Annotated in this window: 54 protein-coding genes, 1 tRNA gene and 1 pseudogene (1 of these 56 only partly in view); 19 read left to right on the top strand and 37 right to left on the bottom strand. The window is 48.2% G+C overall.

Translation table 11 applies throughout. The features are described from left to right. The first annotated feature begins 152 nt into the window (after positions 1-152). Both NC980_RS09640 and NC980_RS09635 read left to right on the top strand, forming a co-directional pair. Positions 153-626, top strand: a complete 474-nt coding sequence (locus NC980_RS09640) for a hypothetical protein (RefSeq protein WP_190375628.1) — start codon at positions 153-155, stop codon at positions 624-626. A 124-nt stretch (positions 627-750) separates the two neighbouring features. Next, on the top strand, positions 751-2,943 hold the full coding sequence (locus NC980_RS09635) for a PAS domain S-box protein (RefSeq protein WP_190375627.1): 2,193 nt from the start codon (positions 751-753) through the stop codon (positions 2,941-2,943). Positions 2,944-3,049: 106 nt separating this feature from the next. Here NC980_RS09635 and NC980_RS09630 read toward each other — a convergent pair whose 3' ends face one another. The 3 genes from NC980_RS09630 to NC980_RS09620 form a co-directional block, all read right to left on the bottom strand. Next, positions 3,050-3,307, bottom strand: coding sequence for a hypothetical protein (locus NC980_RS09630; RefSeq protein WP_190375626.1), 258 nt, complete (start codon positions 3,305-3,307; stop codon positions 3,050-3,052). A 358-nt stretch (positions 3,308-3,665) separates the two neighbouring features. Further along, positions 3,666-4,115 (bottom strand): response regulator, encoded by a 450-nt coding sequence (locus tag NC980_RS09625; protein WP_190375625.1) that lies wholly within the window; start codon positions 4,113-4,115, stop codon positions 3,666-3,668. A 478-nt stretch (positions 4,116-4,593) separates the two neighbouring features. Further along, a complete protein-coding gene (locus NC980_RS09620) occupies positions 4,594-4,806 on the bottom strand; it encodes a ribbon-helix-helix protein, CopG family (RefSeq protein WP_190375624.1) in 213 nt (70 codons plus the stop codon). Positions 4,807-5,096: 290 nt separating this feature from the next. On the opposite strand from NC980_RS09620, the gene NC980_RS09615 reads away from it, so the two are divergent. Next, a complete protein-coding gene (locus NC980_RS09615; protein WP_190375623.1) occupies positions 5,097-5,342 on the top strand; it encodes a hypothetical protein in 246 nt (81 codons plus the stop codon). A 155-nt stretch (positions 5,343-5,497) separates the two neighbouring features. Then, positions 5,498-6,340 carry a GDSL-type esterase/lipase family protein gene (locus tag NC980_RS09610; protein ID WP_242026550.1) on the top strand — a complete coding sequence of 281 codons (843 nt, stop codon included), beginning with the start codon at positions 5,498-5,500 and terminating at the stop codon, positions 6,338-6,340. Between the two features lie 126 nt (positions 6,341-6,466). Here the strand turns inward: NC980_RS09610 and NC980_RS09605 are convergent, their stop codons facing one another. Then, complete coding sequence (locus tag NC980_RS09605) at positions 6,467-7,249, bottom strand: RNA polymerase sigma factor SigF (RefSeq protein ID WP_190375622.1); 783 nt, start codon at positions 7,247-7,249, stop codon at positions 6,467-6,469. Positions 7,250-7,560: 311 nt separating this feature from the next. On the opposite strand from NC980_RS09605, the gene NC980_RS09600 reads away from it, so the two are divergent. Then, entirely contained in the window at positions 7,561-8,019 is a 459-nt protein-coding gene (locus NC980_RS09600; protein WP_190375621.1) for a hypothetical protein, read from the top strand. 74 nt (positions 8,020-8,093) lie between these two features. Here NC980_RS09600 and NC980_RS09595 read toward each other — a convergent pair whose 3' ends face one another. The 8 genes from NC980_RS09595 to NC980_RS09560 form a co-directional block, all read right to left on the bottom strand. Next, positions 8,094-8,960, bottom strand: a complete 867-nt coding sequence (locus NC980_RS09595) for a polyphosphate kinase 2 family protein (RefSeq protein WP_190375620.1) — start codon at positions 8,958-8,960, stop codon at positions 8,094-8,096. Positions 8,961-8,994: 34 nt separating this feature from the next. Beyond that, a complete protein-coding gene (locus NC980_RS09590) occupies positions 8,995-9,930 on the bottom strand; it encodes a phosphorylase (protein WP_190375619.1) in 936 nt (311 codons plus the stop codon). A 28-nt stretch (positions 9,931-9,958) separates the two neighbouring features. Next, positions 9,959-10,414, bottom strand: a complete 456-nt coding sequence (locus NC980_RS09585; RefSeq protein ID WP_190375618.1) for a DUF4385 domain-containing protein — start codon at positions 10,412-10,414, stop codon at positions 9,959-9,961. Between the two features lie 49 nt (positions 10,415-10,463). Next, positions 10,464-11,243 carry a tryptophan-rich sensory protein gene (locus NC980_RS09580; protein WP_190375617.1) on the bottom strand — a complete coding sequence of 260 codons (780 nt, stop codon included), beginning with the start codon at positions 11,241-11,243 and terminating at the stop codon, positions 10,464-10,466. Positions 11,244-11,306: 63 nt separating this feature from the next. Next, positions 11,307-11,714 carry a hypothetical protein gene (locus tag NC980_RS09575; protein WP_190375616.1) on the bottom strand — a complete coding sequence of 136 codons (408 nt, stop codon included), beginning with the start codon at positions 11,712-11,714 and terminating at the stop codon, positions 11,307-11,309. Positions 11,715-11,724: 10 nt separating this feature from the next. Further along, positions 11,725-12,684, bottom strand: coding sequence for a protein translocase subunit SecF (gene secF, locus NC980_RS09570; RefSeq protein WP_190375615.1), 960 nt, complete (start codon positions 12,682-12,684; stop codon positions 11,725-11,727). After that, complete coding sequence (gene secD, locus NC980_RS09565; RefSeq protein WP_190375614.1) at positions 12,684-14,105, bottom strand: protein translocase subunit SecD; 1,422 nt, start codon at positions 14,103-14,105, stop codon at positions 12,684-12,686. Before secD ends, secF begins: the two co-directional genes overlap by 1 nt. Positions 14,106-14,129: 24 nt before the next feature. Further along, positions 14,130-14,339 (bottom strand): hypothetical protein, encoded by a 210-nt coding sequence (locus tag NC980_RS09560; RefSeq protein WP_190375613.1) that lies wholly within the window; start codon positions 14,337-14,339, stop codon positions 14,130-14,132. Between the two features lie 542 nt (positions 14,340-14,881). Between NC980_RS09560 and NC980_RS09555 the strand changes: the two genes are divergently transcribed. Beyond that, positions 14,882-15,370 carry a hypothetical protein gene (locus tag NC980_RS09555; RefSeq protein ID WP_190375645.1) on the top strand — a complete coding sequence of 163 codons (489 nt, stop codon included), beginning with the start codon at positions 14,882-14,884 and terminating at the stop codon, positions 15,368-15,370. A gap of 436 nt (positions 15,371-15,806) precedes the next feature. Here NC980_RS09555 and NC980_RS09550 read toward each other — a convergent pair whose 3' ends face one another. Next, positions 15,807-16,790 carry an alpha-ketoacid dehydrogenase subunit beta gene (locus NC980_RS09550; protein WP_190375612.1) on the bottom strand — a complete coding sequence of 328 codons (984 nt, stop codon included), beginning with the start codon at positions 16,788-16,790 and terminating at the stop codon, positions 15,807-15,809. Between the two features lie 148 nt (positions 16,791-16,938). On the opposite strand from NC980_RS09550, the gene NC980_RS09545 reads away from it, so the two are divergent. Next, on the top strand, positions 16,939-18,237 hold the full coding sequence (locus NC980_RS09545; RefSeq protein WP_190375611.1) for a homoserine dehydrogenase: 1,299 nt from the start codon (positions 16,939-16,941) through the stop codon (positions 18,235-18,237). A gap of 108 nt (positions 18,238-18,345) precedes the next feature. Here the strand turns inward: NC980_RS09545 and NC980_RS09540 are convergent, their stop codons facing one another. Further along, positions 18,346-18,543, bottom strand: coding sequence for an NblA/ycf18 family protein (locus NC980_RS09540; protein WP_190375610.1), 198 nt, complete (start codon positions 18,541-18,543; stop codon positions 18,346-18,348). A gap of 226 nt (positions 18,544-18,769) precedes the next feature. Here NC980_RS09540 and NC980_RS09535 point away from each other — a divergent pair, with 226 nt between their 5' ends. Continuing rightward, positions 18,770-18,967 (top strand): hypothetical protein, encoded by a 198-nt coding sequence (locus tag NC980_RS09535; RefSeq protein WP_190375609.1) that lies wholly within the window; start codon positions 18,770-18,772, stop codon positions 18,965-18,967. 95 nt (positions 18,968-19,062) lie between these two features. Here the strand turns inward: NC980_RS09535 and NC980_RS09530 are convergent, their stop codons facing one another. From NC980_RS09530 to NC980_RS09520, 3 genes are all read right to left on the bottom strand, one after another. Beyond that, a complete protein-coding gene (locus NC980_RS09530; RefSeq protein ID WP_190375608.1) occupies positions 19,063-19,491 on the bottom strand; it encodes a SufE family protein in 429 nt (142 codons plus the stop codon). Positions 19,492-19,662: 171 nt separating this feature from the next. After that, the gene (locus NC980_RS09525) at positions 19,663-20,241 is read right to left on the bottom strand and encodes a CAP domain-containing protein (RefSeq protein ID WP_190375607.1); all 579 of its coding nucleotides are present in this window, start codon (positions 20,239-20,241) and stop codon (positions 19,663-19,665) included. A 651-nt stretch (positions 20,242-20,892) separates the two neighbouring features. Then, entirely contained in the window at positions 20,893-21,936 is a 1,044-nt protein-coding gene (locus NC980_RS09520; protein WP_190375644.1) for a Gfo/Idh/MocA family oxidoreductase, read from the bottom strand. Between the two features lie 484 nt (positions 21,937-22,420). On the opposite strand from NC980_RS09520, the gene NC980_RS09515 reads away from it, so the two are divergent. Then, a complete protein-coding gene (locus tag NC980_RS09515; protein WP_190375643.1) occupies positions 22,421-22,777 on the top strand; it encodes a metalloregulator ArsR/SmtB family transcription factor in 357 nt (118 codons plus the stop codon). A gap of 10 nt (positions 22,778-22,787) precedes the next feature. Here NC980_RS09515 and NC980_RS09510 read toward each other — a convergent pair whose 3' ends face one another. After that, the gene (locus NC980_RS09510; RefSeq protein WP_190375606.1) at positions 22,788-23,441 is read right to left on the bottom strand and encodes a GerMN domain-containing protein; all 654 of its coding nucleotides are present in this window, start codon (positions 23,439-23,441) and stop codon (positions 22,788-22,790) included. Positions 23,442-23,625: 184 nt separating this feature from the next. On the opposite strand from NC980_RS09510, the gene NC980_RS09505 reads away from it, so the two are divergent. Continuing rightward, positions 23,626-24,042: a secondary thiamine-phosphate synthase enzyme YjbQ gene (locus NC980_RS09505; protein WP_190375605.1), complete on the top strand. Its 417-nt coding sequence runs from the start codon at positions 23,626-23,628 to the stop codon at positions 24,040-24,042. A 25-nt stretch (positions 24,043-24,067) separates the two neighbouring features. Here NC980_RS09505 and NC980_RS09500 read toward each other — a convergent pair whose 3' ends face one another. From NC980_RS09500 to cysE, 5 genes are all read right to left on the bottom strand, one after another. Continuing rightward, positions 24,068-25,618, bottom strand: a complete 1,551-nt coding sequence (locus tag NC980_RS09500) for an Hsp70 family protein (protein WP_190375604.1) — start codon at positions 25,616-25,618, stop codon at positions 24,068-24,070. Further along, entirely contained in the window at positions 25,615-26,214 is a 600-nt protein-coding gene (locus tag NC980_RS09495) for a molecular chaperone GrpE (RefSeq protein WP_190375603.1), read from the bottom strand. The genes NC980_RS09500 and NC980_RS09495 overlap by 4 nt, the downstream gene beginning before the upstream one ends. Positions 26,215-26,218: 4 nt before the next feature. Next, positions 26,219-26,449, bottom strand: coding sequence for a DUF2997 domain-containing protein (locus NC980_RS09490; protein ID WP_190375602.1), 231 nt, complete (start codon positions 26,447-26,449; stop codon positions 26,219-26,221). 136 nt (positions 26,450-26,585) lie between these two features. After that, entirely contained in the window at positions 26,586-27,209 is a 624-nt protein-coding gene (locus NC980_RS09485) for a DUF4142 domain-containing protein (RefSeq protein WP_190375601.1), read from the bottom strand. 134 nt (positions 27,210-27,343) lie between these two features. Next, positions 27,344-28,102 (bottom strand): serine O-acetyltransferase, encoded by a 759-nt coding sequence (gene cysE, locus NC980_RS09480; protein WP_190375600.1) that lies wholly within the window; start codon positions 28,100-28,102, stop codon positions 27,344-27,346. A gap of 128 nt (positions 28,103-28,230) precedes the next feature. On the opposite strand from cysE, the gene lysS reads away from it, so the two are divergent. Continuing rightward, positions 28,231-29,730, top strand: a complete 1,500-nt coding sequence (gene lysS, locus NC980_RS09475) for a lysine--tRNA ligase (RefSeq protein WP_190375599.1) — start codon at positions 28,231-28,233, stop codon at positions 29,728-29,730. Between the two features lie 130 nt (positions 29,731-29,860). Here the strand turns inward: lysS and NC980_RS09470 are convergent, their stop codons facing one another. The 6 genes and pseudogenes from NC980_RS09470 to NC980_RS09445 all read right to left on the bottom strand — a co-directional run bounded on the left by NC980_RS09470 (position 29,861) and on the right by NC980_RS09445 (position 35,300). Beyond that, the gene (locus tag NC980_RS09470) at positions 29,861-30,301 is read right to left on the bottom strand and encodes a hypothetical protein (protein ID WP_190375598.1); all 441 of its coding nucleotides are present in this window, start codon (positions 30,299-30,301) and stop codon (positions 29,861-29,863) included. Between the two features lie 247 nt (positions 30,302-30,548). Then, on the bottom strand, positions 30,549-31,790 hold the full coding sequence (locus tag NC980_RS09465; RefSeq protein WP_190375597.1) for a glycosyltransferase family 4 protein: 1,242 nt from the start codon (positions 31,788-31,790) through the stop codon (positions 30,549-30,551). 77 nt (positions 31,791-31,867) lie between these two features. Next, positions 31,868-33,391, bottom strand: coding sequence for an MFS transporter (locus NC980_RS09460; RefSeq protein ID WP_242026548.1), 1,524 nt, complete (start codon positions 33,389-33,391; stop codon positions 31,868-31,870). After that, positions 33,312-34,276: pseudogene (gene recO, locus NC980_RS09455) on the bottom strand (DNA repair protein RecO). Before recO ends, NC980_RS09460 begins: the two are co-directional and overlap by 80 nt. Then, positions 34,273-34,968, bottom strand: coding sequence for a deoxyribose-phosphate aldolase (deoC, locus tag NC980_RS09450; protein WP_190375595.1), 696 nt, complete (start codon positions 34,966-34,968; stop codon positions 34,273-34,275). The pseudogene recO and the gene deoC overlap by 4 nt, the downstream one beginning before the upstream one ends. Positions 34,969-35,072: 104 nt before the next feature. Beyond that, positions 35,073-35,300: a hypothetical protein gene (locus NC980_RS09445; protein ID WP_190375594.1), complete on the bottom strand. Its 228-nt coding sequence runs from the start codon at positions 35,298-35,300 to the stop codon at positions 35,073-35,075. Between the two features lie 659 nt (positions 35,301-35,959). Between NC980_RS09445 and NC980_RS09440 the strand changes: the two genes are divergently transcribed. From NC980_RS09440 to NC980_RS09420, 5 genes are all read left to right on the top strand, one after another. Next, positions 35,960-36,727, top strand: a complete 768-nt coding sequence (locus tag NC980_RS09440; RefSeq protein ID WP_347272565.1) for a site-specific DNA-methyltransferase — start codon at positions 35,960-35,962, stop codon at positions 36,725-36,727. Between the two features lie 194 nt (positions 36,728-36,921). Continuing rightward, positions 36,922-38,145 carry a geranylgeranyl reductase gene (chlP, locus tag NC980_RS09435; protein WP_190375593.1) on the top strand — a complete coding sequence of 408 codons (1,224 nt, stop codon included), beginning with the start codon at positions 36,922-36,924 and terminating at the stop codon, positions 38,143-38,145. A gap of 152 nt (positions 38,146-38,297) precedes the next feature. Beyond that, positions 38,298-39,683: a BCD family MFS transporter gene (locus tag NC980_RS09430; RefSeq protein WP_190375592.1), complete on the top strand. Its 1,386-nt coding sequence runs from the start codon at positions 38,298-38,300 to the stop codon at positions 39,681-39,683. Beyond that, on the top strand, positions 39,683-40,273 hold the full coding sequence (locus NC980_RS09425; protein WP_190375591.1) for a Uma2 family endonuclease: 591 nt from the start codon (positions 39,683-39,685) through the stop codon (positions 40,271-40,273). Before NC980_RS09430 ends, NC980_RS09425 begins: the two co-directional genes overlap by 1 nt. Next, positions 40,270-41,076 (top strand): inositol monophosphatase family protein, encoded by an 807-nt coding sequence (locus NC980_RS09420; protein WP_190375590.1) that lies wholly within the window; start codon positions 40,270-40,272, stop codon positions 41,074-41,076. The genes NC980_RS09425 and NC980_RS09420 overlap by 4 nt, the downstream gene beginning before the upstream one ends. A 33-nt stretch (positions 41,077-41,109) precedes the next feature. Here the strand turns inward: NC980_RS09420 and NC980_RS09415 are convergent, their stop codons facing one another. Then, positions 41,110-41,568 carry a DUF29 domain-containing protein gene (locus NC980_RS09415; RefSeq protein WP_190375589.1) on the bottom strand — a complete coding sequence of 153 codons (459 nt, stop codon included), beginning with the start codon at positions 41,566-41,568 and terminating at the stop codon, positions 41,110-41,112. 92 nt (positions 41,569-41,660) lie between these two features. Beyond that, positions 41,661-42,464, bottom strand: a complete 804-nt coding sequence (locus tag NC980_RS09410; RefSeq protein WP_242026547.1) for an SAM-dependent chlorinase/fluorinase — start codon at positions 42,462-42,464, stop codon at positions 41,661-41,663. A 77-nt stretch (positions 42,465-42,541) separates the two neighbouring features. On the opposite strand from NC980_RS09410, the gene NC980_RS09405 reads away from it, so the two are divergent. After that, positions 42,542-42,694 (top strand): hypothetical protein, encoded by a 153-nt coding sequence (locus NC980_RS09405; RefSeq protein WP_190375588.1) that lies wholly within the window; start codon positions 42,542-42,544, stop codon positions 42,692-42,694. Positions 42,695-42,752: 58 nt separating this feature from the next. On the opposite strand, the gene moaC is transcribed toward NC980_RS09405, so the two are convergent. Continuing rightward, positions 42,753-43,259: a cyclic pyranopterin monophosphate synthase MoaC gene (gene moaC / locus NC980_RS09400; RefSeq protein WP_277881310.1), complete on the bottom strand. Its 507-nt coding sequence runs from the start codon at positions 43,257-43,259 to the stop codon at positions 42,753-42,755. 38 nt (positions 43,260-43,297) lie between these two features. Here moaC and NC980_RS09395 point away from each other — a divergent pair. After that, positions 43,298-43,371, top strand: a tRNA-Arg gene (locus tag NC980_RS09395). A gap of 105 nt (positions 43,372-43,476) precedes the next feature. Here NC980_RS09395 and NC980_RS09390 read toward each other — a convergent pair. Further along, a complete protein-coding gene (locus tag NC980_RS09390; protein ID WP_190375587.1) occupies positions 43,477-44,127 on the bottom strand; it encodes a hypothetical protein in 651 nt (216 codons plus the stop codon). A 172-nt stretch (positions 44,128-44,299) separates the two neighbouring features. Further along, positions 44,300-44,626, bottom strand: a complete 327-nt coding sequence (locus NC980_RS09385; protein WP_190375586.1) for a YbjQ family protein — start codon at positions 44,624-44,626, stop codon at positions 44,300-44,302. Between the two features lie 45 nt (positions 44,627-44,671). On the opposite strand from NC980_RS09385, the gene NC980_RS09380 reads away from it, so the two are divergent. Continuing rightward, the gene (locus NC980_RS09380) at positions 44,672-45,742 is read left to right on the top strand and encodes a tetratricopeptide repeat protein (RefSeq protein ID WP_190375585.1); all 1,071 of its coding nucleotides are present in this window, start codon (positions 44,672-44,674) and stop codon (positions 45,740-45,742) included. Here NC980_RS09380 and NC980_RS09375 read toward each other — a convergent pair. The 3 genes in view from NC980_RS09375 to NC980_RS09365 are tightly spaced (at most 52 nt apart) and all read right to left on the bottom strand, a layout consistent with a single transcriptional unit that may run on beyond the window. Further along, a complete protein-coding gene (locus NC980_RS09375; RefSeq protein WP_190375584.1) occupies positions 45,732-46,682 on the bottom strand; it encodes an NAD-dependent epimerase/dehydratase family protein in 951 nt (316 codons plus the stop codon). The two genes, NC980_RS09380 and NC980_RS09375, sit on opposite strands and share 11 nt — an antisense overlap. Then, a complete protein-coding gene (locus NC980_RS09370; RefSeq protein ID WP_190375583.1) occupies positions 46,679-47,803 on the bottom strand; it encodes a hypothetical protein in 1,125 nt (374 codons plus the stop codon). The genes NC980_RS09375 and NC980_RS09370 overlap by 4 nt, the downstream gene beginning before the upstream one ends. Before the next feature lie 52 nt (positions 47,804-47,855). After that, positions 47,856-48,134 carry the end of an ATP-binding protein gene (locus tag NC980_RS09365; RefSeq protein ID WP_190375582.1) on the bottom strand. It continues 2,076 nt past the right edge of the window, so 279 of the gene's 2,355 nt are visible here — the last part of the coding sequence; the start codon falls outside the window, past its right edge — the gene reads right to left on this strand; the stop codon is at positions 47,856-47,858.

Genomic DNA, 48,134 nt, shown 5'->3' with positions numbered 1-48,134 from the left:
GCTATTCTAAGTCCATCAAGATGCTAAAAGCATCAATTCGTCTGCTGATCTATTACCTGAAGCATGGACAAGTGCCTGCGTTGAGGTAAATCATTCATCCTCTGTGCAACGCCATTTATTGAGTCCAGCTCCGTCAGTTTTAGCGGGATTTTTTGTTTGAGGATGAGCGCAAATCCGCAACAAGAGACACAATCGTTGCGGAAATTGCACCTGATCAATTAGCCGATGCGGTTGCTCAACTACCAGAAGCACAGGCATTAGAAGCAACTCTATCTTTGGCTCACGCTGAAGATAGAGTTGCGTGGATTGATGTGGTGCGGTCGTGCTATAGGGAGAATAAAGCTATCGACATTGGTTCAGAGGTCGGAGCTGTCGATCGTTCAGGTGTGGATTGCTCTGCTGTTTGGCGGGTTCACGATCGAGCGAGAAGGCGACTTTTACGATGGGATGATTTTCGTCGGGAAAAGCATGGGCGACAGTTAATTAATGGTGCTTTTTATGTCGAAATTCCCTTGCATCCCGCCAAAGGGGATAATCAATACATTTTCAGACAGATTTGTCATTCTCGCGCTTCAAAATGTTCCCTTTCGATGTATCGCATTGGGCATCCACGATGTAGTAGGTAAGCTAAACTAGCAAGGGGATAAGCAAATATACTGTGTTCGCTGCCTCTGGGAGTCCTTGCTCGTCAGACAGGGAAAACCTAGTTTGCCAATTTCTCACACTTGCCTTTGAAATAAATTCCCATCCATGCAGACTAGTCAGCAAATTGTGACAGAAATCGAAGAGAAGTTTGGGTTTTTCCCGCCTTTCTTTTCCCCAGCCTTACAGACTCCCCAAGTGTTAGATAATTTGTGGCAACAAACCTGCTCAACCTACGTTGACAATCCACTTCCTGCTCTATTTAAGGAGAAGTTGTCCGCTTATCTGTCACGCTTCTGTCCGGTTCCGTACTGCCTGGTATGTCACAGTTGCTCATTACGTAAATTGGGGATGCAAGCGCGGGAAATACTAGCCCTGCTTGAGATGACTCCTCCAGGACGGCAAGAGGTAGACGAGCATCTTCAGCTCCTGGCTGCCCAAGATAGCTTGCTCAACATTGTATCCCAGCTAAACTCAGTCCTTGAAGAGAGCCTCCTTCATTGCTCAATCTTTATTGCCTTAAGCACCGATGAGGCTGATTCCTGTCGGCGAGAGTTGCACCGTCTTCTAGGAACCAAGAACTACCAATATTTGGTGACGTTCATTGCTTACATCAAAACCTGCCATCAGTGGATGGAAGCACATCCAGACGTAAGGTATGAGAACGATAAGCGAGTTCAAGACCATTTCAATGACTTAGTGGCTGAAGAACCTGAGCTTGCCAACTTTTTCAACACTTACTGGGATAGGGTCAAGCAAGAGCGGCTCACTTGGCTGGATCTGTTGACCCAAAAGCCACCCGCAGAGAAGTTAGCTAATTTGCCGTTTGCTAGAGCGATTGATTCTGCATCAGATGGCATTTTGCTTAGCGATCCCAATCAACCCGATAACCCCATCATCTACGCCAATCCGGCTTTCTCAAAACTCACCGGATATCAACCAGAAGAGGTCGTGGGATCCAATTGTCGATTTCTCCAAGGACCAGGAACTGATCGAGAAGTCGTAGCGCAAATTCGTGAAGCGATCGCTCAACAACAGGAGTTTCAAGCGACTCTTTTGAACTATTGCAAAGATGGTCAACCCTTCTGGAATGAACTCAAAATTGCTCCTATACGGTCAGATGCAGGCAAGCTCCTGTATTTCGTGGGTATTCAAACGGATGTCACCGAGTGCAAACAAGCTGAAGAACAGTTGCAGGTGCAATCAAGGCTTTTGGATCAATCCCAAGATGCCATTCTCGTACTGAACCTGGAAAATCGAATTCTGTTTTGGAATAACAGTGCAACCTGTTTGTTTGGCTGGACGATGAATGAAGCAGTGGGGTGTTATGTTGATGAGCTACTGTTTGAGGAATTTCCTCCCCAACTTCGTCAAGCTCAAACAGCTGTCATGAATCAGGGAGAGTGGCAGGGGGAACTGCAGCACCAAGGCAAAGGGGGTCAGAAAATTATTGTAGATAGCCGTTGGACATTAATTCGCGATCAAGCAGGGCAACCTCAATCGGTTCTAGTCATTAGTACCAATATTACTGAGCGAAAGCAGACTGAAGACCAGCGTCAGCGCACTCAACGGTTTGAGAGCATCAGCACAGTGACCGGTGGTATAGCACACAACATCAACAATGCGTTGACTCCTGTACTGATGTCGATTCAGCTTCTTGCGAACAAGCTACCAGATGAATCGAGTCAAAAATTATTAGCATCCATTGAAGCTAACACGAGGCGTAGTGCGGATGTTGTCAGGCAGGTACTGTCTTTTGTACAAGGACTCAAGGGCGATCAAAACACCTTCTCCTTGGAGCCATTACTGGTAGACATAGCAGCGATGCAGAAGCAAAGCTCTCCACGCAATATCTTAGTTCGCATGAACATTGCATCCGATCTTTGGTTAATTTCTGGGAACCAAGCTCAACTGCACCAAATGCTGCTAAATCTCTGCGAGAATGCTTGTGATGCCATGCTGGAGGGCGGAATCCTACGCATTTCAGCAGAAAATATCTGGGTCTGTGCAGATCTTGCTCGCACAAACGTAGATGCAAAGATGGGTTCCTATGTTGTGATTACAGTTTCCGATACAGGAGTTGGAATACCCACGGAGAATTTGAACCGCATCTTTGAGCCTTTCTTCACAACTAAAGAATTTGGTAAAGGGACAGGATTAGGATTATCGATGGTTGCGGGAATTGTCAGAGGTCATGAGGGCTTTATTAATGTGAAAAGTGAAATTAATAAGGGAACTCAACTCAAAGTTTACTTACCAGCTCAACCATCAAATTCTCTCCAGGCGGTATTGTCAACTTAACCGTTTAAAGGCTTGCTTATTGAGAAACTGCCTAATTTTCAAAGGCTGAAAGGCTCTTTTTCTCATAATTAGTAAGTGTGCTCATTCTCAATAATCAGCGCGAAGTCTAGTTAAGTTGACAATACCGTTTGGATGCCTCTGGGATCTGTTCTTCGACGTCTAATTGCGTTCCCTCGATGTCTCCAGTAAAACAGGTGAACTCCGATTGGGGCGAGTAAAAGGCTCCAACGACTTTGCCGTTGTGCCGTTCAAGCACAATGTAGTTTTGGGCGACTTGATTCGGCTTCGGGGAATTGCCATAGAGGTAAATTCCGTTAGGGAGAGTCGCGGAATCGGGGGTTGCAGCAAGCCGAGCTTGAGCCAACGGAGATCGAGAACTCGTGCTCAGGAGGGTGATGGGGAAGAGCGTCGCGATGGCGAGCAGTAACCTTTCGAGCAGTAACCTTTTAGGATGGATTGAAGCAGGATGGAAGCATTGTTGTTTCTCCTTGCGTGACAGTAGGGTCACGCTCCAGCTTTTCTAGTTCCCCCATCAAGCGCCACACGTAAGGGTGCTGAATATCGATTCGAGTGTGGTAGATGCAAGTTTTGAGGGCAGGGGGATGGAGTCAGCCGTGGAACGCGAATCGATTCCAAGTTATCGAGCTTATCCCACAAGCTCCTCTGCCCTGCGGATCACTTCAATTTCTGCCCAATAGTAGGAGAAAAAACTCAGCAATTAGCTAGGACTCTCGCCTTCTAGCCGATGCCCCGGGTCGCAGCACGGCGTCTTGCTTCATTCGGGATCCGGCTCGACTAGCGAGGAGATGCTGAATCTGAGCGAAGAGTTCGGAGGTGTCGGTCTGCTTACTCAGCACAGCATCGGCTTTGGGACAAAGGTCTGCAGCTTGGTTGAGGAGGTCTGAAGTGAAAAAACTGGAAATGAGGACGAGAAGCGGTGGCGTCTCCAGGTGCTGGTGTACCCAGCAAATCAATTCAGGCCCGTCCATGCTGCGTTGGTAAGCCGGAGCCGGTATCGAGAAATCCACCAGCACTAAGTCAAATTGATCCATCTGGGGCAAGAAAGCTTGTACCTGGGTAAACGGAGAGACGACATATCCCTGCTGCTGTAACCGCAGGGATAGAACAAAGCACCAGGCCTCGTTGTCATCGATAATTGCAATGCGATTCATCTCCGTGGCTCAGGAGACACCTTCGTTCTGAAACTGTTCTTATCTATAGATATGGAGATATGGCATTTCAGCTTTTGAGGGATCCCTTGTTCAAAGAGTAATAGACGGGGTTTTTATCTTTATCTGACCCCGTTTCATCCTCAAGGTCTTTATCTCAGCTGACCTCGTTTAATACATGTGATACATAAATGGTCCATTCATACCTCCGCAGGTACAATAAGAAACGACCGAAGCTCCCCCATCTCTCTTATTGCAGAAGTTTGCTTCAACCGCAGATAGAGTTGTGCGACGGCTAAACCGAGCGCTCATTGACTGATCTAAGATTTATCCAGTATTACCAAGCCAAGAACGGTAATGATACATTCCAGAACGTATGGTTCAGATACAGGAGCGATATAGCGCTGACTCACTCTAGATGGAGTCTAGATGGAGCATTGAGATCATGATCCAGTCCATTGGGTTGACCTAGCATGATTGCTCAATTTGCCAACCTTGCTAATTTCCTTTCTAGAGTCGCGATTCTCGCGCCCATTGATCGAACCGTTTGACTATTCGATTGCCCCAATTCTTGCTTGATTAGTTGATGGAGCCACTCGGATCGGGATTGCCCCGTTTCCTGAATCAGCGCGTCAATCTGCTGCATCTCATTCACTTCGATTCGTGCCGCGATCGTCGGCTTATTCGTTTTCATCTGTAAACTCGTCAAACAACATCTGACACAGGCTACCCACGATTCTGGTCTCTGAAACTGTTTACCCTGTTTACAGATAAAACAAACTTATCGATTGACGCTGCAATCACGACAGAATGCAGGTTTCAGCGGTTCACCCTCCTACCACGATCGATAAGTTTGGCAAAATCCGCGCTGCTCGGTTGTCTTGGAAGTGAGATTAGTACGATAAATCAATACTTTGAGTGCCCTATTTCCGAAAATGGTATTTTCGGAAGTGTAGAATGAGGGTAATTATTCAAGCAAATAGAATGAATTTCGATCTGAACTTTCAGCACAAAGTTGCCAAGAAGGTGAACCGCCACGGCAAAGCTAAAGTCCTGAATGCTGAGGAGTTGCTTCGGTTGTTTGCTGAGGGATTGCAGACGACTCGCGATCGCTGCATTTTTGCAATCTGCTATTTCACGACTTGCCGCATTAGTGAGTGTGTCCAGTTGCAGCCATCCGACGTTCAGAACGGTTTAATCACCTTTCGGAAGGTGTTAGGCAGCCGTTAGAGGGGTTCTCGCCATTTGCAAACCTAAAAGCGCTCTAAGTTTCCTAGGCTCCGACGCTTCTAGATCAAACCCACATTTCTGTGGGACAAATCGTACACTACCGTTAAATTCTTGCACCACTGCCGCAAACAATTTTTGCGACCTTTGTATTCTCGTTGAAAAAGATCGTAGCCTTTTCTGCACGTTTTCCACTACCCACACCGCACTTTCAGCGTCCAAATACATCCATGTATCGCTTCTTTATCTTCATTTTGGCGACAGTGGTCAATTTGATTATGTTCAAACCGCCTGCTGTCGCCCAGACTCCTGGGTCAGAAACCCCAGACCAACTGCGCCAACAGATTCAGCAGCTACAACAGCGTCTGCAAGATTGGGCACAGCTAGACGTTTATAGACAAGCCAACGCTAGTTTGTTACCTACCACAGTTGATGAGAATCGAGCCGTGTTCTTTGGCGATTCTATTACCCAGTTTTGGAATCTCTCCGCCTATTTCCCCAATCGCCCCTATATCAACCGAGGCATTTCTGGACAGACGGCTCCTCAGATGCTGATTCGATTTCGGCCGGATGTGATTGCACTTAAGCCGCGTGTAGTCATAATTCTCGCAGGAACAAATGATATTGCGGGCAATACGGGTGCGATGACCTTGGATCAAATTCAGGATAATTATGCGTCGATCGCAGAGTTAGCAAGAGCGCATCAGATTCGCATGGTGTTTGCGTCTGTGCTGCCGATTCATGATTATGCTGCAAACAAGATTTCGCCAGGGCGACCACCCACAAAAATTGAGGCGCTGAATCAATGGCTTAAAGGATACTGCGCTGCCGTATATTGCACTTATTTGGACTATTACAGCGCAATGCTAGATGCCCAAGGCAGGCTGAGAGCCGATTTGTCAGACGATGGACTGCATCCCAATGCAAAGGGTTATGCTGTTATGGCTCCGCTTGCAGCAGCGGCAATTCAGCAGGCATTGAGATCCCCTTCTAGGAATTAGATGATTCTCATGCAGCGAACCGACTGACATGATCGGGCGAATTTCACACCCCATTCGCCAAGAAACACCGAACTGAAATTCTCAATCCGGTGACTTGATAGATCGATGGAAACTAAGGCGTAGGAATTAGGGATCAGTCTGCAACACTTGCGGATGGAGCAATCCCACCATTTGTTGGATGCCGCGATGAATGCGACGAGTCACCGTCATCGGACTGACTCCAATCTGTTCCGCTACCTCCTTACGTGACAAGTCATGCAGGAAAACATATTCGATCGCTTGGCGGGTTTTATCTTCAAGCTGATTGAGCGCCCTTTGCAACTGCTGACGGTCTTCTTCCAGCACCTGCAAGGCTTGATACCGTGCATCAGGCAGCGTGTCCCCCAGCGTCATCGGCGAATCTAACTGCTGACAAACCGTCGCATCTAAACTTAGCGGTAAGCGATTCTTTGCCGCCAGCTTGCTTTCGCGCCATTCGTTGACCGACACTTTAAGCACATCTGCAATCTCTTCATCGCTCGGTTGACGACCGAATGCTTCCATCAGTTGCTCTCGGACTCGCTGACCTTCTTTGTTTAATTGCTGCCAGCGACGGGGAATTTTTACCGTACCGGCTCGATCTCGGAGGAAATGCAGCATTTCACCCCGAATATAAGGAACCGCAAATGAGCTAAAAGCACAACCCTGGTTTGGGTTAAAGCGTTCGATCGCTCGAATTAGCCCTAAGTAGCCAATTTGTTCAAGGTCTTCGTAGGGTTCTGCACATTGATGACTTACCCGATGAGCGATTTTACGAACCAAACCTGCGTTCATTTGTACCAACTGATTGCGGAGTTTCACCGAGGGATTTTGGTGATACGAAACCAGTAATTCCATCCCGCGAGAACGTAAAGAAGATTGAGTTGCCATCATCCACCACAAGATCAAGGTTCACATCAGCGTTGAATCTATTTTCTGTAGAGAGGCATTGTAAAACCATCGTCGATCTACGGTACTGATCGAATTTATGCTGGTACGAATTCGGCAAAATTACGCAGATATTCAGTCTTTATGTGGACGGCATTTGAATTAGTTTTAGGCTGTGATCTGCGTCATATTCCTAATGTGATTGCACTCTGTCTAGAGTGTGATCGAGGTCGCTTCTTTTGACAGAGGGAAACCCATGTAACGAATTTTATTGTGATGCTATATCTCACTGAAACTTAGAAGGAATGGAATTTATGGCAGCTAAAGACGAAAAAACAATGCAACAAGAAGCGCATTCTTCTGAAGTTGAAAAAGAGCCAAAAACTGCAAAACAATCAGCAAATTCTGAGGTGGATAACGCACCAGATATTGAATCTTTGACTGAAATTTTACATGGCGATCCTACCGAAATTGAGTCCGAAGAAGCGATTGACTCGATCGACGAGTGGGTGGATTTTCTCAAGGGTCACAAGGAAGAAAACATCAAAGAACTGTCAGCATCCCTGAAAGAATTGAAAAAACTTCTGAAAGGTAAAAAGACCGAAGCAAGCCAAATTGTAGAAGTGCTGGCGAAACTGGGCGAGCAAACCAACGCGATCGGCGATGAAGCGGGTCGTGGTGTGAAAGGCCCGATGCATACGTTGGGTAAAGCGTTAATCACGTTTAGCCACAAGATCGAGCGAGCTGCGGCAAAAGCAGAGAAGGAAGCATAAGCTTAGATTTCGCATCAACAAAGAGGGGCGATCGGGACTTTTGAATCCCGATCGCCCCTTGCTTTTGAACAAAGTTAGCCTTCGCTTTCTAAAAGTTTTTTGACTTCGAGTAGTTCTAGTCGATGCTGTTCGCTGACTTCGGGGTAGGACAAATTCAGGGACTTGAGTTTACTGATGATGATGTTGGAGACAGCCAGACGAGTAAACCATTTATGATCGGCTGGTATGATGTACCAGGGTGCATGATCTGTACTGGTATGGCTGAACACCTCTTCGTAAGCTTCCATATACTTGTCCCAATGTTGCCGCTCTTTTGCATCTGTAGCAGAAAATTTCCAGTTCTTTTCGGGCTGCTCAATTCGATCGAGAAATCTCTTTTTCTGCTGCTCTTTCGAGACATTTAGGAAGAACTTTAGAACAATGACTCCGTTGTTAACTAAGTATTCTTCAAAGTGATTAATTTGCTTAAATCGCTTCTCCCAAAAATCTTTGCCCAGTGCTTCTTTGGGTAGCTTTTGCTTTGCTAGCAATTCTGGGTGAACCCGCACCACTAGAACTTCTTCATAATAAGAGCGATTGAAAATTCCAATGCGCCCGCGTTCGGGTAAAGCTTTCGTCGATCGCCACAAATAATCGTGATCTAAGTCTTCTGAAGAAGGGGCTTTGAAGCTGAAGACTTGGCAACCTTGAGGATTTATACCCGACATCACGTGCTTAATGGTGCTGTCTTTTCCGGCTGCATCCATCGCTTGAAATAGAATTAACAAGGCGTAGGAATCGTGAGCATAGAGAATGTCTTGATATTTTGCGAGCTTCTGAACGCCTGTCTGAAGCTCGGCTTGAGCCGCTACTTTATCTCTTAAGCCATCTGTATGAGCTGGATCGTAGTCCTTTAGCTTAATTTTCTGATTGGGCGGCACTATAAATTGATCGTGTTTCATAAGGATTCTCATGGAGGCTATTCCCCAATTATGGTTAGCCTGCTGAGGATGAGGACGCGATCGCAACGTTCTTTAAAAAATTTAGCGGACGCAATTGTTTCAGCGTTTCGAGTTGCTCGGAGTTTCGGACTAAAAGCGCACCTGCAAATGCAAGAGAATTCACCGCGATCGCACTATATTCGGCTTGCGATCGTGGCACAATCATCATCCATTCTCGCGTTGCTAAAAAGTTATAGGGAGCCGATTGTATAATTTGATTAGAATCAATTCTTACGGCTTCGAGTAACTCCCAATAGCGTTCTAAAAGTTGCTTAGCGGTATCAATTCGATCAAGTTTTGTGAAGGCATGAATAAAGGGAAATTCGGGAATTGTGGTAATGCGATCGGTAGAATTTACAGCGTTAATTAAGGGGTCGATCGGTAAGCGAATTTTCTCAACAAATGGGAATGGAACCAGTTGTAGATGCTTGTGACGCTGGCTTGCTCCTGCCACTGAGCCGGCATTATAAAACGCTAATCCATCCACTTCGGCTAAACATGCCCATAGTGCTGCAAAATCGTCCAGCGTTAATAAAGCTTCTTGTTCTTCAAAGGCACGAGTAATAATTAATAGGTGATGATCGGCAACGTTGAATTTATTTAAAAGACAAACGTGAGTGTCAGAAATATCAACAACAAATAAATCGCGATCGTAGGGAAGAAATGGATTAATCGGTTTTCCAGTTGCAATCTCTTCTTGTTTTTGTTTCAGGTCGGACACTTCTTTGCGAATCAGATTCGTGACAGTGCGGACGAGAAATTTCGCGCCTGCTTGCTCGATAAATTCATGAGTGGTTGGAATTGAAAGGAGTGCGCCACAAGAAAGCGCGTGTTGCGTTTGCTCGATCGTGCGTTGCCACAGAACTCCGGGATTTTCCAGTAACCGAAGATGCACAGAGTCAGACACAAATTCAGACACAAATTCAGACATAGTAAAGAGCAAGAATTACCACTTTCAACTATTTCACATCTTCGTAGCGCTGGCGATGCGCGGTCAGTTGTGTGATGTAGCCGGGATCAAGTTTTGCAAGCTGCCACTTTTCGTAAAAAATCTTGGCGGATTCGGCTTTGATCGGGTCTTCTTCACGGGGCAGTACGGTTTTGTCGGTGGCGTATTTGCGGCCGGATTTGTGGTTCGCGTAGCGGCGCGATCGGGTGTATCCCATCTGCAAAAATTTCCGCGCCATATCCATGCCGACAAAATCACCTTGCGCTTTGTAGTCTTGAAAAAGCTGATAGATCTTATCGGCTGAAATTCGCGCAATCTCTGGAGTCTTGAATCTCCAGTGTGGCAGAATCTCGCTTTTGTAAGGCTCGACTAACAGAACGCCTTGTTCGCCTTTTCCAACGCGGTAGAGCTCCGGGTGCTCTCTGAAATTGACCTGAGTGAAATCGATCGAGTAATCAAATGCCATCGGTGGAAATTCGACTCTAAACCGATTCAAGCAGGTGCAAGATTTCTAGTCATGCCCCACGAGAACGATTTCTGGAAAAGAACAGCAGAACCAACGCGATCGCGCTGCCAATCGCCGTGACTGAAATGGTAAATTGAGCAAACTGACGAACGGCGATCGCCAACAATGCCCAAACGATCACACCTGTAAATGCAACATCTCGATATCGAATCACGATCGCGGCTGTGATCGCTGCGGCAATCAAAATCATGATCACTGTCGAGATCGTGCCATCAATCCCCGCTCCAGTCCAGCCCGAAGCATACAAAGCAGAGGCAACATTCACGATCGACGCAACACTGATCCAACCCAAGTAAATACTAATTGGAACCTGAGCTAACCATTTTTCCTCACGCGGAACGCGGCTATTGGGGAATCTAGACCACAAGTAGGCAGCAATCAGGTTAATCAGAATTCCAAACATCAGTGCAACAGATAACCAAAACTGCTGCAACTGAAAGGCATACACCCAAACAATTTGAAAGAGAGATGCCCAAATGATTGGAGCGCGTAACTTCAGCAAATGGGAATTAAAACGCTGAGACGGTAATGCTTGATAAATTCCGAAACCAATCAGCCCAAGATAGATGACGCCCCAAATCGCAAACGCATAATTTGCTGGCGTAATCCGTACACCGCCTAGAATCGTGTTTGCGACTGCTCCAATGCTCAATCCTCGCAGCGGGAAGAAATTAGAGAGTGCATTAATGACGATCGCAGCCAAAATTGCGGCAATGGTTCCAAATTGGAGCGCCACTGTAACCGAAGAATTTCGCCCAGATTCCTGCATATCACCTCTCGGAATTCGCTCTTATACCGTAGCGATATTTTGGGCTGCGATCCTCTTTCTGATTTAAGATTTCTCGCTTGGTTCGATCCACTTCCACATCGGGTGGCTTTGCCCTTGCTGGCGAATTTTTAAGACGGTTTGTTCGAGCTTTTGCTGCTCCTCGATCGGCAACCCAAATAGAATATTCCGGCTCTGCCAAATCAATACGCTCAGCGTCATGCCAATACAGAATCCGAGTCCGACAGTGGCAGGCAAATTCGAGATCAGCCCGTGTCGTAGGGCTGCCCAAGTGAAATAGTCCTGCATGAGTGAAATCGGGTAGCGCAGTTCCCAGAGGCTCCATGCCCCAATCGTTAGCCACAACCCGATCGCCACAAGCCACCGCCCGATCACCGTCGATCGATGCAGACGTTGAACTGCCGCTTGAAATTTTGGATCAAGTTCGACTTCAGGTGAGTCAGGAGGTGTCATATTCTTCAATCTAATCGCTAGTCGCCTCAGCCGTCACAGGCGCAAATGCGCGTCCCCGCTTTTCACGCCAAAGTGCTAACAATGTACTCGCAATAAAGATGCTTGAATACGCTCCCATCGTAAATCCAATAATCAACGCTAGCGCAAAGTTCTTCAGCGTTTCTCCTCCGAAGAAAAAGAGCGCAAACAGCGTTAACAAGACGGTTAATGTCGTATTGAGCGATCGCGTTAAGGTTTGATTCACCGCATCGTCCACGATTTCGTTGATATGCCGACCGGGATTGAGTTGGATTGTTTCGCGGACGCGATCGTAAATCACCACCGTATCGTTGACCGAGAAACCAACGATCGTTAACAGCGCCACGACAAATAAACTATCGACTTCGGTTTTCAACGGGGTGAGTCCGAGAATCGCGAAGAAGCCGACCGTGATCAAAACGTCGTGGAACAGCGCGATGATGGCGAAGAGCGCGTAATCCAATTCAAAGCGGAACGTCATGTAGAGCGTGATACCTGCAAAGGAAACGATCAGTGCGACTAAGGCAGATTGAAACAGTTGTCGCCCGATCGTTGGCCCAACCGTGTCGATCTGCGTTTTTTTCGCATCAAACTTACCGACTTTTGATTCGAGTTCTGCTTGCAGTCGCGTGCGCTGATCTACACTAAGCGTATTCGTCCGAATCAAAGCAGCGCGCTGGTCTTGACCGACGAGTTGCAGGCTAGCATCTCCTAGATTCTCATCGCGCAGCACTTCGCGGATCGCGTCGAGGCTAATCGGTTTGTCGCAGTTTCCAGGCTGACTGCAATCGAGTTCTACCTGAAGCCGCGTTCCACCTTTGAAGTCAAGCCCCGGACGCAACGGCGTACCAATTTGAGTTTGCAGAATCACCATCGCAATGATGCCGGCAAGAATACAGAGGGCAGAAATCGTCCACCACAATCCCCGTTGGCGAATGACATTCAGTTTCATCAAGTAGTCTCCGAGATCGATTGTTTAGCTTTATGAAGATTGGGACAGAACCATGCCGGCTTGCGGAGTCCCGGAAACGTAATCGCGTACATCATTAAAGTGCGGCTGCAAGTGACGGCGGTGAACATACTGATCGCAACCCCTAACAACAGCGTTACGCCAAATCCTTTGACCAGTCCTGAACCGAACCAGATCAAGGCAATACAAGCGATCGCAGTCGTCACGTTACTATCGAGAATGCTGGAGAAGGCTCGGAAAAAGCCGGATTCAACCGATCGATACAGCGTCTTTCCGGCAAGTAACTCTTCACGAGTCCGCTCAAAAATCAGAATGTTCGCATCAACCGCCATCCCGATACTGAGAATGAATCCGGCGATTCCAGGCAGTGTCAAGGTCACGCCTAAGAGCTTGAATCCGGCATAGGTTAAGAGCGCATAGATGATCAGAGAAATTGCGCTGATTACACCCGGCAAGCGGTAATACACAATCATGAAGCCGAGAACCAACAGCAATCCACCGATTCCCGCGTAAATGCTGCTCTGAATACTATCGCGGCCCAGAGTTGCGCCGACGGTGCGATTTTCAACGACTTCGACCGGGAACGGTAACGCCCCTCCGCGTAATTGCACCGCTAAGTCGGTTGCTTCTTGAGCGGTAAAGCGTCCGGTAATCGTGGCTCCTCCGCCTGTAATTCCGGTTTGAGCGAATTCTGCACCCACAGACGGGTAGCTGATTAAGCCGTTATCGAGGAAGATGCCCAGAGATCGACCCGTTCCCGCTAAGCTTTTGGTCAGTTGAGCAAATTTATCGCCGCCTTCCTGGTCAAATTTGAGACCGACGCTAAACGCATCTGAGCCAGGGGCGGATTCTGCAAAGGCATTCTGTAAATTTTTACCGACTAGCGCGGGTGGATCAAATAGTGTCGCGATCGCTTCGTTGCTGCGTTTGATAGCGGCTTGATTTTCCTCGATCGCTTTTGCGTCGTCGGATTTACGCAGTTCGGCTTGCTTTCTGAGGAACTCTTGGCGGATCGATTGTTCGATCCGGAGCCTGTCTTCGGTTCCGGCTTTTTGTGCCCGGAAGTCAAGCTGTGCGGTTCCGCCTAAAACGCGCTCGGCTTGTTCCGGGTCGTTGACTCCGGGCAACTGGACTAAAATTTGATCTTCGCCAGCCGTCTGAACGAGCGGTTCGGACACGCCCAATCCGTTAATCCGACCTTCGATCACGCGCTGCACGTCTTCAAGCTGCTGCTGCGTGATTCTTTGCACATCACCCGTTGGCTTGACCTGGATCGTAATCTGCGATCCGCCGCGCAGATCCAAGCCGAGCAGGGCTGGAAAATGGCGCTGATCGAAGATGATGTAGAGCGAACCCAGCACCAGCACCAAAATCAGTATTAATAATCCTCGTTGCCGTCCCATAGCCAGTCTTTATTATGACAAAGGCTATGATAGCGCTTTCTTTGTATGACGTTGCATTCGATACGGTTTCAGCAACAAAAACGCCTGATTGGAAAGATGAGCGATCGCGCTTTGTGTTGGCATCCCTAAGTGTGAATCGATCGAAGGTCGGCTTTCGTCTTCTGAGTTGTAGGCTGCGATCGCACAAGTATACTGACAGCGCTTCACGATCAAATCAATCTGATACCGAATCAATTTATTAATGCGATAGATCCTTCGCCCCCTAAATCCCCCATACTGGGGGACTTTGAGAATCCGAAACAGATTTAGGCTTGAAGTCCCCCACTCGTGGGGGATTTAGGGGGCTTCCAAGATCTGTCGCACTCAAAAATCAATTTGGTATGAGGCGATGGCGATCAAGGATTGGAAGTGGCACTGCACGATCGATTAGTCGGGGTTGAGGAGCGCTTGGAATCGATCGTCTTGCCGACGAAATTTCTCTTCAATTTATACCAAATTAAACATAAAATGCGACAGATCATACTCAAAGTCCTCCAGAATGGGGGATTTAGGGGGCGAGAATCTGTCGCATCCACAAATCAATCTGGTATTACTCAACCACAGGTAATGGCGTGTTGCAGAATGGCAATCGCTGAGTCAACCTGCTTTTGGAAGCCATAACAGCAGGCTTTGCCGTAATTCAGTAACGCGGAATCAGCAGAGATCAAGTGCGATCGCTGATTCCATTGGGCATCCTCAGACGGTATACCTTTCTATCCCTAAAGCAGTTCTACCCGATGGCATCCCAGAATCTTCCCGCCCAGCTTTCAGACACCGACCTCGAAGAAATCAAAGCCGCCCTTGCGACGATCGAAGCCCAGATGCCGTTTCTAGTGCATCTCAGCACCGAAGAACGCCGCAAGCTATTCAAGATGGGCAACAAAAGCCTCTCGTTTGTCAACAACAGCTTGATCGCCGCTCAATCCAATCCCGATATTCTCCCTGCCAGCTTCGATCTCGACAAGTTCAGCAGCAACTATGAACTCGCGACTACCCTGACCGAAGTGCTTCTGAGACTGCAACAACTCACCGAAAAAGTAGACGATACCTTAATCTCTGTGAGCAGCGAAGCGATGACCGATAGCCTCACCGTCTACGACTACATCAAAACCGCTTCTAAAAAGACTCCGGGACTCAAAGCTGTTGCCGATCAGTTGGGCGAACGCTTCAAAGCAACTCGCTCCAAGGCATCGAAAGAAGCGCCGACTCCTGCATCCGTTTCTTAACCAAGCTCCAATACTCGCTGATGAATCATTGAATCTCGTTGGCGAGTGTTGATCACTCATTCACGAGTCTTTATGACTCACGCACGAGTGTTTGATCCTCGCGGGCGAGTGTTGATCACTCATTCACGAGTTTTCGATCGTCGTTCACGAGTATTGATCACTCACGCACAAGTCTTCGAACGCCGTTCACGAGTGTTGATCACTCACGCACGAGTCTCGAATCCTCGTCGATGAGTCTTGACCGCTCGTGGATGAGTGCCAGTTTCTAGAAGGAGTTGTCGATCGCTTCGTTTCAGTCAGCTTCAGCCCCCTAAATCCCCCAAATTTGGGGGACTTTGAATGACAAAAATTTCCTGGAATCCCAGAATTCCTTATTGTCAAAGTCCCCCAGAATGGGGGATTTAGGGGGCAGTTTGCCAGCGACTTCAACTCCCTTCTAAACCTTCAACGGAACCATATTGCGAACCGCTTCTACAATCTGCGGTGGTTGCACGATCGTTAAAGCCTCAAGCGTTCCATTGTAAGGAGTCGGAATATCTTGCGAAGACATCCGCAACACAGGCGCATCGAGTTCATCGAAAAAGCGATCGTTAATCGAAGCCGTCAGTTCCGCCCCGATTCCCCCGGTTCGCATACATTCCTCGACAATGATCACGCGATGCGTTTTGCAGATTGATTCGCCGATCGTCTCAAAATCCAACGGCTTAAGCGAAAGCAAATCAATCACTTCGCAGTCATACCCTTCTTTATCTAACGTCTTCATCGCCTGCATCACATGATGCCGCATTCTCGAATACGTCAGAATCGTGACATCTTTGCCTTTCCGCACGACTTCAGCTTTATCAAGCGGCAGATAATATTCTTCGCTCGGCAGGTCTTCTTTCAGGTTGTAAAGCAAAACGTGCTCAAAAAACAGCACCGGATTGTCATCTCGAATCGCCGACTTCAGCAATCCTTTGGCGTTGTAGGGAGTCGAACACGTAACAATCTTCAATCCGGGAACGGCTTGGAAATAAGCTTCCAGCCGTTGCGAGTGTTCTGCACCTAAGCGACTACCGACTCCACCAGGGCCACGAATCACGATCGGGATCTTGAAGTTCCCACCCGACGTATAGCGCAACATCCCCGCATTATTCGAGATCTGGTTGAACGCCAGCAGCAAAAAGCCCATGTTCATCCCTTCGATAATCGGGCGCAATCCGGTCATTGCCGCTCCGATTGCCATTCCGGTAAAGCTGTTTTCAGCGATCGGCGTATCGAGCAGCCGCAGATCCCCATACTTCTTATATAAATCCTTCGTGACTTTGTAGGAGCCGCCGTAATGACCGATATCTTCTCCCATCACCAAAACCGTCGGGTCTTTTGCCATTTCTTCGTCGATCGCTTCCCGAAGGGCATTAAAGAAGAGTGTCTCTGCCATTGCGTCTCAATCTAAATAAAGTACGTGCAAGGTCTCATTTTATAAGGAGCAAGGACATTCCGTATAGTGATCTCGCAACAAACACGATTTCCCGCGAATGCCAGCCTTCCCATAAAATTGAAGATCTGTCGTGAATGGGTAAAAAGCTGTGGCGTTTAAAGTCGGTTTGTTGGGATTGGGAACGGTCGGGACTGGAACAGTTGAAATTCTCCGTGATCCGGCTCAACGTCACCCGTTGCTGCAAGAGATTGTGATTCATAAAGTCGGAGTGCGATCGATTGACAAACCCCGCATCGTTCCGTCAGAACTGCTCACGACCGATTTAGAGTCGATCGTGACCGACCCGGAAATCGATATTGTGGTCGAAGTGATGGGCGGTTTAGAACCCGCTCGATCGCTAATGCTGAAAGCGATCGCCAATAAAAAGCACGTTGTCACCGCAAATAAAGCCGCGATCGCTCGATTTGGCGCTGAAATTTTTACAGCCGCATCGGAAGCGGGCGTTTACGTCCTGCTAGAAGCAGCAGTCGGCGGTGGAATTCCGGTAATCGAACCGCTCAAACAATCGCTCTGCGCGAATCGGATCAACACCGTAACAGGCATCGTCAACGGCACGACAAACTACATCCTCACCCGAATGCAGCTTGAAGGCGGTGACTTTGCCGAAATTCTTGCCGATGCTCAAAAGCTTGGGTATGCTGAAGCTGATCCCACTGCCGATGTCGATGGGTTAGATGCTGGGGATAAAATCGCAATTCTGGCATCTCTTGCATTTGGCGGACGGATCAAACTGCCAGAAGTCTATTGCGAAGGCATTCGGAATGTCAGCGCGATCGAGATTGCCTACGCCGAAAAACTCGGATTCGTGATCAAATTGCTAGCGATCGCGAAACGCAAATCAAGCGATGAACTCGAAGTCAGAGTGCACCCCACACTGGTTCCAAAAGCCCACCCATTAGCAAGCGTCAACGACGTCTACAATGCAATTTTGATCGAAGGCGATCCGATCGGTCAGGTAATGTTTTTTGGACGGGGAGCAGGTGCAGGACCTACCGCCAGTGCTGTGGTTGCAGATGTCCTCAATATCGCGGCATTGCTGAAAGTCGAGCGTACCACTCAGCGCGGAGAATCCTCTGTGCTTGATCCGCTCTTAGCGTGTTCACATCAGCATTACTGCACGATCGCGCCTATGAAAGAGCTATCAACCCGCTTTTATGCAAGGTTCTTGACGCGAGATTATCCGGGAGTTATTGGAAAGCTTGGCACCTGTTTCGGAGATCATGAGGTCAGCTTGGAATCTGTCGTTCAGGCGGGAATTCGAGATGGAGCCGCCGAGATCGTGGTCGTGACCCATGAAGTTCAGGAAGGAAATTTCCGTGCAGCGCTCAGCCAAATTGAGCAGATGGACACGGTTGAAAAAGTAGCGAGCGTTTTACGAGTGCTCTAGATTAACTTTTGGAAGCGAATCTTGGGTAAACGCCCCACACCCCTGCTTCTTTCTAAGCCTTCAGAATCAAGCAAAAGTTCGAGGTCGCCCGCAAGATTAGAAACAGACTTAGATTGTCGACGAATCGGGTTCCAAGCCCCACTGCTGTTTGAGGAAGTGACGATACATCGTCTCACGCATCAGCATCTGCTCGTAGAGTTTCACAAGAAATTCTTGCGCTTGCTCACGGCTCATTTGCTGAACCTGAGTTTCAAACGATCGAATGCTGAATTGTTGCTCCAAGGAAAGTTCAACAGGTTGACTCATAGCAATTACGCTCCAGATAAAAAGAGAGTAGACCAATTACAGGATTCAATGACTTAAAAGTCAATGGGGTTTATCCTGAACAAACTCGGTTGATTCTTTTGGGGATTCCCTAAAATAAATCTAAATTCCGAACTTGATATTAAAAAAGATAACAAGCATTTGACAAAACGACCATCCGCCACTGGGGTAATAACCTGGGGGATACCCGTACATCTGAGGGGAGACGATGATTATCTTTTGGGTGACGCTTGCCTGGATTGGCGGTATAGCAGCGATTCTGGGCAGCTTGATGACGATCGCAAGCCTGCTGCTTTGGACGATCGAGGGAAATTGGCAAGGGCGATTAAAAGTTCTGGGATTTTCGCTCGGCTGTGCGATCGTGGGATTTTTACTGTTGCGGCTGATCCCGTTCTCTGTGCTGTGACACGATTGCAGCAGAATACGCACAAGCCTGAGCCGAACCAGTTCAAATTCAAGCCGCTCAGGTTGCAAGATTATCGATCGACTCAGGGAGATCGCTTATTCAATGAATGCCTGCGATTTCTGCTTCATTTTCGCCAGGATGTTATAAAACCCATTTGCCCGCGAAGGAGTTAAGCTCACATCCAGTCCCGTCGCCTTGATGAATTCCGGCGAGAGATCGACGACTTCTTGCGGGGGCAATCCGCTGAGTCCTTCAACCAATAGCGCCACTAATCCTTTCACCAACTGCGAATCCGAATCGCCCTCAAACTGCACTTTTCCGTCTGCCAAATTCGCCACCACAAAGACCTGCGATGCACAGCCTGAAACTTTGTTTTCTGGCATTTTTTCCGACTCTGGAAACGGCTTAAGACGCTGAGCCAGGGTGATGAGAAGCTCGTACTTGCGTTTGGGTTCGGTCGATCGCGCTAAGCGTTGCACAATGCGATCGAGTGCGGGGGGAAGTTGCGTGGATGACAATGACATGACTCTTAGCTGATCGGGTTAGACGATTCAGTTGAATTTCAACAAGCGCTGCTATTCCATTGTAGTATGTGCGACTGAGCCGTTCAGCGTAGATTTTGCAAGGATAAGAAAACTCTGACGCTTCGTGAGTCAGAGTTTTGCCAAAAGAACTAGCGATTCAATTTGGATGAATTAAGCTAATTGCATTGCCGTGCCAAAATTTTGCGTCCAGTATCCATTATGGTATCCCACACCAAGCTCCTTTAGATTGGGATTAAGGATATTTTGTCTATGTCCAGGACTATTCATCCAAGCAGTCACAACATCTTGAGGCGTGGGTTGTCCAAATGCAATATTTTCGGCAGCTCTAGAATAGCTGTAGCCTCCAGTCCGCATTCGATCCCAAGGCTGGGAACCATCGAGTCCTTGATGACTAAAATAGTTGCGCGTTGCCATGTCTTGACTGTGCTTTTCAGCCACGTCATTCAAGGTCAAATTGAGCGTCAGGGGTTGCAGTCCTTGCTGCATCCGCTGCTGATTGGTGAGGTCGAAAACCTGCTGCTCAAATGCATCAAAGGCTGGATCTGGGCCGGCTTGAACGGGGCTAGGTGGCGGTGCAGTTTCAAGCGGTGCAGGACTGCTAGATTGAGGCTGCACGGGCAGTACGTCGGGCTGAGTTCCGAAACTGAATCGATCGAGAAAACGCCTCCCTTGAAGGGCTTGTTCGCTTCGCAGAAATGGATTCAATTGGTCAACTGAGCGAAATATCATGTTGATTTACCTTGAATAACAATATGCAGAAATCGCCATGCCAAACTTGACCCCGATTTGGGATCTGATTTGAAGCGGGCATTCTCAACGGTGCGATCGCACACGTTGATCGCATCTTTGAACGACTAGAAACCTTGGTGAAGTCGTGAGATTAACTGTGTGAAAACCTGATTGAATCGTGAGAGATCGCAGCCTAATTTGGAATTGCAGCGATCGCTACCTGAGTCTTGGAGTAGTAATGCGGCGGATGCACGGGGGTTAATGTAAAGGGAAAGTAAACTGACCGTGTTTGCATCTGTGCCACTTCTACTGTCGTAATAAGTTCGCTCACGAAGGGAAATTTTTCGCTGTGATGTAGGTTGAGCAATGTTTAATCCTTTCGGTAGCTGCACTAGAGGATGCAATATCCTCCATCACTAGATAGATGCGATTAAAGTGAACTGTAGTTGTATTGCTGCAAATTTGTATGCTCAAGCCTTTACTAAAGTCAAGTTTTCCTGTGCCGCTTGATTGAGTGTCTACCTTAGCTTGAGAAAGTTTAGTATCGTAGCTGTGAAACTCTGGAGAAGCTCGATCGATTCCTCAGAGAACGAATCGAAAAAAAATGAGGGATGGAAGTACCGTCCCTCAAACCTTCAGATTGAAACTGAACTAGACTGCGATCGCTGCCGTTTCCAGTTCAATTACCTTAGAGTCTGGTGCAGAATGCCAGACTTTTCCATCTAGCGCCATCTGCTCGATTAAGCTTGCCAGCCTTAGAGCTTTGAGCGCTTGAATGCCTCCAACCGAAGGCGCGATCCCACCCCGAACACATTGCACAAAATGTTCTAACTCAGCATGAAGCGGCTCAATATTGCTCGTCTTCACCTTTTCGATTAATCCATCCTGGCAGTACAACACCTGACCATAATCGGTCTTGTAGTTGGCGGTCGTTTGACGATGAATCAGAATTTCATTGTTGAGGAAATCTGCTTCAGTCAACGAGCTTCTGCAATGGGCTGAGATCCGCCGAATCTTGCGGTGAGTCACTTTGCTAGCGGTCAGTGTTGCCACAATTCCATTCGCAAATCCCAATGTTGCAGTTACATAGTCAAGCTGACCGGAATTCGAGGCACGACTTCCACTTGCAGTGAGTTTTACCACCTTAGAATTGGCTAATTCCAACAGCAAGTCGATATCGTGAATCATCAAGTCCAAGACAACCGAAACATCATTGGCCCGATCGCTATACGGACTCATCCGGTGTGCCTCAAGCGCTAGCACTTCCTCAGTTTTCAGAACCTTGCAAAGTTCTTGGAACGCCGGATTAAACCGCTCGATATGACCCACTTGCAGAATTCGTTGGCAATCTGCGGCGGCATTCACTAACGATTCTGCTTCTGCGATACTTGCCGCGATCGGCTTTTCAATCAGAACATGAACTCCGGCTTTCAGAGCCGCCATTCCTACCGAGTGATGCAAACGAGTTGGTACGGCGATACAAACCGCGTCAACCCGCTCTAGCAAATCATGATAATTCTCAAAAAATCGAACCCGATACTTGCTGGCTGTGTCCAATCCACGCTCTACATTAATGTCAGATACGCCAACTAGCTCTACATCCTTCAGCAGACTTAAGACCCGTGTATGGTGCTGTCCCATGTTGCCGACACCGATCACGCCAATACGTAGCGGATCTGGCTGACTCCGGAGCATACCAAACTGGGAATACCCAATTGGGATATTATTTTGCACGCTTACTACTCCTCCACCACCGAACTTGTGCTGATATACAGCCGTAAAATCTCCTCAGACATCCAGATACTATCACAGCGACATTATTTATGAAGAATTCCAAAGGGCCTAGCAAGTTCCCTCCTACAATAGGAGGTTCGATTTTTGATGTTTTACCTCTGGAGACGGAGTTTTACTACGGTCTCTCGATGTAATCTCCTCTCGGTGATTGGATTCAAGCCGTTATTGTGCACTTTCGGCTGCCTATACGATCGTTTTCTCTCGACAGCGGCACGGATTTAATTTTCGGAGTGTATCCGTGAAATCACTGTATATTCTCTACAAAATTGCCGGAGGTTTTATGAAGTTTTCGCTAAAATCACGGGGAACAAAGATGACTCTATTGCTATAGAGAATTGGAGTGGCTAAGATTTGGGGATCAAGTCATTCTGTTGTCAAAGTTGGCATGAAATCACCCGCGCAGCCTGTACCCCTCGAAGTCGTACAACAAGTTTCTGATTATTTCAGTGTGCTAGGCGAACCGATGCGTCTTCGCATCCTCAATTTGTTACGTGATGGGGAGAAGTGTGTTCAAGATCTAGTGGAGGCGACGGATACGAGTCAAGCGAACGTCTCGAAGCATCTGAAAGTGATGCTCCAGGCGGGAATCCTGACTCGTCGATCGAAAGGAACGCTGGCATATTACCGCGTCGAGGATGATTTGATTTTTGAGTTGTGTAATTTAGTGTGCGATCGTTTAGCCAGTCGCATTGAACAACAGGCGCAGCATTTCCGCGCTTTTAGTTTAGCCAGTCGCCGCTAGAAAGGAATGCTTATTCTTGCTTGGTGCCTGTTTCCTGCTCAAACTGCGATCGAGTGAGCGGTTGATCGACTATCAGCCCTTCACCGCCTAATACTGTGAGCGGCTTTCCTTCAACTAAGAGAAAGACTTTGGCATTGGGATTGAGACTGGTTGCGGTGTAGAGAACTTGAGCGAGGCGACCCGTCATCGATGAACTACCACCGCCAGAGGTGAATGCTTTAGAGAGATTGACATAGATAGAATCTGATTTCACCTTAAGGCTGCGGAGCGTTGTGCCTTTGGGAACACCACTGCTTAAATCTTGGCTCGGTGCGGCGCTGAACAGAGTATTGAAGGCGGCGGTGAGTCGGGCTTCGTCTCGATCAGCAGATTTGACCTTGACCGCAACCGGGGCAAGTTCGAGGTCGGTGGCGCTATCTTTCAGCCAATAAACTTGAGCAGTTTTTTCGGTTGCGGCTACTTGAATCGGGTTTTGTGAAGCTGCGGGAGCGCTAGGAACTGATGCAGGAGCATTTGCTTGAGGGGACTTGACGGCAACTGGAGTCGATTGGCTGTTGTGAGTGTTTTGCCAAGTAAAAAAGGCGGTGGCACCCCCCGTTGCGACGACGAGCGTAGAGAGTCCGACTACGATTCCAAGCGGAAAGCGGCGTTTATCCTTTGGCATGAGGAAGACCTCGGCGTAAAACTGATGGATAGAATTTTCGATAAGTGGTAGCGCGACATCCAGATTCTACAAAGCTACAGAGTGTTGTAGCGTCATTTCGGGATTCTTCAGAAATTGATAAATTTGCGATCGCTTGAAACTGTAAGTCGGATTCGCTTGAATGAGGGTAGCTAGGGGATTAGGTATGACGCAGTATCAGAAGATTCTTAGAATTGCAACGCAGGGAAAATCGCTGCATAAAATTACTTCGCAGGTGAGCGCGATCGTGGTGGAGTCGAGCATTAAAACGGGCTTGTGTAATCTATTTTTACGGCACACTTCTGCGAGTCTGATTATCCAGGAGAACGCTGACCCAGATGTGCTGCGGGATTTAGAGAATTTTTTCGCGAAGCTGGTTCCAGAGTGGGAGAACTATGTTCACAGTACGGAAGGAGCGGATGATATGCCTGCTCATATTCGGACAGTGCTGACTCACTCGTCTGAGCAGATTCCGATTGCTCAGGGACGATTAGTGTTGGGAACGTGGCAGGGTATTTATCTTTGGGAGCATCGCCAACAGCGTCACACACGGGAGTTAGTGGTGCATTTGATGGGTGAGTGATCAATCGTTGTTCAGTTGACTTTGTTTAGCTGAGTTTCGCGATTGCGCCTTGTTCTAGTAGCACCTTCTGAGTTAGTAAATCTCGAATGGTTGCCGTTAAGATTCGCTGTTCTGTGACCTCCAATTCCACAGAGATTCGATCGACTCCAAGTTTTCCGGGTGGATCAAGTCGGGCAACACAGATTTGATTGCGATCGTGAGCAAGTGATCGATAAGTTTCCTGGGGACGCAACGGTGTACTGCTCATTCGTCCCTGAGCATCATAGGTTACTTCTGCTTCGGTCACTTGCGCTACTTCACCAATGTCTAATCGAATCTCAGTTTGTCCTTCTAACGCAGCCTGCAAGGTTAAAGGCTCTTCGCGTTTGCAAGGGTACTTTGTGCCAGGTTCAAACAAAGGAAAGTAGGTATACGATCGAGAATAAGGCTCCCACAATCGAATCGCATAACCATGTCGCAGATAGTCTTCGAGTCCAGCAATCTGTGTAAGTGCTAATGCCCCATGCGCTACAGCTTCAAAGGGTTTGTGTACCTGAACTCTTTGCCGTCCGAAATATGACATAAACAATTGCTGAATGGCTCGAATCTGACAGCTTCCACCGACCAATAACACTTGTTCGATGTCGGACTTCTGAACCCCTTTACGCAGACCTAACTGCAAGGTTTCATCGATCGCTTGTCGCACTTGCTCCAAGAGTTGCCGAGCTTCTAGCAGGTCTTCAAACTGCGATCGCGTCAATATCAAATCGTGATAGATAAAATTCTCCTCATCAAACCAGCTTTCTTTTGCTTCCTCTGCACTGGATAGCCGAATTTTTAACTGTTCTGCGATCGACAACACATTCTGCCAACCCATCTCACCGATTGCCTCTCGCGTGGTATTCATTTGTTGCAGATAGTGTTCGACAATCCAGCGATCGAGGTCTTCACCCCCAATGTAAGCATCTGATTTTGCTAACACTTCAGCCTGTAAAACTTTCTGACCGCTCGCCATCGTTGAAGTTCTCACCAAGCTTAAATCTAATGTTCCGCCGCCAAAATCAGCGACTAGCACTGTTGATCCGGGTCGATCGACTGCATATCCTAATGCTGCGGCAGTTGATTCATCAACGAACTTCACATCAGGAAAACCAAACTTCAGTGCAACATCCTGAAACCAATTGAGATATCTTTCAAATGCTCCGACCGGAACTGTGAAAATTAGCAATGAAGGTTGAATCTGTGCGGCTTTAATCGCTTGCCAAATCTCACTCAGGAATTGAACCGCGATCGCCTCCGCATCATAAACCTGTCCATCTAATGTTCTGGCTGGAGGCTGAAAATCTGCCGTTAAATCTCGCTTAAACGAGCGGAAGAATCGCTGAGGCTGCGTTAATCCGAGACGCTGCGATCGCACAGGCTCCCCAACCACAAACTCTCCTTGCCCTTGCACAAACACCAAACTAGGTACAACGGCAACATCATTGAACCATCGAGAAATCTCAGGAACCCTCAATGTCATCGGAGCCTGTGTATCAGGTTCCAACACACTAACCACAGTGTTACTGGTGCCAAAATCGATCGCAACTGCGGTCATGATGTTGCTCCAGCAGGTAAAGTTCGGCTGACTTTAGCAGGAACTAAGATTTGATTGCTCGATCGATAGCCCACAAATCTCACATACACCAGTTCTCCTGGTGCTAAATCAGCAACATCGCCCTGATGCAGTTGTGGATCAAACTCGACTTGCTCCCAAGGTTTGCCGATCGTTTGATAGCCCCAAAACTGAATTAAGTTATCGAGTGCAGTGAACATTCCAACTAAGTTCCGAGCAGGTAAATCTGGCTTTGTCTCTGTTATTTGTCGCACACTGGGATACTGTGTTAACAGAGATTGAATTTGCTCAAAAGCTTTCGTTTTAGAATCTTGCTGTGTTTGAACGGATTGTATTTCTAGCTGCGATCGCAATCTCACACACTGCTGCTTCAATTCCTCGATTTGAGCTTCTAAAGCTGCTTTTTCTCGCTGGCTCGTTTGCCAATCTGAAATAGCGGTTTCTCGTTTTTGTTCTAAATCAGCTTGTGTTTGCTTTAGAGCATCAATGTCCGATCGCAACTCGGAGGTAGCTTTTCGCCAATACAGCGCACCCCACCCGATCGCCGCAAACAACAAACCATCCAGCACGAGATCCATGCGATTACTCCTGCTGAATGGTTTGGGATTGTTCAACTATTAATTGCTCAACCATTAAAAGATTGTCCTCGCTGTCGTGATATTCGGGCAACAACTCCCGCGCCTCGATCGAACCCAGCGATCGTTCTAAATCTTCAGTTGCCAGGGTACAACTTTCACCTGATCCGTTTAGCACCGTTTCTGTAACTTTGCCATCTTTACCGATGCGATACTCAATCTGCTGATAGTTTGCCATCGTTCTAGAAAAAGTAAGCTTGCACCTGCATTATGTAACAGGAAATTAAATTCAAACTAGAAAAATTGTACTATAAAACCCGACCCTGAGTTCGAGTTCTCAAGCATCGGGCTTAAAGTGATTGCTTCAGTTGTGCTTATTGAGCGCTGGGTGCTGTGGGCGCTGAGGCTTCGTTGTAGCGCCGTGGCACTTGAGCAAAGCGATAGCTTGTTAGACTGCTCGCGATCGTAAAATGCTGATTGATGATTGGTAATCCTTGATTTGCTACGGTGAGCAAACTCGGATTGCGCCCAAATGCTGCTTCGCGCTGATAGAGAGATGCCGCCTCTAAGTGAGCATTGATACCACCTTCATCGAGATAAGCAGTATCAAACTGCGTTCCTGACAATTGCGAAAACCGTTGCATAAGTGCTTGATACTTCGGGCCTGGAGCGGTCGGCAGCGTTACCTGGAGCTGAGGAGCAATGCGCGTTAACTGTTGTTTCACATTTTGTTGCTCTGCAATCTCAGCTTGTGCAAACTTTTGCACTGACGGATTGGTTGATTTCTGCAGCGCCATCTCACCCAACATGATGTTAGCTAGTCCAAATTGCGCGGCTTCGTTAACAAATGCAAGATCAACCGCGTTGGCTTGATTGGTGTTGACGGTAGGGATACGCGGCGACTGTTGAGCATTAACCTGCGAAAAGAACGAACCCCCGATCGCGAAACACAATCCCACGATCGCAGAAATTGCTACGATGTAATACTTTCTAAACATGAAACCTATCCTATTTCTACAAAAATGAAGAGCATGATTCGGGGAAATTCCACAGATGCTCTTCACTTATGTTCGTAGCTTGAGAAACAGTTTCCTCTCCCTAGAGGCGTGTTCCTGAAAGTTAAATTCCAGCACTAAATTCCAGCACCGTCGAGGAACTCATCGATCACGCGATCTCGCAATCGACAGGCTTCTCCTTCATTTACGGATTCGGGCTTCGGCTCGACTGCAGGCATTGCATAACACGCAGCTAATGATTCACGAGTATGCAGGCTTTGGATCTGCTGCTCTAAAGTCTCAATGCGATCGACCAAGGCCCGAATCACTTGCGCTTCGGAGTCCGGTAAGCGCCCATGTTCCAGTGGCTCAACTCGCTCTCCGGCACGATACACAATCCGCCCCGGAACGCCCACAACCGTGCAATCCGAGGGAACATCCCGCAGCACCACTGATCCCGCCCCGATTCGCACATTGTTGCCAAGCTGGATGTTTCCCAGCACTTTTGCGCCTGCACCCACGACCACGTTTTCTCCGAGGGTTGGATGTCGTTTGCCGCATTCTTTTCCGGTTCCGCCCAGCGTCACCCCTTGATAAATCAGTGCGTAATCTCCGACGATCGCTGTTTCACCGATCACGACACCCATTCCGTGATCGATAAAGACGCTTTGACCGATCGTGGCTCCAGGGTGAATCTCAATTCCCGTAAAAAATCGTCCAATCTGTGAAATTAATCTCGGCACAAAGGGTACGCCCACTTTGTATAGCCAATGGGCGATCCGATGCAGCATCAAGGCTTGTAACCCCGGATAGCAGAACAGTACCTCTAACCAATTGCGGGCAGCGGGGTCACGATCGAAAATAATTTTGAAGTCAGCAATCAGGCTTTTCAGCACAGTAGCATCCCTATGTGGCGTGATAAGACCAAAACCTATCTTAGCGTGTCGAGTGAATCGAGATCATCCGCGTGGTAATTCGGCAAACCCCCCTATAATGAGAGACTGCATTCTTTCACGCCCTACTCATGTCAGACGAACTTCGCCAAACTCGAATCGAGAAAGTAGAACAACTCAAGCAGTTGGGAATCAATCCCTATGCGTATCGGTGGGAAACAACCCACGCGGCGGCACAGTTGCAGGAAAAGTTTGCTGAGTTGCCAAGTGGCGAAGAAGATTCGATCGAGGTTGCGATCGCGGGCAGAATTATGACGCGTCGTGTCTTTGGAAAACTGGCGTTTTTCACGCTGCAAGACGAGACCGGAACGATTCAGCTTTATCTAGAAAAAAGCCGAATTCAAGCATTCATGCCAGATAATCCAGAGGCATTTAATCAACTCAAACAGCTAACGGATGCAGGCGATTTTCTGGGAGTGCGAGGCACGATTAAGCGCACCGAAAAAGGCGAATTGTCGGTGTATGTGAAAGATTACATGATGCTGACCAAATCGCTGTTGCCATTGCCAGATAAGTGGCATGGATTGACCGATGTGGCAAAGCGGTATCGTCAGCGCTATGTGGATTTGATTGTGAATCCAGAAGTGCGCGATACGTTTCGTAAGCGGGCATTAATTACCGCAGGCATTCGCCGCTATTTGGATGAGCAAGGCTTTATCGAAATTGAAACACCTGTGTTGATGAGTGAAGCCGGTGGGGCAGATGCCCGCCCGTTTATCACGTATCACAACACCATGGATATGCAGCTTTATCTGCGAATCGCCACTGAATTGCATCTAAAGCGGCTGATTGTGGGCGGCTTTGAGAAAGTGTTTGAACTGGGTCGAATTTTCAGAAACGAAGGCATTTCGACGCGACACAATCCTGAGTTTACGTCGATTGAGGTTTACCAAGCCTACGCTGATTACCACGACATGATGAATCTTACTGAAGCAATCATTACCACCGTGGCACAGAAGGTGATTGGAACGCTCAAAATTAATTATCAAGGCGAAGAAATTGATCTCACTCCCCCTTGGCGGCGAATCACCATGCACGAAATTGTGCAGGAAAAAACCGGGATTGATTTTGCTCAATTCACGTCGTTAGAAGACGCGAAAGCAGCGGCGAAAAAAGCAGGAATTCGCGACATTGAGGATTGCTCGTCGATCGGTAAACTCCTCAACGAAGCCTTTGAGCAAACCGTCGAAACTACGCTAATTCAACCGACCTTTATTCTTGATTATCCGGTTGAGATTTCACCCTTGGCAAAACCACACCGATCGCAGCCCGGACTGGTCGAACGCTTTGAATTGTTCATCGTCGGGCGCGAAACCGCGAATAGTTTCTCGGAGTTAACTGATCCATTGGATCAGCGCGATCGCTTGGAAGCGCAAGCAGCGCGAAAAGCAGCCGGAGACCTCGAAGCGCATGGTGTCGATGAGGACTTCTTGACCGCGTTAGAGTACGGAATGCCGCCGACCGGAGGCTTGGGAATTGGGATCGATCGCCTGGTAATGCTGTTAACCGATTCAGCTAGTATCCGTGATGTGATCGCTTTCCCGCTATTGAAACCTGAGAAAGAAGAGTAATTGCAGCAAATGTTGCTTTACTAAGCAAGATCTTGCACCATCGCTGCAAAAAGCAGTCAGAAACATCGAACCGCTCCTGACTGCTTTAGATCCCCCAGAATTGGGTCGATCTCCTGGTGTTGACAGAGCGCTATCTAGCCGCCGAAGAAACTCCTCGATCGTGATTGGGAAAATCTTGATTCTCATGCAGATAATGGCTAACCGCTCTCTGGCTTAACAGTCTGCCCAACTGTAACCATGTCAAATAGCTCAGCAGCAGGATAAACAGCAGAGAGAAAAATAAAGCAGGCAGAACTGGAACTCCAAGCACTTCCAATCCAGAAGCAGTGAGGATGTAGATTCCACTCATCATGCCGGTCAGCGGCAGGATAATTTGCACCGCTCCTCTGAAGGGTAGGTCACTCGCAGAGAAATGTTTAGACCAATAATCAATGCGTTCCCTAACCAAAGCGACAAATGGAATTGCGCTAGTCACAGCGATAAAAAAGCCGACAAATAGCAAAAAATAAGGAGGATCGGGTCGAGCCATTGCCAAATCTCCAAGTTGTTCAAAAGAAATAAACCAGTTCATCGTTTTTCCCTAATTTCTATTTCTAATTGCTTCAAAAAACGGTTAAATCAAAACTGTTCTAAGCGTGAATAGCTCCCTATTTGTGAGGAATTTAGGGAACTACTTCATTGCTGACTGCTTTAAATTTCACCTACAGAGCAATCTGAATAACTCCCTCAAAAGGTGAAGAACTTCGTGAAAACTCCAATATTGATGAGAAGAAATGTGAAGCTTTTCTTCTCACTTTACAATCGCTAAACTTCCTAAATTAAATATCAAGCGGTAGATCAATCGCAGCCGGATAACGCCCCTGGGGTAAATCGATCGATCTCCAAAGTGACGGAACTTTATTCAAAAATGGCACTCGGCGGCGGTGTCGATGTTTCTCTAGCAAGTCTTCGTACAACGCTTCGACTTGAGAAATATTGTTGCTCAGCGTGTAGCGCTCTTCTACTCGCTGTCTCGCCTTCTGCCCCAACATCGTTGTCCAGCTTGCGTGATCTCGCAGTTGAGGAAGTAATGCTCTCAATTGTGACGTGACGCGCTGCGTTTCTAGAACAATTCCCGCCTCGTCTTCTAAGACTTCACCATCTGCCCCCGCATCAGTCGCCACACACGCGACTCCACACGCCATTGCTTCTAGAAGAGACAGCGATAAGCCTTCGACGAGCGACGGCAAGATAAACACATCCGTATCGCGCAAGATGTTAATGCGATCGCGCTCATCCGCCAAAAATCCTAGCCATTTAATCCCGTGTTCCTCGCCGTAAAACGGAATCAGCGAAGCCGCTAAAGTTCCATGATTACCCACAATCACCAGCTTGCAATCCTCACCCATATTCGCCTGCTTCCAAGCTTTTAAGAGGGATTCAACATTCTTTTCGGGTGCGATTCGACCTTGATACAAAAACAACCGTTTTGCACCCACCCTGGCTTTAAACGACGATGCTCCCGGTGAGTATTTTTCAATATCCACTCCGTTTGGAATCACCGCGATCTTTTCTGCTGGAACACCCAGTTTGATGAGTAAATCTCGCTGGATTCTGGAGAAAATAATCACACGATCGTACTTCGCCAAAGAGGGTGCATAAAGCTGGTACATCAAATGCTGAGTCCCAGAGGTGAGATTGCGAAGTTTGCGATCGAATGCGGGATGAAACGTTGCAACTAAAGGAAGGTTCAACGTCTGACAAATCTCCGGCAGCATAAAGTCAAGCGGCGATAGTGTCAGCGATGCGTGAACCAAATCGGGCTTTGGCGATAGATTTTTAAGCGCTTGTTCGAGAACTTTGGCGGATTTTAGCGTCGGGATCGTGTAGATTTGCGATTTATATAAAAACGGAATCTGAATTTCTCTGAGATCGGGAAAGTTATCGGGAACCCCTTCTTCCTGAGCAAAGTGGAAGAAGCTAACTTGATGTCCTCGATCTAACAGAGCATTCGTAACTTCTCGACTGTAGGTAACATTGCCGCAAAACGGTGTTTTCTTGCCAAGCCAAGCGATGTGCATTTGAGTTTAGTAATAGAGACTAAGGGTGATGTGAGGCTCAAGGTCGTAGAAACAACACGTCTCTGGTTCCTAAGCTCTTATTCCTGGTTATTATCATTCGTATGTGCAATATACCAGGTTAGCGATCCGCCCGCGATCGTCAAGGCAGCAAGCGCCAGAAACACAATTCTCAACCCAAAGATCGTTTCAGATACGCCCGCTAAAACCAGCGGCAACGACAACGCAATGTTAACGGCATTGTTTTGCAGACCAAAGACTTTACCTCGCATATCTTCGGGTGTTTCTTGCTGAATTGTGGTTTGCATCGGAATTCCAATCAATGCGGCAAAGGCTCCCAGCGCCACCAGCAATCCGAGGGTAATCCAAAGATGGCTGTAGAAAAAGCCAATTCCAACCAGACAGGATGCCATGCCGATCGACCCGATCGTTCCCAGTCTTGCATGAGCAAAACGCTGTCCAAAACTCCCCAGCAATGCCGCTCCCGCCGCCATGCCGACACCGCCTGCTGCCAAGAGAAACCCAAACTGTGAAGACTTAATTTCGGGCATCACTTCCGCTAGTCGCACTGCCAAAACTGCGAGTGCCGCGAAAATCGAAAACAGAATCACAAGCTGAATCAACGCGCCGCGCACATGAGCGTGTTTACCAAGAAAGCTCAACCCATCTTTAATATCTTCCCAAACGTGCGGCTGATCTTCCGGTGCAACCTCTTGTGGCTTCTCTCCGGTTCGCATCAGCAGCAAGAGGACTCCTGCAATCACATATCCGCCGCCAACCAGTAGCTCTTTACCGAAATCTGTACTGCCACCAAATCGACTGGCGATCGTATCCGCCAGCGCCAACAACGGTTCACCCACCGCGAATCCGATAATCACCGAAGCCATTGCAGTCGTGGTGTAGAGCGAGTTTGCTGAAAGCAGATGTCGTTTCTCCACGACAAGCGGCATGATGGATTGTTCTGCGGGTGCGAAAAACTGCGTCAGCGTCGAAACCAAGAAGGTCACGACTAAGAGCAGACAGAACCCAACCGGTAAGTCTTTGAATGTTGTCCAGCCTTTAGTCAGCCAAAGCATAACCGGCAGCGCAAATACTAGCGCCCCGCGCAGTAGATTGGTCGAGACTAAAACGCCTTTTTTCGACCAGCGATCAACATAGACCCCCGCGATCGAACCAAATAAAATCGCCGGAATTGTGAATGCGATCATAATCGAGGATACCCAACCGCTAATCGTCTGCCCCTCCGACTGAAAGCGACTCGCAATCAAAGCAATCATCAGCACCAGATAGACCTTATCCGACAACTGCGAGAATACCTGACCCGACCAGAGCGTAAGAAAATTACGGTTTCTCAGGACGGGTGCAAATCCTCGTTCTGGCTCTTCAGGCGGTTCTGGTACGGGTTGATCTGGCGATACTACCTTCCCATTTTCAGAAACCTCGCCATCAAAATCGGGGAATGTATTCTCTTTTGGCATCAATCGCGGCTCGATCGAGCGGCTCGGCGGCTGAGAGCGAAACGGCTCAGGATGAGAATTCAGGCGGGCTGAATCGTGATCGAGCGCGGACATCAAAACGTAGTCGGTTGGGGAGGGTCGCATCATGGTTTAAGGCATCGAGTCGGTTGCAAAACAGCTTTCAATCAGGGCAGCAGATCGAATCGGTTGATCGAAGTGATACTGCGCGTACTGACGAAGCAACTTTTCGAGAGTGAGCCAGACGGCGGTGGAATGTTGGTCTGGCGCAGGTGGTTCAGCCTGGGGGAGATGCTGAAGCGCGGCAAGTTCGGGGGGGTAGAGTGGCACACTCAAAGCAGCGTGGAATTTTCGAGGGGAAGTCGAAACGCTTGATCCTGCCACCCGATATTCTCCCACAGGTGACTGGACTCGGTACTGCGGGGACTGTTCTTGGATCAGGCGATCGAGTTCTTCGAGCTTGACCACTCCGCCGATCGCACTGCTAAATCCAGCTTGCGGCTCAGAACTGCTCAAATCCGGCTCGATCGTGGCTCCGGTGACGCTGCACTGATGCACTTGAGGCGCGACTCCAGCCACCACCAAAAGCTGAAAAACGGCGTGAATTAACCGAGGCAGCACTTCATCATCCGTGCATTGCTCGATTCGGGCTAGGTGCTCATTTAATAGATAGAAGAGTTCTTCTTGGGGCTGTTCGCTGAGGGCTTGCTGAAGGGTGAGTTCGGCTAAATATTGCCCTGCGGTCAGTTTCTTCAGGTTGCGCCCCAAGCCTGGATAAGACTCCAGCGTTTCGGCTTGCGTGATTTTGTCGAGCGATCGTCCTTTTGCCATCAGCAGTTCGTTCACAACAAACAAGCCACTGCGCCCCCCCAGTTTAGAATTTTGCTTACGCGCCCCCATCGCTACGGCTCTAAGCAATCCGAATTCCTTCGTCAAAATCGTGACGATTCGATCTGCCTCTCCCAAGGGCATCGCTTTAAGATTGATTCCGATCGCTTTGTAAGTTCGGCTCATGAACCAGATTCATTGGGGGTCTTTTCTAGGGTATCGCGCTGACGCAGTAACTCGACACCTCTGGATGTTCCAAGCCGTGTCGCTCCCGCCACAATCAAATCTAAAGCCTGTTCAACAGTGCGGATTCCCCCAGAAGCCTTAATTCCGACCCGATCCTGAGCGATTTCTTTCAAAAGGCGGACATCTGCGACAGTCGCTCCTCCGTTCCAGCCTGTACTGGTTTTGAGAAAGGCGGCTCCAGCATCCATGCACATCTGGGCAGCAGTGCGTTTTTCCGCTTCGGTCAAAAGTGACATTTCCAAGATGGCTTTGATCGGACAGCCGGTGGATTCCCGAATCTCTGCAATCTCTCGATAAAGGGCATCGAGATTACCAGACTTTAACCAACTGAGATTAATCACGATATCTAGTTCTGTCGCGCCGTTTTCGACGGCTTCTTCTGCCTCATAGCGCTTGATGATCGAGGTGTTTGCCCCTAAGGGAAATCCAATTACCGTCGTGACTTTAGGCTGCTTGGTATGCAGCAGGTTTGTCGCTTGCTTGACGTGAATTGGAAGGACGCACACGGAGGCGAAGTGATAGCGATCGGCTTCCTCGCACCACTGCTCGACTTGAATAGGAGTCGCGATCGGTGTGAGCAAGGAATGATCAATAAAAGCCGCAATATCGATATCTGGATAAGACTGACTCATTGCGTTCTTTTGGAAACTGCACTCTTCAGAATCGCATAAAAATCCGTAGTCCAACTTTCTGAACTACGGACATCTAGCAAATGGTCATAAATAAAGAAGCTGAATTAACGAGTACCAGATCCTCCAGTGCTACTGGGCGGAGCATTCGGTTCGGGATCGAAGGTTGAATCTATTAATTTAGTGATAGGCTGAAAATCAGGGTGGAAAGCGGGATGCAGCGCTTTCCCAGCGGATGGCGCTTCTACACTCCTTGCGATCGTAATAACTTCAGCCTGAGCAAATTTTGCCAGTGAGAGCGATGCACCTAAAGCCAGAGTTGCTGTCAGTGCCATCCTTGAGAACGTCCTCATTTGCAGCAACCGATGAAGATAAAGCATTTATCTTATTCACTTCCTTCACAGTATCTTAATTGATCTAGCAAGATAATTCCAGTGTTTATACGGTAGTCTTATCGCGGTTTTATAGAATTGAAATGATACTTAAGTAATTGCACAGTAATCGCACAAGATCACGGAGAGAATTTTTACTTGCGAAAGCTTTAATGGCTCAATTCTGCGATTTTTATAAAATATCTGTGTCGATCCGTGATGTTGTCTCAGGCTTTTAAGTTTGTTGAAGATTTTTCTCCTAAGAAATTTTGCTCGTCTCGCTCCCTTTATCTGTTAACTTTTAGATCTTTTCTAAGAGCTTTTCCAAAACCTAATCTTTACTTCATAGTTTCTTCATAAAAGTTGACAGTGTGCATCTAAGCTTATTAAACACAACTGTGCAATTACGAAACCTTATAAAACTATAAAACTTTAGACTCTGTTCGATCGCGCCCGTGAAAAAATCCAAAGCCAGCAGAAATCGTAGTGTTGAATTAAGCGACCTCGACCGACAACGCCTGAGATCAAGGCTGATTTCGATCGCTGAGCTTTCTACCAACCCACCAATAGGGACTATTCAAGCAGATAGCTTAGCGATTTCCGCTCTGCTACCCGATAGATTTGTGGATCTTTTAATCCTCGATCCGCCCTACAACTTGTCAAAGAATTTCAACGGGTTGAGATTTGAACGTCGCTCAGTCGAAGCGTATACGGCTTGGCTAGAGGCTGCGATCGTTGCCTTTAAGCCATTGCTCAAACCGACAGCCTCCCTTTATATCTGCGGTGATTGGCTGTCTTCGGCTTCGATTTACACGGCGGCTTCCGCTCATTTCACGGTTCACAATCGGATTACTTGGGAGCGTGAGAAAGGACGAGGCGCAAAAGCGAACTGGAAGAATTCGAGCGAAGATATTTGGTTCTGTACCGTCTCAAATCAGTACACCTTTAACTTAGATGCCGTGAAATTGCGGCGACGAGTGCTGGCACCCTATCGGACGATCGAAAAAACGCCGAAAGATTGGGAATCGACCGAGCAGGGGAATTTCCGCGATACGCATCCATCAAACTTTTGGTCAGATATCACGATCCCGTTCTGGTCGATGCCTGAGAATACAGAACATCCCACTCAAAAAAGCGAAAAACTGCTCGCCAAGCTGATTTTGGCAAGCTCGAATCCGGGAGATTTTGTCTTTGATCCGTTTGTCGGCAGTGGGACGACTTCGGTGGTGGCGAAGAAGCTCGATCGCTGTTATCTCGGCATCGATTTAAACGAAGAATACTGTCTGTTAACGGAGCGGCGATTGGAACTGGCGGAGAACGATCGTCGGATTCAAGGCTGGTCAGACGGAGTATTTTGGGAGCGCAATACGTTCGTATCGCAGCAGAAATAAGCGCGATCGTGACTTCGATTCTTCAAATGACATCATCGAGCGTCTTCTATTTCTGTCTTGGCGATCGCTAATTTATTACGACAAAATAATTAAATTGTTAAGCTGTGTTTCAAGTTGCCGTAGTCCGTAACAGAAGGGCAAAAGCCGCGTGATACGATGGCTTTCGTAGCTTTAAAGAAATTGGGAGAAAACCTTTGACACTCCGGGTTGCAGTTGTAGGCGGTGGTCCTGCTGGTTCTTCCGCAGCAGAGACCTTAGCAAAAGCGGGTATTGAAACCTATCTTATTGAGCGCAAGTTAGACAACGTTAAACCCTGTGGTGGGGCAATCCCCCTCTGTATGGTGTCGGAATTTGACTTGCCCGAAAACATCATCGATCGCAAAGTGCGAAAGATGAAAATGATTTCCCCCTCGAATGTCGAAGTTAGTATCGGTAGCACGTTAAAAGACGACGAATATATCGGAATGTGTCGCCGCGAAGTCCTAGATGGCTTTCTGCGCGATCGTGCCGTCTCCCTCGGCGCAAAGTTGATTAATGGCACGATGCACAAGCTGGAATTGCCCACCAGTGCAAACGGTTCCTACACGCTGCACTATGCCGATCACTCGGATGGCAGCTTGGAAGGAAAAGCCGCAACGCTCGAAGTCGATCTGGTCATTGGTGCAGATGGCGCAAACTCGCGAGTGGCAAAAGCGATCGATGCCGGGGATTACAACTATGCGATCGCCTTCCAAGAGCGGATCATGCTGCCTGATGACAAGATGGCGTACTACGAAGACCTCGCTGAGATGTACGTGGGCGACGATGTTTCCACCGATTTCTACGCTTGGGTGTTTCCGAAGTACAACCACGTTGCGGTGGGAACCGGAACGATGGCTCCGAACAAAGCAGACATCAAAAAGCTACAGGCTGGAATTCGGGCAAGAGCCGCGAAAAAACTCAGAGGCGGAAAGATCATTCGGGTTGAAGCACATCCGATTCCAGAGCATCCGAGACCGCGCCGTGTGGTTGGTCGCGTTGCCTTGGTTGGAGATGCAGCCGGAACCGTGACCAAATCTTCGGGTGAAGGCATTTACTTCGCTGCGAAATCGGCGCGGATGTGTGCAGAAACGATCGTCGAATTTTCTGAAAACGGTCGTCGCATTCCCACGGAAGCAGATTTGAAAGTGTATCTGAAGCGTTGGGATAAGAAGTACGGACTCACCTACAAAGTGCTGGACATTTTGCAAACGGTATTCTACCGAACCGATGCAACCCGCGAAGCCTTTGTCGAAATGTGTTCGGATATCGATGTGCAAAAGCTCACCTTCGATAGCTACCTTTACAAAACGGTTGTCCCGGCAAATCCGCTGGTGCAACTGAAGATCACGGCGAAAACGATCGGCAGCCTGATTCGCGGCAATGCGTTAGCGCCCTAAGTCAAGATTGCCTTTGCTAAGATGCGATCGTGCAGCACTGCGCGATCGCTTTTTATTGGTCGATCTGAATTTGCAATTGCTCGATTCTCCCTACCTTTACTTCGTTTACGATCGCCATAGAAACCCTAAACCGCTATTCTGAGTTCCAAACTATGATCACGCAACCGCCCAGAATCAAGCTTTTGACGATGTTCCAACTCGGTCTGTATCAGATGGGGTTGGGCATGATGTCGGTGTTAACGCTTGGTGTGCTAAATCGCATCATGATTAAAGAATTGGCAATTCCGGCAACGATCGCAGCAGGCGCGATCGCGGTGCATCAATTCATGGCTCCCGCTCGATTGTGGTTTGGGCAGATGTCGGATGCAAAGCCGATCGCAGGCTATCACCGGACGGGTTATGTGTGGATCGCGTCGGTGCTGTTTTCGCTGACTGCGTTTTTAGCGGTTCAGGTGATGTGGCAAGTGGGCGCGAGTTTGCAGACGGTTGGATGGAGTCTACAAACACAGATTTGGATCGGCGTATTAGGGCTAGTCTTTGCGCTGTACGGGTTGACTTTGAGCGCCGGATCGACTCCGTTTGCGGCGCTATTGGTCGATGTGAGCGAAGAAGAAGAACGATCAAAATTGGTCGGAATTGTTTGGTCGATGCTGATGGTGGGAATTGTGATCGGGGCGATCGTCACCTCTCGATTGTTACCAGCCGAAGGAACTGCGAATTTAGCAGCGTTGCGTCCGGCGGTCGATCGTGTGTTTGTAATCATTCCAAGTATTGTCTGTGGGCTGTGTGTGCTAGCAACGCTTGGAGTTGAAAAGAAGTATTCGCGGTTTAGTACACGGACGACCTTCGATCGCGAGGATCAAATTACCTTAAGCCGAGCGATTCGAGTGTTAACGGCTTCACCGCAAACGGGATTATTTTTCGCCTTCTTGCTGTTCATGACGATTAGTTTGTTTATGCAAGATGCGGTAATGGAGTCTTACGGCGGACAAGTGTTTGGAATGTCGGTTGCAGAAACGACTCGCCTAAACGCCTTTTGGGGCATGGGCACCTTGATTGGAATTAGTAGCGCCGGATTTGCGATCGTGCCTCGCCTCGGAAAAACTAGAACCGCCAAACTCGGATGTGTTCTCGTTGCAGCCTGCATGATCTTTATCATCTTCACAGGCTTTACCGCGAACCCCAAACTTTTACAAAGTGGATTATTCCTGTTTGGTTTAGCATCGGGCGTCACAACCACGGGCGCGATTAGCTTAATGCTCGATCTAACGGCGGTTGAAACCGCAGGGACATTTATCGGGGCATGGGGATTAGCACAAGCGTTGGCGAGAGCATTAGCAACGATTTTCGGTGGTGGCGCTTTAGATGTGGGCAAAGCGATTTTCTCGAATTTGACGCTATCGTATGCGGTGGTATTCGGATTACAAGCGATCGGGATGCTCGTTGCAGTCGGATTGCTCAACCGCGTGGATGTCAAAGCGTTCCGCAATAATACAAAAGCTGCAATTTCAACGATTTTGCAAGGTGAGTTGGATTAATGACTCAAGCAAAACCCCCATTTCAGACGATCGAGGAGTATCTTGATTACGATGATGGAACTGACACCCGCTATGAATTGGTTGATGGGGTGCTGGTAGAGATGGGCGCAGAAAAGCCAATTAATACCGCGATCGCCGTTTTCTTGATCGGATACTTTCTACAGCTCGGAATTCCAGTATCACGAATTGGCATCAAACATTTGATTGCAGGGAGTTCGTCGAGAGTGACTGCACGCGATCCAGATTTAATGATTCATTCCGAAGCATCGCGTGATGCCATGAATCAAACTGCTCAGTTATTTCTGTCGGCTACAATGCCTGCTCCTTTGCTTGTGATCGAAGTCGTTTCGCCAGGGGAGCCTGGAAGCGACAACTATAACCGCGATTACATTGAGAAGCCCAGGGAGTACGCGGCGCGAGGAATTTCTGAGTATTGGCTGATTGACCCCAATCGAGCTGTGGTACTTGTGCTAACGCTACAGAACGATCGCTATCAAACGAAAGAATTTAGAAACAACGATCGTCTCGTCTCCCCCACGTTTCCAAACCTGCAATTAACAGCAGCGCAAATTTTAGAGGCAGGAGCATGAATTTTTTAGAAATCAAAACCTTTTCAGAAACGCTCACCCATAAAGTTGGGGTGCAACTGCTGAAAGATTTTGGACAGGTGCAGGCGGCGGAAAAAGCAGACGGAAGCCTTGTTACACAGTCCGATCGCTGGGCAGATGAGCAAATTCGGGCGGCAATCTCGCAAAAGTTTCCCAATCACGGTGTTTTAAGTGAAGAAGCGGAGCATTGTTTTCCCGATCGTGAGTGGTGCTGGATTATCGATCCGTTAGATGGGACGACGAATTTTGCGCGAGGCTTGCCGCTCTGGGGGATTTCGATCGCGCTTCTCTATCAAGGCACCCCAGTCTTCGGCTATGTGCATCTGCCGCCGTTGAACCAATCGTTTCATGGATATTGGTGCAGCGAATCGGGGTTAGATTTACCGTCGGGGGCATTTCTCAATGACAAACCAATTCACGCAAGCCAAGAAGCTCTCACCCGCAATCACTTTTTTAATCTCTGTGCCCGCAGTACCTCAGTGCTGAAAAATCCATTTCCAGCAAAGATTCGGATGCTAGGGGTTGCGACCTATAACTTACTTACAGTCGCGGCAGGCGCGACGATGGGCGGCGTAGAAGCAACTCCGAAGATTTGGGATATTGCCGCAGTTTGGGCGATCGTACAAGCAGCAGGCGCGGTTTGGCATCCCTTGGAATCATCTCCGATTTTTCCGCTAGAAGTCGGCAAGGATTACAGTACGCGATCGTTTCCCACTTTAGTCGTGAGTCGAGCGGATTTGGTGCCTGTGTTTGAGCCGCTGGTGAGAACGATCGGACAACCCTGACGCTTCTGCGAGCGACTACGATCGCAAATTCAATCAGTCATGACTGTCCCAGAATTTATCATGCAGAAGAACATCGATTTCGCTGCTATATTGCCACTCATCAGGAAATTGAGTTTTCGGATAGTCTTCTCGCAGGTCTAATAGAGCCGACTTCCAAGCGTCAGGAAATGCTGCAATTAAATATTTTCGCAAGCTTGGTGATTGTTCCAATAAGAGTTTCAGTTGCTTTCGCTGTTCGCGAATGGTTAATTCCCAACCCCGATAGTCATCGGGAGAATAAACATAGAGGCGTTTGAGGAGATGATTGAGTAATACTTCCAGACGGTTTTTTAGCTCCCGTCGATCGCGCCCTGCCAAGCCTTCAATCTCCTCAATCAAGCTGTCGATGTCTATCTCTTCAAAGTGTCGTTGTTTCAGCTTGATTACCGTATCGTCTAACCAAGCGACTAAATCCTGCTGATAGAGCGTTTTCTGGGCTTGGATTTGCGTCATACAGCATCGCTCCTTTTGCGAGATAACTTTATTTTATCGAGGCTCACAGACTTCTTTTGCTAGAGAAGATCGAAACTGATTGAAAATTGGTTTCAGCTAGAGAGCACCATGATCGTATCTCCAACCGCTAGCTTCAAATAATTCTGAGCATTGCCGCGATTCATGGCAATCTCAACCCAACGATGACTGCCAATCAATCCAATAACCTCACCGATTGCAGCATCAGCATAAGTCGTCTTTCCTGAAAAGATTGCCTCATTGATGCGAATTCTCCAAGGACGATCGCGTACCCGCTCTCCTGGAATGTTGGTGATGAGATTGCCGAAATGATCGATCGCTTGAATCACGCCGAGCAATCCTGCTTCCGTTTCAATCACACCCGGAATCGGTAACTGCACGATCGAACTTAAATCGATCGCAGTGCCTAGCTCGTGTAAGGGAACTCCACTCGCCAAATATGCTGCAATAGGCGCAAAAATATCACGTCCGTGAAACGTAGTGCTTGGAGTTGGTGAGCGCCAATACTGCGGATTGCTCAATTCGACTGCCGAGATCGCGTCACTCAGAACACCGCTAATCAACCCGTTATCCGGTGCGACCACAAATCCAGATTTGAGCCGAACCGCAATTGATCGCCGCTGACTCCCGACTCCCGGATCAACGACGGCAAGATGAACTGTTCCACTTGGAAAATAAGGATAAGCGTTCATTAGGTGAAATCGAGCGGTTCCAATGTCTTGAGGCGGGACTTGGTGGGTTAGATCGATCGTCTGAATCTGGAGATTGATTTGTGCGATCGTTCCCTTCATTACTCCCACATAGACATCATTTAGTCCGAAGTCAGTCAGCAGCGTGATTAACATTTGTCCGTCGAAAGTATGAATTTTTAGTAGCATAAGCTACCGTTTGAAATGACCGATGCTAAAATTAAATGATGGTGATAAGCAAAGCTAACCTCTAGGAAATTTCAATTATGAACAGAAATCGCTTGCATTCAGCAGAAGTTGCGAGAGTCCATCGCGAAAACCTACAAAGAAACCTGCAGCGCCGCATGGATGCAGCTAAAGCGCGGGGTGATCAAGCGTTGCTGCGGATGCTGGAAGCAGAAGCAAGCTACCTGAGATAATTCATTGTTTTGTAAAATCTCAAATTTAGCGCGACGAAAGCCGCGCTTTTTTATTGCATTATAAATTTTCTGCTCGGAAGTAATCGCCGGACTTGCCTCCGGTCTTGCTGAGAAGATAAATTTGCTCGATCGTAATCGACTTCTCGATCGCTTTTGCCATGTCATACAAAGTCAACGCCGCGATCGAAGCTGCCGTCAGCGCTTCCATCTCCACCCCGGTTTCTGCCTTGATCTTTACCGTCGCTTGAATCTCAAACCCCGGTCGCTCTGGTTGGGCTGTGATCTTGACTTCCACTTTTTGAATCGGCAAGGGATGACACAGCGGGATTAAATTTGCCGTTTGTTTTGCCGCCATAATCCCGGCAATTCGCGCGGTTCCCAGCACGTCTCCTTTCGGTGTATCTCCGGACTCGATCGCCTGCATGGTCTCTGGTTTCATCCGAACATGCGCGATCGCAGTCGCTTGTCTCACCGTTGCCGCTTTTGCCGAGACATCTACCATTTGTGCTTGTCCTGTGGCATCGAGATGAGAAAGTTCGATCAATTTTTCAGATTGTTTTGTCATTTGCGTCAGATCGTTGTATATTGAATAAGTGCCGATAAGGGCTTGTAGCTCAGTGGACTAGAGCACGTGGCTACGGACCACGGTGTCGGGGGTTCGAATCCCTCCTAGCCCGTTTTATATTCTAGGGATGTTCAAGCAACATCCCTTTTGTTTTTTAAATTAAAAAACCCCTCAATCAAAGTGAGGGGTTTTTAGAGCGATCGATCAAACCCAAATCTTACATGCCGCGATTCGGCTCAACGTAAGCGGTGGTTGCGCGGGGCTTGCGGGTTCCTACTGCCGCACCAGCCAAAGATGCTGCCAAACCGAGCAACGAACCAATCACGAACGACCAGCCTGCGGTTGCAGTGTTGCCTGCAATGTTACGAGCATCTTGAGCAGAAATGTTCGGTCTTGCAGCGTTCGGATCAACATTCGGAACACCTGTTTGAGGTAGAGCGGCACCCGCTGCGTTTGCTGCGCTCGAAACTGCCAAACCAAATGCACCTGTAACACCACTTGCCAACAGGTAAGCGCTCAGTGCCAAAGTGGTTGCCCAAAGAATTGCACCGTTGAGCAATGCGGTGCTGCGGTTCATCGGACCACAAGCGCGTGCCATCACCCAGCTACCGATAAACAGCGAAATCAACAAGCTGATCGTTGCCCAAATTCCGACTGCGGTTCCGACTCCGCCTGCCTCCGTCCGGGGCGCACCGGAGTTTGCAATCGAGGTTGCGCCAATTGCTGCACCCAGCGCGCTCAGGATTAACTGAGATACCAGTGCAACCATCAAACCAGAGATAATCGGACCCCAACGAACGCGGTCATGATAGTCGCCCGCGACCGGGATAACAGCCGCTTCAGTGACAGGACGATTAGTATATGCCATTGTGAATTGTCTCCCCTAACAAGATAGTTATTTGCAAAGAAATTACTCTTGGCATCACTATAAGGTTTGCAGAAATAAAATCACTCTACCGGGAGTGAGACCATACAGATACTCCGTTAGAGAGAAATCATTGGGGATCGCGATCGAATTCAGTTTGTGAACGCGAGCCGAATCAACGAATTTTCACAGCAGTTCCAACCGCAGTAATTAAAAGAAGAACGCCGGATTGATCAAGTTGGATTGTGCCAGTATTCACTTCGATTCCCACAACGGCATTTGCGCCTAGACTTTGTGCCCGTTTTTGGAGTTCTGCGAGGGCGTTTTGCTGTCCTTGTTCAAAGACGCGCTCATATCCTGCGGTACGTCCACCAACAATGTCACGGATGCCGGCAAAGAAATCTTTGAGGGCGTTCGTTCCGTAGACCACTTCGGCCGTAACGACACCGAGGTATGATTCGATCGCAACATCTTGTATTGTATCGGTGGTTGTCATTAGCATCGTTTCATCTCGCTCAAACTGGAGTTTCTGTAATTGTTGATCACTATGGCTACAATATCTCACCTCCGTCGATCGCTCGTTGCTGCTGGAATTCTGGTGTCGGTTGCGATACCTCAGGTGGCTTACGCTCAATCAGATGAGTTAGATAAATTGCTAGAACAGGGACGCGAGTTTGTTGAGGCGCGGAATTGGTCAGGAGCACTAGCAGCGTTTCAGCGGGCATCGGCGATCGACAATCGCAACGCTCGGATTTTCTCTGGAATGGGGTTTGCCTTTGCTCAGGAAGGGCGATTTCAAGAAGCGGCGGAAGCTTATCGTCAAGCGGTGGCGCTGGAATCGACCAATGCCGATTTTTTCTATGCGTTGGGATTCAGCCTGGCAAATCTGGGCAACGACAGCGAAGCCGAAGAGGCTTACCGTCAAGCGACCCAATTAGACAGGCGCAACGTGAATGCGTTTTTAGGGTTGGGAACGGTTCTTTCTCGTCAGGGACAGTTTTCTCAGGCGTTGTCAGCGTATCAGCAAGCCGCAAGACTCGATCGCCGCAGCGCCGAGGCGCAGGAATCGATCGGCTTAATGCTGCTGCAACTGGGACGAACAACGCAGGGGATGACTGCGCTGCAAGCAGCGACACGGTTAAATCCAAGGCGGACGAGTTCTCATGTTGCAATGGGCATTGCGCTGCTAGATCAAGGCAACTCACAAGCGGCGCTGAATGCGTTTAATCAAGCGGTGCGAATTGATCCAAGTAATTCTAAGCTGCACCTGCAAATTGGCAAGATTCTACGCGAGAAAGGCGATAATACCGCCGCTTTAAGCGCGTTTCAGCGATCGGTGAATTTGGATCGAGAATCAGCCGAAGCGCAGTTTGCGCTGGCAGAAGCGGCTCTGGCAAACAACGAAACGATGCGATCTGTGATGGCGTTTCGCGAGGTGATTAAGCTCGATCCGAATAATGCAGCAGCGCATTATCAAATGGGGCTTGCTTTGAGAGCGCGGAATTTCACCCAGGATGCGATCGAGGCGTTTCGCCGCGCCAAGATGCTGTTTGAGGAGCAAGGCAAGACCGACGAAATGAAAAAAGTAGAGCAGGCGCTCTCCGAAGCTAAGCCTTGACCAGTGACTTTAGGGTGGCTTCGGGCGATCGCGGGTTCCATCCGAGTTCGCGTCTTGCTTTGGAGCCATCGACACGCACACAGCGATCGTAAACATAATGAACTCGCTCGTTGTCGATCGGCGGTTGCCAACGGGCGACTCTGCCGATTGGATCGAGAACGCTGGCGACGAGGCGCACGATCGATTCTGGAGCTTCGCGGGGAACAGGAATTCCAGTTTCTTGGCTGAAGATTTCAAACATTTCTCTAGTGGTCAAGTCGCCTGCAGAAATGATGTAATAGTCGCCAGATTTGCCGCGATCGACCGCAAGAATCATGGCTTCAGCGAGATCATCAACGTGAACAATTCCTGTCGCTCGTCCGCCGCCTGCCCAAACTTTGAGCCGCCCATTTAGAAAGGCGTTCAGAACAGGCTTAAAGTGTGGATCATCGCTGCCGAAAATTCCAGAAGGCAGGACGCTGACGATCGATAATTCTTGGGTTTGATCGACTAATTGCTGCGCTTGGTATTTCGTGTGATCGTAAGCGGAAGAAAAGTCTTTTTGAGTGCGCTGAAAGGTTTCGTCAATCACTTTACCTTGCGTATCGCCGAAAATCCCGATCGTGCTGCAATAAATCAATTTAGGTAGATTAACTGCTTTTGCTGCTTCCAAAACGGCGCGAGTGCCTTCAACATTAACGCGCTCCATTTCTGCGGCATCAACAATTCCAAGCTCAACATATGCAGCCGTATGAAACACAACATCGACATTTTGCATCGCCTCACTCAGAGCAGCGCGATCGGTAATATCACCGTAAGCATATTGAATCTCGCAATCGGATAAACGAGACAGATTGCTCGATCGCCGTACGAAACCGATTACAGAATCGCCTCGATGCAAAAGTGCCTTAACCAGATGCGATCCGGTAAATCCATTTGCTCCAGTCACTAAAGCTTTCATAGGGATTTTTCGTACATTCGATAGGTTTTGTAGATTTTACCGCCCGCCGCTTCGATCAATTTGCGCGATCGAGAATTGTCTTCGTAAACCCAGGAAAGCTCAGCCCGTTTATAAGGTTTTCCCTTCTTTAATCCGCCTTGTAATCCTAGATAAATTAATCCCAATGGAACCAATTTTCTCTGAAATTCTGGAAGTGAACATATCGCAATCACGCGACCCTGATCAATCCGACGACGATACCACAAGAACTTCAGAATCCCGACCCAATTGAGCCGACCATTCACAAATTTAAGCGGAATATTGTAGTCAGGTAATCCCATCCAGAACCCGATCATTTCTCCGTTGTATTCTGCAACCGGAAACACATCCGGATCGACTAAATCTTGCAGCGATCGCGCTTCTTCTAAAAATTCTTCAAGGGTGCGAGGAGTTGAACTCCAATTACTTGAAAATGCCTTATTAAACAAGTGATATAGATTAATACAATCCTGCTCAAATCCTTCGCCTTTTGTGTGCAAAGGTCGAAATGTCACGCCGGATTTACAAGCAATTCTGTAGCCTTTTTCAAATTCAGGCGAAAGCGGTTTATCTAATGGAAAATCGTAAGCATACGCATCTTTTGCCTTTGTCCAACCTAACTGCTCAATAAAAGTCGGATAATAGGACGGATTGTAAGGCATCATCACCATCGGAGGAGAGTCGAAGCCATCGACTAAAAAGAGACAATTATTATGCGTTGAAAGGTCGATCGGGCCTCGAACTTCTGTAATATCTAGCGATCGTAGCCAGTTTTCTGCCGCTTCAAACAGGGCAGCTGCGACTTGGATATCCTCAATACATTCAAAGAAACCAAAAATCCCGATCGGCTTGCCTTCACGCTCAATCAATCGATCATTCACGGCTGCCACAATTCGACCGATCGCCGTTCCGCGTGAGATGGCAATAAACTGCTTCAGCTTGCCGTATTGAAAAAATGGATTCTCTGGCTGAAACTTCTTCTGCACATCGCTCCGCAAGGGTGGCACCCAATTGGGATCATTTGCGTAGACGACCCAGGGAACATTGATGAACATTTCCTGTTCAGTCGCAGACGTAACCGGAAATACTTCAAAGGTTGGCATCGCTCATTCATCTATCAGGTTAATGCTGACTATACCAGCCCCAATGCAAAAATTAATTAGAACTAGGCTGATGCGGCAGCGTGAAGTAGAAGATACTCCCTTCGCCGCTGATCGACTCGACCCAAATTTTACCCTCATGCCGCTCTACAATCTTTTTCGCGATCGTCAGTCCTGCCCCTGTTCCGCCTCCATACTTGTTTGGGCCATGAAGCCGCTTGAAGATGCGGAAAATGCTATCAAGATGATGTTCTGGAATGCCAATGCCATTATCTTTGATATAGAAAGTTGTCACCATTTCTGGTGCTTCGTCGTCTACATACCGTTTCCGCGA

It is taken from the genome of Leptolyngbya sp. AS-A5, assembly GCF_039962495.1.
Lineage (GTDB): Bacteria > Cyanobacteriota > Cyanobacteriia > Leptolyngbyales > Leptolyngbyaceae > Leptolyngbya.
Note: the sequence above shows the minus strand (reverse complement) of the source record. Positions and strands in the feature narration are given on the sequence as shown.

Bases quoted from the DNA above. Each gene is read 5' to 3' on its own strand.
- NC980_RS09385 (WP_190375586.1), bottom strand. From the start codon at position 44,626: ATGCTAATGACAACCACCGATACAATACAAGATGTTGCGATCGAATCA.
- moaC (WP_277881310.1), bottom strand. From the start codon at position 43,259: ATGACAAAACAATCTGAAAAATTGATCGAACTTTCTCATCTCGATGCC.
- NC980_RS09605 (WP_190375622.1), bottom strand. From the start codon at position 7,249: ATGGCAACTCAATCTTCTTTACGTTCTCGCGGGATGGAATTACTGGTT.
- NC980_RS09490 (WP_190375602.1), bottom strand. From the start codon at position 26,449: ATGGCAAACTATCAGCAGATTGAGTATCGCATCGGTAAAGATGGCAAA.
- NC980_RS09495 (WP_190375603.1), bottom strand. From the start codon at position 26,214: ATGGATCTCGTGCTGGATGGTTTGTTGTTTGCGGCGATCGGGTGGGGT.
- NC980_RS09425 (WP_190375591.1), top strand. From the start codon at position 39,683: ATGACTCAAGCAAAACCCCCATTTCAGACGATCGAGGAGTATCTTGAT.
- NC980_RS09465 (WP_190375597.1), bottom strand. From the start codon at position 31,790: ATGCACATCGCTTGGCTTGGCAAGAAAACACCGTTTTGCGGCAATGTT.
- NC980_RS09580 (WP_190375617.1), bottom strand. From the start codon at position 11,243: ATGCAGGAATCTGGGCGAAATTCTTCGGTTACAGTGGCGCTCCAATTT.
- deoC (WP_190375595.1), bottom strand. From the start codon at position 34,968: ATGAGTCAGTCTTATCCAGATATCGATATTGCGGCTTTTATTGATCAT.
- NC980_RS09500 (WP_190375604.1), bottom strand. From the start codon at position 25,618: ATGACCGCAGTTGCGATCGATTTTGGCACCAGTAACACTGTGGTTAGT.
- NC980_RS09520 (WP_190375644.1), bottom strand. From the start codon at position 21,936: ATGCTCCGGAGTCAGCCAGATCCGCTACGTATTGGCGTGATCGGTGTC.
- NC980_RS09485 (WP_190375601.1), bottom strand. From the start codon at position 27,209: ATGTTTAGAAAGTATTACATCGTAGCAATTTCTGCGATCGTGGGATTG.
- NC980_RS09590 (WP_190375619.1), bottom strand. From the start codon at position 9,930: ATGTCTGAATTTGTGTCTGAATTTGTGTCTGACTCTGTGCATCTTCGG.
- NC980_RS09550 (WP_190375612.1), bottom strand. From the start codon at position 16,790: ATGGCAGAGACACTCTTCTTTAATGCCCTTCGGGAAGCGATCGACGAA.
- NC980_RS09505 (WP_190375605.1), top strand. From the start codon at position 23,626: ATGACGCAGTATCAGAAGATTCTTAGAATTGCAACGCAGGGAAAATCG.
- NC980_RS09510 (WP_190375606.1), bottom strand. From the start codon at position 23,441: ATGCCAAAGGATAAACGCCGCTTTCCGCTTGGAATCGTAGTCGGACTC.
- NC980_RS09460 (WP_242026548.1), bottom strand. From the start codon at position 33,391: ATGATGCGACCCTCCCCAACCGACTACGTTTTGATGTCCGCGCTCGAT.
- NC980_RS09370 (WP_190375583.1), bottom strand. From the start codon at position 47,803: ATGCCAACCTTTGAAGTATTTCCGGTTACGTCTGCGACTGAACAGGAA.
- NC980_RS09415 (WP_190375589.1), bottom strand. From the start codon at position 41,568: ATGACGCAAATCCAAGCCCAGAAAACGCTCTATCAGCAGGATTTAGTC.
- NC980_RS09430 (WP_190375592.1), top strand. From the start codon at position 38,298: ATGATCACGCAACCGCCCAGAATCAAGCTTTTGACGATGTTCCAACTC.
- NC980_RS09390 (WP_190375587.1), bottom strand. From the start codon at position 44,127: ATGGCATATACTAATCGTCCTGTCACTGAAGCGGCTGTTATCCCGGTC.
- NC980_RS09380 (WP_190375585.1), top strand. From the start codon at position 44,672: ATGGCTACAATATCTCACCTCCGTCGATCGCTCGTTGCTGCTGGAATT.
- NC980_RS09470 (WP_190375598.1), bottom strand. From the start codon at position 30,301: ATGAACTGGTTTATTTCTTTTGAACAACTTGGAGATTTGGCAATGGCT.
- NC980_RS09405 (WP_190375588.1), top strand. From the start codon at position 42,542: ATGAACAGAAATCGCTTGCATTCAGCAGAAGTTGCGAGAGTCCATCGC.
- NC980_RS09600 (WP_190375621.1), top strand. From the start codon at position 7,561: ATGGCAGCTAAAGACGAAAAAACAATGCAACAAGAAGCGCATTCTTCT.
- NC980_RS09535 (WP_190375609.1), top strand. From the start codon at position 18,770: ATGATTATCTTTTGGGTGACGCTTGCCTGGATTGGCGGTATAGCAGCG.
- NC980_RS09615 (WP_190375623.1), top strand. From the start codon at position 5,097: ATGAATTTCGATCTGAACTTTCAGCACAAAGTTGCCAAGAAGGTGAAC.
- NC980_RS09375 (WP_190375584.1), bottom strand. From the start codon at position 46,682: ATGAAAGCTTTAGTGACTGGAGCAAATGGATTTACCGGATCGCATCTG.
- NC980_RS09595 (WP_190375620.1), bottom strand. From the start codon at position 8,960: ATGAAACACGATCAATTTATAGTGCCGCCCAATCAGAAAATTAAGCTA.
- NC980_RS09540 (WP_190375610.1), bottom strand. From the start codon at position 18,543: ATGAGTCAACCTGTTGAACTTTCCTTGGAGCAACAATTCAGCATTCGA.
- NC980_RS09530 (WP_190375608.1), bottom strand. From the start codon at position 19,491: ATGTCATTGTCATCCACGCAACTTCCCCCCGCACTCGATCGCATTGTG.
- NC980_RS09445 (WP_190375594.1), bottom strand. From the start codon at position 35,300: ATGGCACTGACAGCAACTCTGGCTTTAGGTGCATCGCTCTCACTGGCA.
- secD (WP_190375614.1), bottom strand. From the start codon at position 14,105: ATGGGACGGCAACGAGGATTATTAATACTGATTTTGGTGCTGGTGCTG.
- NC980_RS09575 (WP_190375616.1), bottom strand. From the start codon at position 11,714: ATGACACCTCCTGACTCACCTGAAGTCGAACTTGATCCAAAATTTCAA.
- NC980_RS09555 (WP_190375645.1), top strand. From the start codon at position 14,882: ATGGCATCCCAGAATCTTCCCGCCCAGCTTTCAGACACCGACCTCGAA.
- NC980_RS09420 (WP_190375590.1), top strand. From the start codon at position 40,270: ATGAATTTTTTAGAAATCAAAACCTTTTCAGAAACGCTCACCCATAAA.
- lysS (WP_190375599.1), top strand. From the start codon at position 28,231: ATGTCAGACGAACTTCGCCAAACTCGAATCGAGAAAGTAGAACAACTC.
- NC980_RS09585 (WP_190375618.1), bottom strand. From the start codon at position 10,414: ATGGCATTTGATTACTCGATCGATTTCACTCAGGTCAATTTCAGAGAG.
- NC980_RS09410 (WP_242026547.1), bottom strand. From the start codon at position 42,464: ATGCTACTAAAAATTCATACTTTCGACGGACAAATGTTAATCACGCTG.
- NC980_RS09635 (WP_190375627.1), top strand. From the start codon at position 751: ATGCAGACTAGTCAGCAAATTGTGACAGAAATCGAAGAGAAGTTTGGG.
- secF (WP_190375615.1), bottom strand. From the start codon at position 12,684: ATGAAACTGAATGTCATTCGCCAACGGGGATTGTGGTGGACGATTTCT.
- NC980_RS09620 (WP_190375624.1), bottom strand. From the start codon at position 4,806: ATGAAAACGAATAAGCCGACGATCGCGGCACGAATCGAAGTGAATGAG.
- NC980_RS09525 (WP_190375607.1), bottom strand. From the start codon at position 20,241: ATGATATTTCGCTCAGTTGACCAATTGAATCCATTTCTGCGAAGCGAA.
- NC980_RS09515 (WP_190375643.1), top strand. From the start codon at position 22,421: ATGAAATCACCCGCGCAGCCTGTACCCCTCGAAGTCGTACAACAAGTT.
- NC980_RS09625 (WP_190375625.1), bottom strand. From the start codon at position 4,115: ATGAATCGCATTGCAATTATCGATGACAACGAGGCCTGGTGCTTTGTT.